The following is a 57,671-nucleotide window of genomic DNA, read 5'->3' on the forward strand; positions in this document are numbered from 1 at the left end:
TTCCTGGTTGGCGCTGGGAGCTGCCTGTGAACGCGGGATCGGATCGCTCTTTGTGGCATCGGAACCTGTTGTCTTCTCTAGAGTAAGTGTGCCATTGCGACTAGAGTCATTAATGCCAAGAGCGGCATTGTTAGCCTCATGAATGAGTTGCGGCGCACTCGTTTGCTGGGGTTCGATGAGTGTTGGTTCACCAACTTTGGCAGCGCGGGCAAGGTCATCGGGAGCCTTGTGAAAGGTCGACATCATAGTGCGGAAGCGTCCCAGTTCGGACCGGCTCTGTTCCTCCGCCTTGTATTGGGCAATGGCTTCGGGCGTTGGAGTAGGAACGGGCAGTCCTAATTCCTTCAAGCGCGACTTGGCCTCATCGGCCCGATCGCTCGTAGGGTATCGTTCAATAATCCGGGAGTACGCTTTCGCCGCATCCGCGTCGTATTGCTTGATTAAGCGTACTTTCGGAGCTTCGGGCAGCTTACTCGCTCTTAGCATTGCCGCCTCCGCCTCGTACGAGCGGCCGAGCATCATGAGAGCATCGTCAGCCTCGCTGTACAGCGGGTAAGTGTCCGCCAGGCTTTTCAGCCGCGCAACCGCCGCCGGATAAGATTCGCGCAGGAAGTAAAACCGTCCGATACGATATTGCCTTTCTGCCAGCACCTCCTGCACCTCGCGCAAACGTTGCTTGGCCTCGGCCACCAGTTTGCTGTCGGGAAACTGCTGCATAAGCTGGCGGTATTCGTCCTCCGCGCGCATCGCGTGCGTGTAATCGCGGTCGGGCTTCTCCATCTGCTTGTAGTGCATGTTGGCGATCTTCAGCTGCGCCTCAGCAGCTTCCGGCAGTTGCGGGAAGAAGGTGATGAAGTCCTTGTATTCGACCTCCGCCTGCTGATACGAGGCGGTCGTGCCCTCGGCATACCATGAGTCGCCAACCGCAAGCTTTGCGCGGGCAATGAATTCCGAATCGGGATAGGTATTGATCAGCGTTTGCAGGGTGATGCGGGCGACATCGTACTTACCCTTTTTCATCGCGTCCATCGCACGATCGAACAACACTTTGTCCGGCTGTTTGGAGTCGACATTCGCGATTGGGTTGTTGACCTTATTGTGGTGGCAGCCTGCTACCAGTACTACAAAAATCAAACCGACGATGAATTTCGTTATGCGACGAATCATGAATTCCTTGTCCAGACAGCTTTCTAAGCTCTTATTACTTCAGGTTGTTTCTTTTCCTGCACTGCGGTCTGCGCTGCTTTTAATAGATTGCGCGCATTGGCAGCGATGTCGTGCCCATCAAAGACGGCGCTGCCGGCAACCAGCAGTTCCGCACCGGCTCTCACTACATCACCCACTGTTTCCAGACTTACGCCACCGTCAACCTCGATGCGGAAATTCAGTCCGCGCTCCCGCCGAATTCTCGCCAGTTTTGCGATCTTGTGCAGCGCGCCGGGAATGAACTTCTGTCCTCCGAATCCGGGATTTACCGACATCACCAGAACGAGGTTCACCATATCGAGCACTTCCGAGAGTGTCTCGACCGGAGTCGCAGGATTAATCACAACACCAGGTTTGCACCCGTGCTGACGAATCAAATCCAAGGTCCGGTTCAGGTGAACGCAGGCCTCCTGGTGAACAGATATCCAGTTCGCGCCAGCCTCGGCAAACTCGGGAATAAAATTGTCCGCGTTCTCGATCATCAGGTGAACGTCAAAGACCACATCGGTCACCGGTCGCAGCCACTTCAAAATGGGAGGACCGATGGTGAGGTTGGGCACAAAATGCCCATCCATCACATCGAGATGAACGATAGTCGCGCCGCCCTTGATGGAGGCCAAAACGTTGTCGGCCAAATGGGCAAAATCGGCCGACAAAATCGAAGGTGCGAGTTCGATCAGAATAGGCGCTTCCCAATGTCACGAGACTCTCACAATTTTAGCAAGATAGGCAGACAAAACCCGGGGAAATTCGGGTCGCTTAAAGGAAGTCGCGGAATTAGGGTTTCAACCTTATGCCGCAGCGAGGTTTGCGACTCAATTACCGATATCGAGCTAGCCTTGCCTTTCCTGGGAGCAGGCTATCTGCTGCGGCTTCGACTTTTCGACGGTAAGACAGGCGGCGAAGGTCGCTTGAATCTTTAATGCCATGCAGAACCAGACGAATTTCGGGAAATGAAATGATTCCGTACCGCAGCTCCTTGGTACGAAATGCCGATTTTTAGGACTAAGCCGTATTAGCCGGGGATATCGCGCAAAACCAGGCGCATGTCCTCTGGGGTAACGTGGTCAGCTGGTCCTTGAGGCCATAGACTGCTGCGCATGGTCGCTTGGGGATCACTCTAATTCGAGGGTCGCTAGTCATTTCCCTCAAAACTAGCCGAGTTGCTGTATGCCAGCAGTCTTGAGGTTTGCACGACTTATGGTTCCGACGGTGTTTTCAGCAATCTCTGGAGCGCTTCATATTGGTCGCTGGCGATGAAATCCACTCCCGCCTTCTTCGCCGCTCGCCAACGCTCTTGCGCCGCTGACAAGGAACCGAAATTGTAGCTGCGGAACCAGCCGTGGCAGCTTAGTTCCTCGTTGCTGGCTCCATCGAGTGTGTAAAAACGAATCCAGAGTCCGCTCGCATGCGCGTGTTCGACCAAACTGCGCAAGCGCAGTTCATCCTCGCGCGTCCAGTCTCCCGCCTGTGCTTGCCCTCCGCGCTCCACGACCGCCCAACTATTGTTCCACCATCGGCGATAGTTCGATGCGGCTCCAGGCTCCAGGATCTCAGGCGCAGCCATCGGATCACTAGTATTTGTGTGAACCGCGCCGAAGACCAGCAATCGCTGACCAACGGGCACGTCGCGGTAGAAAACCGTCGCCTGCTTGTCGGACTCGCCTGTGAGCACCAGCAGTGGTTTCACATCGAGCGATTCAACTTTTCGTTCGTCAGAGGACTTCGTCGCCGTAGTCAGCCAATTCCGATATTTGTCCAGTAGATTCCAGACTGCTCTCAGATGCTCTGGCTCCTCAGTTTTGAAATCGAGATTGAGTGTGATCACCGGCCAGTCACCCTGATTACCATGGCGAAGGACATCTTCGATCACAGGGCGAATGCGTTCGAAGAAGTACTGCTCCAATGTGGGCTCGTGGCCTGAGACTGGAGGGCCATGAGCAACGACTGACCACGAGCGACCAGTCCGCCGATCGGTGTACCAGAGCGGATCTTGCTCGATGGCAAGCGGTACCCCCGCCGATAGTGCACGATCGATGCGATCGGTCCACCACTCGAAATATGGATAGCAGTTGTGGGCGTCCACGAGGGTGCGAGCGCCAGGTTCAAATGGGGAATGTTGGGCAAAGGCTGAGAGGGCGCAGGTTACAGAGAAACAGAGGGCGAGCGCTGGCTTCAGGCCAGGGACAGTTTTGTGCATGGGTCACAAGACTACACGTGGACTCATAAGAAGTAAGTAATTGGGCTCAATTGCAAGCGCCGAATATTGAGTAACCAGTTTAGAGCGACTGTTTATGGAACTGCAGCCTGAGGGAACTACCGTTCGCTCTGCGCAGAGGCGCTGTCGAAGAGTAATTCCAGGCTGTCCGGACCAGGATGGTAGAGGACGAATCGGTTTCCCTGATCGCCGAACGCGCGAAATAAAAGTTCGCCACGGCCGTTTCCCCGAGCATCGATGGCGTCGATGATTTCGAGTCGGGGATAGACGTCGAGATGGTGATCATCAGTGACTTGCGTGAATATCTTGCGCAGGCTCTCATCAATTTCCTCCCATGCGGCAACCGTGATGTACTTCTTTATCCCGTCAACCATTGCCGCTGCAGAGTAAGCAAGAATGGGAGCATTGTTGCCATTGATGTCGAAGACACCGAACTTCGCGTCTTGTAACGCCAGAGGTGGCGACGAAGCTTGGGGCGCGGACCGCGGCCTCCTGCCAGTCGCCACTTTAGTCTCGGGAGATTTGGAAGCTTTCCGTTGTTTGTCGAGCTCAGCTCTGGCCAACTTTTCCATGGCAGCCCGCAATTGATCCGTTTCTCCAGGCTTGGCTCGAAAAACGAATGGACGCGCTTCAGGTCCTCCAGCATCAGAGACCGCCACGGCCATATGCATTGCTGGGGGAACAAATTCTTTCGCAGGCGTTGCTGCTGACTTCGCTTTTCTCTCTTCCGCTGTCTGACGTCGCAGAGTTGGTCTTTCCGGATCGCGATCTATGTTGTTCAGAACCGCGTCTGTTTGCTCTTTCGGCGCAGGTGGAGGCGCCGGACCACGGCGCAATTTTGGTCGATCATCGTCCGTTTCCGTCGTAGCTGAAGGAGCCAGCGGGGCGCTCTTCGCGACCTGAGTTTGCTTCTCTTTTTTGGCATCGAAATGACCAAGTCCGTACCAAATTCCTTTATCCTGTCGTGCTCCGCCGACAGTGAAGGTGCCGACCGGATCTCCATTCTTGAGGATGTCGTAGATCACACCCGCATCAACTGCCAACGGCTCGGGTTGGGCCTGATAGAGTTCGGCATCGTAGAATCGGCCTTCCACGAGAATTGCAACCGGCGTAAGTACAGAGGTGCTGGACTCCGGAGTCGAACTATCTCCGTTCCAGGTCACGACTGCAAGTGCTCGTGGCCCGCTGTTCTTTTTGCGCTGGGCGCGTATCGAGAGCGGATTGATCGCCAGCGCGGCGACGAGTGCGGCTCCCACCATGAATCGTCGGCTGCTATATAAATGAGCAAATAAACTTTGCGAGGAAAAATCCTTCATGGAAATTGGCGATAAGGTACCTGACATCAGTGGCCCAAATGAAAATGGCGAGCCGGTGAGCCTGAAAAATCTTCGCGGCAAGCCGGTTGTCCTCTTTTTCTTTCCAAAAGCTGACACACCGGGCTGAACCATTGAGGCCTGTGGCTTCCGCGATCAATTCGAGAAGCTGCAACGCGCCGGCGCGGTCGTGCTGGGCATCTCCAAAGACTCACCCAAAGCCCTCAAGAAGTTCAAAGACAAATATAGCCTTCCCTACTCCATGTTGGGCGACGAAGACAAGAAGCTCTGCGAAGCATTCGGAGTCCTCAAAGAAAAAAATATGTATGGCAGGACGACGACCGGAATCGAACGCACCTCGTTTCTGATCGACAAAGAGGGTCGAGTGGCAAAAATCTTCCCTAAGGTCAAGCCTGAGGGACACGCGGAAGAGGTGCTGGCCGCGATGAAGGAGCACTCGAAGTTGTAGATCCGAGAAGCAGCATGGTAGAGCAGCAGCATGCTGCATCTCTACCAGTACAATGGAGACACGCCTCCATGTCCCAGGCCCTGCTCCAGCGGCTCACGCACAAGCACCAGAGTCTAGGCAACTTTCGGTATTACGACATACTGGTACACATCTTCGTCGTAGTGCTGCTGATCTCCAACCTCGTCGGGTCGAAGATCTGCGCGATTGGACCGTTCCGGATCTCTGGCGCACAGCTGCTTTTCCCAATCACTTACATCTTTGGGGATGTCTTCACCGAAGTCTATGGATACTCGGGTTCGAGGCGCGCAATCTGGATCGGCTTTTTTGCTTCTGGACTCATGGCTTTCATGGGCTTCGTTACTGTTCACATCCCGCCAGCGCCGGATTGGCCAAACCAGCATGCCTTCGAAATCATCTTCAACTTCGTTCCGCGGATGGTGGCAGCAAGCCTAATCGCTTTCTGGTGCGGTGAGTTCGCGAACTCCTACACGCTGGCACGAATGAAGCTGCTCACAGAAGGACGCTGGCTGTGGACGCGAACTGTGGGATCTACGGTGGTGGGGCAAGCTGTGGACACCACTATCGTCATGTTTCTCGCATTCGGCGGCACTCTGAATCCGAAATTGATCTTGAACCTGATCGGCTCAGGATATCTTGGCAAAGTGCTCTATGAGGTTCTGGCGACACCGTTGACGTACTTGGTTGTTAACTTTCTTAAGCGGACTGAAGGTGTGGACGTGTACGACACACACACGGACTTTAATCCTTTCTCAAAGGAAAAGCCGGGAGAGACGGAGATCGCCACGCCATTAAAAGCCGAGTCAGTGGCGGCTGTGGGAAGCAAGTAGCAGTAAGGCCAGTTATCTCAGTTCGGGTTTGGGAAGCGGACTGTCGCTGCGAGTGATGGTTCCATCGCTGTTGACCTTCATCACCATCAGCACTTTGTCGTCAGCCTGGATGCCGTGGCACCACTGATTTACTTCCGTCAGCACGGCCTCGACGATTCCCTGAGCAGTGTTACCGCGATTCTTTAACACAGAAGCGGCCAGCTTCTCCGATCCGAACTCTTCGTCATTCTGGTTGCAAGCCTCCAGAATCCCATCTGTGCAGCAGACTAGGATGTCGCCTGCCTTTAGTTGTGCAGTGCCGCGAGTGTAATCCGTTTTTGGGAATAGACCGATTACTGTCCCGCCGTCTTCCAGAAGCGTGCAGGTCCCCGTCTCCCCGTCCACAAGAATCGGGGGCACATGGCCGGCATTGATGTAATGAAGCCCATTGCGCCGCGTGTCCACCAGGCCAAGGAAGCAGCTCAGGTACTTCTCTGACTTGGTGTCGTTGTAGATCATCTCGTTCAACGACAAAGCCAGGACTTCCAACGAATGCAGATGCATCACCAGCGCCCGCAGAGTCGCCTGCAAGTTCGACATCACCAGTGCCGAAGAAACGCCCTTGCCTTCAACGTCGGCAACCACCAGCAAGAGCGACTGCGGACCGAGATGAAGGAAGTCGTAATAGTCTCCGCCGCACTCGAAGCAAGGCTCGTTCGCCACCGCTAAGTCAAAGCCCGGAACGACTGGGGGTTGGTCCGGTAACAGGCTCCGCTGAATACCGCGCGCCAGCGCCAGCTCCTTTTCCATGCGCTGCTTCTCGAGAGACTCGCGGTGAAGGCGCGCATTCTCCAGCGCCATGGCCATATGGCCCGAGAGCTTGGAGAGAAAATCTTCATCTTCGGCTGTGAAGTGATTCCCGGTTGTCTTATTAAGGAGCTGGATAACTCCGACTACCTCGCCCGTGTAGTGTCGAATTGGCATTCCCAGAAGAGAACGCGTCCGATAATTAAAGCGCTGATCGAAGCTTGGCTCAAATGCTGGATGCGCGTAGGCGTCCTCTACATTAACCGTCTCTGCCGTTTCGGCAACATGCCCGGCAATACCTTTGCCCCATGGCATGCGAATCTCCTGGTGATCAAGACCGAAAGCCACAATCGACCACAGCTCTTTCTGTTTGGCGTCAACCAGAAAGACACTGCCGCGATCGGCCTTCACTTCCTGCCGCGCAATCTTGAGGATTAATTCAAGCAGTTCAGCGAGATCGAGCGTCGAGTTAAGGAGGCGGGTTGCTTCAAATAACAGTGAGAGCTGTGTGATCTGCTTCTGCTGCTGTTGTGCCGCGAATACGTCGGGGACTTTGATATTGCACATCTCCAAGTAAGTCCGCCACAACGAAAGTAGCGCCGGAGAGGCGCTTGCTTCCGTATAAACGGCAAGCGCTCCCAGCAGCGTGCTGCCACCAGCGAGTAAGGGGTAGCAGGAGATGTAATGAAAGCCATTTGTTCGCGCAAATTCCTGATCTTCTGCGCTGAACGAGGCGAGGTTAGCGTTCTCGATCGCTCTGCGCGCCTCAGCGACCTTACCGAGCGCACCCTCTCCGGACGGCACATAATCAAGCCGTCGCTGAGCAGCCTTGCCGGCGGAATGCACGAGATACAGCGAGTTCGAGGTCTCGTCCCAGAGCCACAGTTCGCCACGTTCGCCCTGGAACTCCGATACGAGAAACTCAGGAATACGCTGGAGGATTTCGTCATTTGGAAAAGTGGAGAAAGATGTGACCACTCCAGCCAGAGAATCGAGAATATCCTGGCGCTCTAATTTGGCTTTTTCAGTCGCCACAGCAGAGGATTCCACGAGTACCGCTACCTTTGGCGCAGGGAAAAGCGCCGAGGAACTAGCAAAATTGTCGATTTTGCTCCCCAACTATATGCGGGCTTTTGGACTTTGTAAATCCAATGGTCCGTGGTGATTCGTACTAAATTAATGTTTCACGCCGGGTATACTGCAACTTTTGCAGGCTGTGTGCAATTCAGGAGATCCCGCCAAGATCTGCCCTCTGATGATGCTTCACGATCGCCTCGTTGATTTGCAAGGCTAAGGCCAATGCCGCACGGCCCTCATTGAGAGAAATCTGAGGGACGCTCCGGCTGCGCACAGCGCTGAGAAATGCCCCGATCTCGGTTCGCAGCGGTTCTCCTGCTTCCACCTTCGGTTTGTTGATAGCGATTCCCGGAGCTGGTCCGATGCGGGTTGGAGATACTTCACCTCGCAGCAATGCAGCCGCAGCCTTCTCATCTACACGAATGCTGATCACGTCCTGCCGTCCGTAATCAATCGAGATGTACTCGTGGGGCTGGAAAAAGCGAAGCTTACGGACCTTCTCAGTGCTCACGCGGCTTGCAGTGAAATTGGCGACACAGCCGCTCTGGAATTCGACTCGCACATTTGCGATATCTACTTTGTCGCTGATTACCGGCAGGCCAACAGCACGAATCTCGCGAACAGGCGATTTCACCAGCGATAGCACTATGTCGAGATCGTGGATCATCAGATCCATGATGACGTCAACGTCCAGCGAACGCGGAGTAAAGACGCTTAGCCGGTGCACTTCGAAGAACATGGGCTTCGTGACCAGTTCGACAGTGGCCATCACAGCCGGATTGAATCGCTCCAAGTGACCTACCTGTGCGATTCGGCCTGTTTTCGAAGCGATATCGATCAGTTCATCAGCTTCCGCCAACGTCGAGGCCACTGGTTTTTCGATGAGCACATCGGCGCCGCTCTGCATGAGTTCTCGCGCGACGCTCAGATGATGACTGGTAGGAACCGCAACGGAGGCGGCTTCAATCTTTCCGCGCAGGTCACCGATTGAAGCGATGGACTGTGTACCGAATTCGGCTGCAATGCTTTGGGCCCGCTGGGGATTGTTGTCCACAACTCCAACGAAATCGATCCCTGCACTTTCCTGCTGCAGTTGCCGGTAAACACGTGCGTGGTTGCGACCGAAGGCACCGCACCCGACAACCGCAACGCGAACGACGGCGGCACTCATTCAAAGAACCGGAACTTCAGGATGTGCCACACTGCGGCCACGCCATCGCGCCACGTAATCTTTTTGCCTTCCTCGTAAGTGCGGCCGTGATAGCGGATCGGAACTTCATAGATGCGGCAGCCCAGACGGGCGACTTTGATCGTGAACTCCGGTTCGAAACCAAAACGGTTGCTGCGGAACTGCAGTGCGTCAAGCACCTCGCGGCGAAAGACTTTGTATCCGACCTCCATGTCGGTGAGGTTCAGGTTGGTAAGCATGTTGCAGAAAAATGTCAAACCTTGATTGCTCACGTAGTGCCAGAAATAAAGGACGCGATGGGAGCCTCCGTGGAAGCGATTGCCGAAAACCACGTCAGCAAAGCCTTCAAGGATGGGCTCCAGCAGCCGTGAATAATCGCGTGGATCATATTCAAGGTCGGCGTCCTGAATCAGAAGCACGTCGCCAGAGGCATACTTAAACCCTGTACGCAGGGCAGCCCCTTTGCCCTGATTATGATCATGCAGCACGAGTTTGATTTGCGCGCCAAAAGTCTCCTGCACTCGGTGTACTAATTCGGGAAGGATCTCACGCGTGCCATCTCGCGAAAAGTCGTCCACAATCACGAGTTCAAGTTCCAAGGGAGAAGCCGCCTGAAGAACTCTCTCTAGCGTAGTGGCCACGGTTGCCCTCTCGTTGTAGACCGGAAGAATAATCGATAACCGCCGTAGTGTTTTGTTGACGTCAACAGCGAAGCGTCGGGAAGTCACGAGTTTCATGAAGGTGTGTTCGTCGCGATTTCGTGCGCTGTCTGTTTCTTTGCTGTGGGTTGCGTATAAAGGAACAGCCCTACCATCAGGACCAACATCTCTGGTTCGATTGGAGCACGATATCGCGGGTGAGGAAAAGTAACGTAATAGATGAGGGGCGCGGCAAAGAGCAGAGATCCAAATAAAAATGTCGCGGGATGTCGAGAGCGCCACATCGCGCAGAGCGCAGCGAACGCCAGAATCGACGAGAGCAAGAATGCGATATTCCTTCCTAACGTGAGCACTTCAAATCCGCTATCGCGCGGCGTGCCATACCAGTAGAAGATCGCGCGTTTTAAGCAGAGTTTGGCAAAGAGCAGTGGCTGAGACCGAATGAAATCGAACGCTTCCCGCTTCTTCACCTGGACATAAGCGATCTCTCCCATCTCCTGGTATTTCCTGCGCTCAAGGACGTTGCTGCTGGGATGCACCCAGAATCGCCATAGGCCGACGGCATTGTCTCCATTTCCCATGCGCAACTCAGCGCCAAAGTTGCTGCGGAGGGGAATGAAGCGATGGAAGACGATATAGTTTCGAATCACCCAGGGACTGAGCAGGACAAGGAATACACATCCCGCAGCAATAGCAGACCAAAATGCCCTCTTGCCGGCGTGGAACCGTAATTGTGTGATCAGCAGCCACACCCCGCAGAAGGGAAGCCACAACAGGAGCGCCGGATTCGTTAACGCGATTAGGCCCCATAACACTCCGAACAGCAGCCATTCCGAGGTTCGCGTTCGCGGGGAAAATTTGACGGCAAAGGCAGGCGCTCTCGCCTGAGTCGGGCCAGACAAGGTCTCCGGTGTAGAGTTCATCCACTGCACACCTGCCATTCGCAACCCTAACAAGAAGAGACAGGCCAACAAAAACGTGGCGAGGCTCGTCTCCCATGCCCACTTGATTGCCCAGTACCAAGCATAGGGGAACAGCGCGGCTAGCCATCCCGACCACATTGCCGCGCGATGACCGAATGTTCGTCGTGCGATGTAGAAAACCGGAATAATGGTGAGCGCGGAAAAGATGGAATTGATGGAGAGAATCACGATCGCCGATCTGACCGTATAAATCCCGAAAACTTTGAACACGCCGGCCAGCAGATACGGATAGATCGGAGCCAACCACGCTGTGGGTCCTGTACCGTCCTGGAACGGTGAACTGAAACCCTGGCCCAATGCAACGGAGCGAGCAATGCGGCCTGTCTCCCACCCAAATCCAAAACTTCCCTCCAGTTTGGAAATTCGATAGGTGTGACCGATAAAGATCGCAAGCTCGCGAGCGACGAGTCCCACCCACACCATGGTGGACCATCGTTGCCAGCGAGAATGAGAGAAAACCGGGGAAGCCCGCCGCAGACTGTTCTTCTGTTGAGTGTAAGAAATCGAACTGTTCCTTGCGGCTTTTGTAGCGACTATAACTCAGTGCTCGTGGCGATGGTGAGCTTCTTCCAAGGTGACCGGTATCAAGCAGCCGTGAGCGGTCTCGCAATTCTCGTGTTCGAACTGGATCGTAGTGTGATGAATACGAAAGTGTACGGCCAGACGCTCCTTCACACTGCGCAAGATCGCCTCACTGGCGGATGGCGGAATATCGGCAATCGCAATATGGCAGGAGAGAGCATGCATCTCTGATCCTATGCTCCAAACGTGCAGGTCATGAACATCCCTTACTCCATTCACCTGCTTCATCGTATCGGCCAGCAGCTCCATGCTCACGCCTTTCGGGGTGCCTTCCAGCAAGATGTTGAGCGTCTCGCGAACAATGCCGAATGAGGACCAGAGAATCAGCGCGCCGATTGCGAACGAGAGTGCCGGGTCGATCCATGTCTTTCCCGTAAACAGAATGAACCAGCCGCCCACAATCACGGACGCAGTCGAGAGCGTATCTCCGAGCATATGAATGAAGGCGCTGCGAACGTTCACGTCGTCACTGCTCCCATGCAACATGATCGCAATCAGCCCATTCATGACAACGCCCGCAGCCGCCACGATCATCATCGTCCGGGCGTGCACAGCTACGGGATTCACCATGCGGTGAGCGGCTTCGAGAAAGATGTAAATCGCCACTGCTACCAGGCTGAGGGCATTTACGAACGCCGCCAGCACGCCGGCGCGATGGTAGCCAAAGGTCTTGGTCGCAGTTGGTGGACGTGTCCCGAGGTACACCGCTACCCATGACAGCAGCAGCGCGAGAAAATCCGACACGTTGTGCCCCGCCTCCGACAGCAGTGCCAGACTATGAGCTTTTATTCCAGCGACGACGGTTACAGCAATGTAGGCCAAGGTGAGGAACAGGGCCACGCGCAGGAGCTTCGAGGTGCTCGCCGGGCCATGCGCGTGCGCGTGCATATGCAGATAGTGTAGCGAGAATCGGGTGATGGGTCATCGGTGACGTGGGAACGGCACGCCGGCTAAGCTGCATACATCGAGTACTTACCCTTCACTGACATCCCGAAGCCAAAGCGAAGATCTGCTTCTCTGGGACGACTCCAGGAAAGCAGATTCGTCGCGAAAAGCAGGCGCTTCGGAATGACAGTATCGAGGTCGGTAGTAGATTGGGTTCGCACTTCGGCCGATCACCACGATGACGCGATCGCCCCGATGCTTCCAATTCTTCCTTGCCTTAGCCCGCCAACCCTCTGTGGTTCAACAGCATCCGGGTAGGGGTGAAGAGGTACTCAGACCCTGAGTAGGCATGCAGGAGATTTCCCCATGAAGCACAACACAAGTATCTTCCTAGTCTTAGTTTTGGCGGCTGTCATTGTGCCGTTCACATTGGCGCAGGACACGTCCTCGAACTCGTCAACAATCCCGAGTTCCCAGAGTGCGGCCACATCCAGTCAGACCTCCGGAAATGACACCACGGCGGTCACTTCCAAGAGCTCGTCCAACGACGGCGATCTAACCCAGCAGCTTCAGTCGAAGTTCAGCCAGGATCCGGCATTTGCCAACGTTCAGGTGTCGGTTACGAACCACAGAGCCATGCTTACTGGCAGTGTTGCGTCTAAGGCGGACAGGAAGCGCGCCAAAGAAATGGCAAAGTCCGTGGCGGGAATCAAGAAGGTGGACGAACACCTGACCGTGAACGCGACTGCCGGCGGCGGCTCTACCACTGGTAATAACAATCCCACTACTGCCGGCACTTCAAGTGGCACAACTTCAAGCGAAAGTAGCGCCTCTGCCATGCCGCCGAGCACCTCTACATCTAGTTCAGCTACCGCGCCCAGCACTACTCCTGAAACGAGCGCCAGCCCCTCCCAGAGCGCTTCGAGTGCGCCGAGTTCAGCCAGTGCTGCGACGAGTTCGAGTGGACAGAGCAGTGCTGCCAATCCGAGCGGTCAAAGTTCCGCTGCGACTGCGCCGACCAATTCGAGCACAACTCCTTCGTCGAGTTCGACAACTCCTAGCTCGACCTCAGGCGAAGCAGCAAATATGACAGCGACTCAAAGCAGCTCAGCTTCCGCCGCACCTGGCGCAAGCTCTGCTAGTGGAGCGCCCACAACCCCCAGCGCGAGCACCAGCGCCTCGGGAGTTCCCAGCAATCGGAGCGTTGGAGCGAGTGCCTCAACGAATTCGGCAGTCGGACAGAATCCGTCGAGCGCACCGCAGGCGAATACTGCGAGCCAAGGCAATGTAGCCAGCCAGACATCTACTTCTGCGACGCAATCAACTAGTCCGAGCTCGAGCACGACAGGTGGTGTCACCGGCGCGGCGACTGCGAGCGCGCCCAGTGCCTCTCAGTCTGGAACTACTTCGAGCACCATCGGCTCCAATACTGGCGTGAGCAGCAATGCTGGCGCTGCAGCCGGTACGCCTGGCAGCAGCACAACTGGAGTTGGAGTCAACGACACAGCAACTCTCCAAAATCAAATCCAGAATGCACTGCAAAATGAACCTACTCTGCGCAACGACAACCTCAATGTGAACGTGACTGACAGCACCATCGAGTTGAGCGGGACAGTTCAAACCAGCAAGGAAAAACAGACGGCACAACGCATTGCCAGCTCATTTGCAGGAAACCGGCGTGTTCGCGATCGCATCACGCTGAGCGGCAAAGGCACGGCCTCGAACAGCTCAAGCTCGAACAACCTGGGCGTTAATCCAGCCGGCAACCAGAACAATCCGAACAACCCAAACCAGCAAAACCAGAACTCAAACGACGCCAAGACACGCGGGGATGCGTCGACTAATCCTCGCTAGACTACATGTAGAAACACAGAGAAGGCGGCCCCCATGGCCGCCTTTTCGTTTACGTGGTTCCCGCCGAGGGTGGGTATTCGACAGCGATGTTACGGCTGCTGGGGTCGGGACGGCGGCTCCCAACCACATAATCGTGCTTTGCGCATGTAAGTAGCGCAAGTTTGCGCGCACACGATCAATCCGATAGCCTCGATCTAAATGGGTTCAGAGCATCATCGCGTGAGTCTCCACTTACCCGACGGCTCATTTCGCGAATTGCTGGTCCGAGAAGATCAGCACATCTGGGATGCGGCTCACGCCGTAGGAGTTGAACTACCTTCGATCTGTCATCAGGGGCGGTGCCTCACCTGCGCAGGACGACTACTCGAACCAGGCGACTTTGATGCAAGCGACGCAGTTGCCTATTTCCGTGAGGATCGAGCTGCCGGATTCATCCTTCTGTGCACCGCGTTCCCTCGTTCCGATTTGGAAATTAGAACGCACCAGCAGTTGCTCATGCGTCAGCACCGCCGAGCCTTGGGGTTACCAGCTCCATACTCAGGTGTAAGTGATGCGGGCTAAAAGGGCATTCGGCTGTCGCTTTCGGCCAGTGCACAATGCATGACTCGCCCTTACAAAGTATTCAAAAGGGCCTCAGGCTAAGAGGCTCGGAATGGACAAGGTTTCATGAGACTCTTTAGCCGAGCGCGCTCTTATACACTTGTTTGTTCCTTCAATGCTCTCTCCTGCTGAAACTCTGAACCAACGCGCACCATCCCTAACGACCTTCGTCGGCCACGTTCGTTCCGGCGATGTTCGCGCGCTCGCGCGCGCGATCACCGCGATTGAGAACGATTCGGCACAGGCTTCGCAGTTGATGAAGGCGCTGTTTCCGTACAGCGGAAACGCCACCGTAATCGGGTTGACCGGATCGCCTGGTTCGGGCAAGAGCACGCTGGTCGATCAGCTTGCTCGCGAGTACCGAAAGCAGGAAAAAACCATCGGCATTATTGCTGTCGATCCAACGAGCCCTTACACCGGGGGAGCCATTCTCGGCGACCGCATTCGCATGCAGGCGCATCATGCCGACAACGCTATCTACATCCGCAGCATGGCCACCCGCGGATTTCTCGGCGGGCTTGCTCCTGCGACTGCCGATGTCGCAACTCTGCTCGACGCTGCCGGGAAAGAAATCGTCTTTATCGAGACTGTCGGCGTAGGCCAGGACGAAATTGATATCGTCCGGCTGGCCGATGTCACCGTGGTCATTCTTGTTCCCGGGATGGGAGACGACGTTCAGACAATCAAAGCGGGAATTATGGAGATCGCCGACATCTTTGTGATTAACAAGAGCGATCGTGAAGGCGCGGAGCGCGTGGAGCGAGAGATCCGCGCCATGCAGACGCTTGACATCCGCCACGATGATTGGACGCCTCCGATTGTGAAAACCGTCGCCAGCGACGGGAACGGCGTCCCCGATTTGGTGAAGGCGATCGCATCATATCGCCAGTACCTCAAAAGAAAAGACCTGATGCTGCGCAAAAAGGTCAGCAACTGGCGGGAGCGCTTGGTTGAGATGCTGCGCAAAGCGCTGCTCGATCGCATGATCCGCGAGCAGCTCGATCCCGAGCATCTGAATCAATACGCCCGGGAGATCGCTGAGCACAAGCGGGATCCTTATTCCTTAGTAGAGGAGCTGGTCACGAACTTTGGAGCAAAGCATGTTTAAGGTCGATCATCTGGGCATCGCGGTGAAGAGTATTGCAGAGGCTCGCAAGTTTTACGAGAAGCTTGGCATGAAGGTTGTTAGCGAGGAAGTTATCGAGGACGAAAAAGTACGCGCAGCGATGGTGCCCGCGGGCGAAAGCCGGCTGGAACTTCTTCAAGGAACCTCCGAAGACTCGGTAATTAGTAAATTCATCGCCAAGCGTGGTGAGGGATTGCATCACGTCGCCATCCACGTGAACGACATCTCGGCAACCTTCGAAGACCTGAAACGCAAAGGTGTCCGCCTCATCTCGGACGAAATCAAAATCGGCGCCGGCGGACACCTTTACATCTTCGTGCATCCCTCTGCTAGTGGAGGCGTATTGCTCGAGCTCTGCCAGGATCCCATCTCTGCGGTCTGACATGCTGCTGCTCGCTCTCGATACTTCGGGAAGGCAAGGCGGGGTTACCCTGGCGCGCGGCGCAGGCGGGCAGGTCGAAATCATCGAATCGGCATCGATTCAAGGTGGGACATTTTCGGCAGAACTCGTTCCGCAGATCTCCGATATTTTGCGCCGGTACCAATTAACTCCCCAGCAGCTTCAAGGGTTGGTGGCCGTCACGGGCCCCGGTTCATTCACTGGCTTGCGCGTGGGGCTCACGGCCGTTAAGGCATTGGCTGAGGCGTTAACAATTCCTATCGCTGCTGTGACTTCTTTGGAGTTGTTGCTTGAAGTGACAGGCATTGAAATGGGGGCGATGGCCGTGCTTGATGCTGGGCGAGGTGAGCTCTACGTCGCAGTTTGGAACGGAACTCGCGAAGAGATGCTGCTGTCGTTGGACGAAGCTCTTGCCCTGGCGAGATCGCATAATCTGCGCGTGCTGGCTGCCGAGACGAACATCGCGGCGAAGTTTGACCAAGCAATATTAGCGACTTACTGCAGCACCGAGGTAGCAGCGAGGATTGGATATTCCAAACTGCTTGGTGGAGAAACAATCGATGTCCTCGTGCTGGATGCTAACTACATTCGCCGGTCGGAAGCTGAGTACATGCAAAAGATGAGGAAGTAAATGCTTCGTACTCCGAATCACAACCCACTCGCCTTAGTTCCGGGGCACAAGTTCGCCAGGTCAGTCTGCAAGGATCTTTGAAGGGGCACGGCTTCAGCGAAGCGAAGCCATACCCCTTCAAAATCGATTCCTTTGAGCTTATCTTTGTTCCCGATTCTATTCAGTCTCCTGAGAGATCAGTTAATGAAACCCACTCGCGAACCTTTCCCAGCCATGCCGACCACTTACTCGGTTGGTTCACAAACGTTCCAGCGACGGATGTACTTCCAGAATGAACGGTGGGCGCGGCTGTTTATCGAGACGCTGTATCACTATCGGCAAACAGGCATCTTCAAATTGCATGCGTTCGTCGTCATGCCTGAACACTTCCACATTCTGCTTACGCCTTCAACAACTCTCGAACGAACAGTTCAATATCTAAAAGGGGGCTTTTCTCGAAAAGCGAGATTGAAATTTCATTGGAAATTCCCGATTTGGCAGAACAGTTTCACCGATCATCGAATTCGGGATGCCGTTGATTGCGATAATCACATTCAGTACATCTATCTGAATCCGATTAGAAGAAAACTCTGTGGTGTGGCGTCAGAGTATCCGTACTCTTCCGCTCATTCCGGCTTTGAGCTCGACGAACCCCCGCAGCGGCTAAAGCCGGAGTGGGGGGCGAGTTCCTGCGGCACGGCTCTGCACCCCGAATGCTGTGCCCCTTCAGAATCGGAACAGCCGAATACAAAGCAAACAGGAGTTCAGAGTTCCGCTGTACGTGTCGGCAAGAGCCAAACTAACTCGCTTTGCGATACACGCTTCGATACCCTCGAAACCGTAAAGATCATTCCAGCGAAAGCATCCGCAATACCGTTCATCCTTTCAGTCCAGCGCGCCTGTCCTGCTGCTTCTCAGTGGAAGCCAACCGACTACACGGCGGCTATTGCCCAACCTGATCGTCTGGTCCTAATCGCCGAGAAGGACTCCAAAATTCTCGGCTTCGCGGTTGTTTATACTGGAATTCCGGAATGGGAACTCGAAAATGTGGCTGTCGCTCCGGATTCGCGCAGGAGCGGAATCGGGCGCGCTCTGATGGCCGCGCTTATCAATCTAGCCCGAAAGGCTGGTGCAACCGAAATCCGCCAGGAGATTCGGATATCGAACACGGCTGCACAGAAGCTAGGGCTTTCGGTCGGTTTCATTCAGGAAGGTCGGCGGCCTGACTACTACCGCGATCGGGTGGAAGATGCCTTATTGTTCAAGTACTTACTTGGCCGGCAGTAATGCGGCAGGGGAGCTCGCCAGTACGTTCATAATTCCGCAAAAATCGTTGAACCAGCTCAGGCACTGTGCTACTTTTCATGTCCTGAGGCACATCCAAGATGATGTGTCGGCAGTTCTGGCCAGGAGGTTCAAGGATGGCAACATCCCTCCGCGAAGAGCTTTTGGCCAGCCACGAGGAGTTTCGTAGGCTGGCCGAGGAACACTCACATTATTGTCAACGCCTCGAAGTTCTCACCCACAAGCCGTATCCCTCCACAGAAGAACAACTGGAAGAAGTCAGACTGAAGAAGCTGAAGCTGCGTCTTAAGGACCAGATGGAATCCATCGAGCAGCAGCAGCGTCAGTTGCATCAGGTGGCTTAAGGTCTAGCTGCTGAGCGGCGCGAAAGCAGCTCTCTCGCCGCGAGGGCTATCGGTGTGTTCGGGTCCTTCTAAATCTAAAATTCCAGAACTCCAAGTTTTGCTGGGTTTCCCGCGCGATGCCTGCGAAACCACAACAGTGTGGTCGGCCTTGAATGCGTACTGGAGACGTAGCAGGCTACGCCGCTGGCAGTCGCTCGCCCGATATAATCATTGAATCCCTTATGGTCCGTGACGGCTTCTATTACGGCCTGGGCGCACTCGTGGCCGCTTTGCTCCTGGGTCTCCTCAATTCTTGGCTCGCCTTGCCGCCATTGTTGCTGGGTGGGTTCTTCCTGTGGTTTTTTCGCGATCCGGAGCGTGCCATTCCTGACGGGCCTGGAATCATCGTCTCTCCTGCTGATGGCAAAGTCACCTCGATCTCAGGAGCCCCGGAAGACGGTCGGAAGCAGAGGATCAGCATTTTCCTGAATGTATTTGACGTTCACGTGAACCGATCTCCTATTACCGGGACTATCACGGGCATCTCCTACCAGAAAGGCAAGTTCGGAAATGCGATGTCTGCCGGATCGTCAGACACGAACGAGCAGAATGTTGTCACGGTCGAAGGAGATAACCAGACGGTCGTCTTCAAGCAGATCGCTGGGCTACTTGCGCGCAGAATTATCTTTAATCCTCGAACTGGCGACCGGATCGAGCGCGGCCAGCGCGTTGGACTCATCAAGTTCGGTTCCCGGGTGGACGTGGTGCTGGAAGACACCGTGGACATTCAAGTGAAAGTGGGGGACCACGTCGCCGGGGGTTCGTCTATCCTTGGAGTGCTCCGCGCAGGTCAGAGCCGGGCGGAAGCGGTGTGATGAATCTGGGCAGGCCATTTCGACGGGCAGACGATCCGCAGCAGCCACATCGCATGCGTCGGGGCATGTACGTACTCCCGTCAATCTTTACCGCCGGAAACATCGCCGCAGGCTATTACGCAATCTCACAAGCGATTCAAGGTTCGGCCAGCGCGCCATTCCACTTCGATAACGCGGCCAAAGCGATAGGTTTTGCCGTGCTCTTTGATGGACTCGACGGCCGCATCGCGCGCATGACGAACACGACCAGTGACTTCGGCCGTGAACTGGACTCGCTTGCGGACGTCATCACTTTCGGAGTCGCTCCCGCCATTTTGGCCTGGATTTGGGGATGCCATCAGATTCCTGAACTGTGGCAGCCCGATCTGCGCCACAAGATCATCCAGGCCGGCGCAATCGTGACCTTCCTCTTCGTGATTGCCGGAGCGAGCCGACTGGCACGCTTTAACATCAGCAAAAACCCTCAGCCCAAGAATCCTGGACGGCCCGGCCGCAAATACTTTGTCGGAATGCCGATTCCGGCTGGCGCCGCGATGATCGCCGCGACGGTGCATTTTGGTGATGGCGCTCCGATCGACCGCTGGTGGGAGACCTTGCTGTGGCTAGTCTTCCTTGTGCTGATCTCATACTTGATGGTCAGTACCTGGCGCTTCTGGAGTCCCAAGGGTATCGACTTGCGCACACGGCAGCCGTTCTGGGTTTTTCTGGTCATCTGCGGTTTTCTGGCTCTCCTTTGGTATTACTCGGAGTACGTTCTCTTCGCTCTCGGACTCTTGTATCTCGTTTCGGGAATCATCGCCCGCTTCGCCTATGCTGTGAAGCGAAGGCCCCCTACCGCTCCGAGCTACGAACCTGAATCCGGGGTCGATCTGGCATGAACCGTCCCGCCATTGTCCCTCATGTATTCCGTGTGGCGATTGTCGGTGCTGCCACTCTGAAAGGCCGCGAGCTGAAGGAAGTTCTCGACGAGATGAACTTCCCCGTTGCCGACGTAAAGCTGCTCGATGATGATGAGTCTCTGGGACAACTCGATCAGATCGGCGATGAGGCGACGTTTATCCAGCCGGCTGATCCGGAGCATTTTCGCAATGTCGACTTCGCTTTTTTTGCCTCAGATGCCGCGTTCACTGGCAGGCATTGGCAGAGCGCACTTCAGGCAGGCGCCACGGTTCTTGATCTCTCGTATGCTCTCTACGGGGAACGCAACGTCTCAGCTCGTTCACCGTGGATCGAAAAGGAACTGGAACGTGAATCGGGTCGAGAACCGGGACATGAGGATCTGACCACGACGGCGGTCGTGATTGCGCATCCCGCGGCCAGCGTTCTGGCTTTGCTGCTGCTGCGAGCGCGGAGCGCAGGCAGCATTCAAACAGTGGCTGCAACGGTCTTCGAGCCGGTCTCCGAACAAGGCAAACGCGGCATGGATGAGCTGCACCAGCAAACCGTGAACCTGCTCTCCTTCACGACGTTACCAAAGGAAGTCTTCGACGAGCAGGTTGCCTTCAACATGCTTGGCCGCTTCGGAGAAGGCTCTTCGATTTCTCTCAAGAACATCGAAGCTCGCATTGCCGCGCACTTCGAGGCCATTGTCGGCAAGAGCGTGCCGGTACCTTCGCTGATGCTGGTGCAGGCTCCTACCTTCCACGCACACACGTTTTCCGTCTACATTCAGTTTGACGGCGAGATCAAGGCGTCGGCACTCGCCACGGCGTTGGCTGGGGAGCACGTGACGATCGTCGATCCAGCAGAAGATGGGCCCAGCAACGTAAACGCAGCCGGACAAGGAAACGTACTTGTATCCGTGCGCCGGGACGCCCGCAATGCGAATGGGTTCTGGATTTGGGCGGCGGCTGACAACTTGAAGATTGCTGCGATCAGCGCGGTGGAATGCGCGGCGACGTTGAGCACGATGCGACCTTTGGGGAAGGTACAGTGAAACTTGGTAAAGATGCAGCATATTGCGTCTTTGCGACGAGTTCTGGGCTGCACGCAGCGCTAGAAGCACCGAACAGCTTGGTGGAGACGCAGCATGCTGCGTCTCTATCATCTTTTGCGCATGGCCCAACTCACAAAACAGCAGAGCCCGGGCGCGAAAAGCGCGCGCCAGGGATGACAGTATTCAGTGGAGTGAGCTTTATTGGTGCTCTACTCCTCATGTCCTTCTTCCTTAGCGCCTGCGGCTATCACTCGTCGAGCCACTCGCAAGTCAAACTCCCGTCCGGTATCGACATCATCGCCGTACCCATTTTCATCAACAAAACAAGCAGTTATCGCGCCGAGCAAGTATTGACCGAAGCTGTGGTTCGCGAATTCACGAGTCGTAGTCCTTACAAAATCGAAACGAAAGATGATGGCACTTCGGATGCCGTGCTTCACGGCACAGTCGTCACTACGAACATCTACCCTCTTACGTACGATTCCCAAACTGGGAGACAATCGAGCGCTATTGTTCAAATCAACATGAGCGTCAAGCTCGTCGACAAGCACGGCAAAACGCTCTTCGAGAATCCCAACTACCAGTTTCGCGAGCAGTACCAGGTGACTCGTGAGGTCACCAGCTTCTTCGACGAAAGCCCTCCCGCGGTCGACCGTCTCTCGCGCGATTTTGCGCGCACCCTGGTCGCCGAAATCCTGGAGGGCTTCTGATGTCAGGCCGCAGCTTTACTGTCACAGAGCGCTTCGTTTCGGAGGTCTCGGCGCGCAATTTGAAGGCAGCCTATGTACTCGTTGGCGACGAAGTGTTCTTTCGCGACCGATGCCGCGCCGCTCTGCTTCAGCATCTGGTTACGCCCGAACTTCGTGACTTCAGCCTCCACGATCTCGATCTCACGCAAACCAGCCTTGCCGAAATCCTCGACTTGGCGCGCACGCCTTCGCTGATGGCGCCGTTTCAGGTCTTCTTCATTCGCAGCGTGAAAGCCCTTTATGGGCGTGGATCACATCACGAGGAGTTCGCCGCAATCGAGGAGTATTGCCGCAACCCCAATCCCGCGGCAGTGCTGATTTTTGTCGCCGACCACATCAGCATTTCCGCCGATGCCCGCCGGATGGAGATGCAGGACAAGGAACGCTACGAGCGCATCCGCGAAACTCTGGGAGAGTACTGCACGATAATCGAGCTGTCGCGCGTTGACGAAAGCGATGGCATGCGCTGGGTGATTGAACACGCGGCGAAAGAGGGAGTGAAAGCAGATGCTGAAGCCGCGCGAGAGCTGGTCGATGCGCTCGGCGCTGACATGATGCTGGTCAGCAACGAACTCGAGAAGCTGATCCTGTTCGTTGGGCAGAAGAAACGAATCAGCATCGGCGACGTGGAAACCATGGTGCTCGCCGCCAAGCAGCGTTCCCTTTACGAACTCACCGACGCGATCTCCTCCAAGGACCGTGTTCGCGCGCTCTCCGTGCTGGATGCGCTCCTCGCCGGCGAAGAAGGAGAAGAGGCGGCGATTGGACACATATACATGCTGGCGCGTACCTTCCGCCAGATGCTCGTAATCCTGGAGAAGAACGTCCGCGATTCGCGCGCGATCTGGCAGGCGCTATGGCAAGGCTTCCGCGTGCCTCCCTTTGCTGCCGAGGACATAATTCGCCAAGCTCGCCGCTACAAGTCACGCCGGGAACTCATGGCTGCGCTGCGACTGCTCGCCCGCGCTGATCTGGCTCTGCGCTCCAATCCTCCCAGCAAACGGCTAGTGCTTGAGAAGCTCGTCATCGACCTCTGCGCCGAGACCTCGCCCGCGGGACCCCGGTGGACTCAGGAAGAACTGGCCCTCTGAGTAGTAGAGACACAGCATGCTGCGTCTCTACTAAAAGTTCGTTTTTTTTGTGATCCCTAAATTTAAAGAAGTTAGGGGACGAGATCCCCGACATATCCCCGGAAGTTCGGGGATCAATCCCCGGCCGGATCCCCAGCATTTCGGGGATAATCCCCCGAAATCCCCGGCGCCTCCGGGGATTGCTCGGGAATCATCGAGGTCAAAGGCCTGCAAAATGAACCGTCGATTTGCCGACGGTTTTTGCCTCCTCGCCAAAGCAATTCCCAAACTGGAATTCGCACGCACCTCTGCATGATGGCGCAAGTGATAAAGAAAAGGCAAGGTTCATCCGTTGTTCTACGACTTTTTCGGTTTAATCTGCTCAAGAGCTTACGACTGATGGGAAAAATATTTGCGTCGTCCGTTGTTCTAGAAACAAAAGACGTACTCATGCGAAGCTATAGGTCTATGCCAGAGCCGTTTCTGGATCAGTCGCCGAACCAACCAGCTGTCCGTGGCTTCCTCCATCAGCCAAAGGAACGCATTGATGCTGGTCTGGTGCTCACTCACAGCGCGGGAGGGAATTGCAACTCACCATTGCTGGTGGCACTCGCTGCTGCGCTCTGCACCACGGGCCTGATGGTTCTCCGGTGCGATCTCCCCTTTCGCCAGGCGCGCCCACATGGGCCGCCGATGGCCAGCGCTGAGAGGGATCAAGCAGGACTTCAGCGTGCGGTTCAGGTATTGCGCGAGCAGATCAACAGCCGCATCTTTCTCGCCGGACACTCTTACGGCGGACGTATGGCAACTACGCTTTGCGCTCATCAGCCTTCGTTGCTGGATGGTCTTTTGTTGCTCTCTTATCCGCTGCATCCGCCGCGCAAGCCGGAACAACTGCGAACTGCGCACTTTCCCAAGTTGTACACACGAGCGCTGTTCGTACATGGAACGCGGGATCCATTTGGATCGATTCAAGAGATGAAGTCGGCGTTGGGTCTAATTCCAGGCCAGACTGAACTCTTGCCGATCGAAGGCGCTGGCCATGAATTGCTGACGAAGTTCAATCGGGAGCGCCTCGCTAGCAGCATCCTGGCAAAGTTTCGGGAGTTCTTTCCTTAGCTCGCGAGTGCAGGATTGGCAGTACCGGTGGCGGTTGCCGCTGCGTAGGCGTGCGCCGGGCTGGAGACGTGATGCTGAATTGGACGGACTGACCCAGCGGCTCCCGCCGCCACTACATGCGCTCACAGCGCGTTGATTCGCTGCAGCACGCTCACAACAACACGATCACATCGCTCTCCCATGAAGGGAAATGCGCTGCTCGCATTCGACGACACGCGGGCAAGCAGTTCCTTACGCAGTAGAGCATGTCCGCGATGCAGGCGAGTCTTCACGTTCTCCTGCGAAATCTCCAGGGCATCCGCAGTTTCGGCTGTGCACATCTCCTCGACGTCTCGGAGCATAACGACCGAGCGAAACTGCTCCGGCAGGTTCAGGATCGCTTCCTCCAGCAGCTTTCCGAGTTCCGCCTTAGAGGCGTACTGTTCGGGATTTTCGGATTTGGAGTAAAGTATGCTCGTATCCGCCTCCAGAGAAACTTCGTCAAGTTGAGTCATGTGTCCACGTTGGCGCAGACGGGCGAACGCCTCGTGGACGGCGATCCTCGTAAGCCATGTAGAAAACTGCGAACGTCCGGCAAACTGGTTCAAGTGCTGATAAGCGCGAACGTAGGCATCCTGCATAACGTCTTCGGTCTCATTCTCGTCGCGCAGGATGGCCCTCACTGCACGGTATAGGCGCTGGTTGTAGCGCCGCATGATCAGCTCATAGAGCGCAGTCTCACCGGCCAGAACGCGGGAGACGATTTCCTGGTCGCTCCAAGCCTCCATCTTCGTCTGTTCAAGAATTGCAGGAATCGCCATCACTCAAATAGAGTCTCGCGAGGAGATTAGGTTACAGGATTTCAGAGCTCTAGATGCAAACCGCTGGCCGAGCTGTAACCGTTGGCCTCCTTTTCGCTCAATTCGGAGTAGGAAGCAAGTGGATGAAACGAAGTTTGATAACAGATTAAGTGCCGCTTGGTGGGCGCTACGAATTGGTCTGGGGGCGGGGCCGATCATCGTTGGACTCGACGTTCTTCAACAAAATCGTCGATTGGGGAATGTACCTGAGCCCGTTGGCTACGAAAGTCGTGCGCGTGAGCAATACGACATCATGCACGCCGTCGGAGTGATTGAGATCATCGCCGGGAGCCTCGTTCTTAGCCGGCACATGAAAGTTGGCAACTACGTCGTGATGCTCTGGTTGCTCGGTATCTCCATCAATCTTGTGACAACCGGCATGTTCTTCGATCTGGCGATGCGCGATCTCGGGTTGGCGGTGGCTGCGTTCGCCTTATCGCAGCTTTCGGCACTGCGAGAGGATACAATCGCGGTGCGAGAATCTAGTCCAACTTTGAGAGCTACTGCATAAATCTGGAAACGGAGAATACTTAATGCATAAATTCTTATTGGTGACCGCCATCATGGCCAGTTTCGTAGCCGTGGCTGCTGCCGAAACATTTAACGATGCTCCCGTGCTTGATGTCTCCTGCGCAAGGATCGCCGCCAAAGATCCGGACGCGCACACTCGCGAATGTGCGCTTCAGTGCCAGAAGAGCGGCTTTGGGATCATGACCAGCGACCATAAATTCCTGAAGTTCGATTCGAAGGGGAACTCTCTTGTTGTCGATGCTCTCAAGAAGTCCGACAAGAACGCGCATCTGCGTGTTGATGTAAGCGGCGATCTCAAGGGTGATACGTTGAAGGTCACGTCGCTCAAGCTTCTGTAATTCTGTGAGACTCCCATCAGAACGGAGTGCCCGGCACCCACGTCCGGCGTTCCAGAGCATTTAGGAGTTACCGTACGGTTTTGCCGGACCTAACCGTACCGGGCGCCGAGTACGCCCAGGCGCTCCGTAAGACATCCTTCCGCCCTTGCCACTGTTCATTTTCGGACACCTCTTCGCGGCCTCGAACACGCAGGGTTTGCTGCACGTCACTATTTAGGCCTTAAGCACTGCCGAATCATCCTGTTGCCTGTTGCTTCGTTTCGGAATCGGACGTGCCATTTCTCTCCTGAAGGCAAGGTTTCAGGATCCGAAAAATGATTGAGTTACGCGGTATAGAGAAAACGATCAAGTCGCCGGCAGGAACGATCTGGCTGTTGCGGCGGATCAACCTCGACGTAGGGCAAGGCGAGTTTGTGACCATCATGGGCCCCTCGGGCGCGGGCAAAACCACGCTCATGAGCATCCTTGGGATGCTCGACGATCAATGGACGGGGGAATACTACTTTGCTGGCGAAGCCGTACACAAAATGAACCGCAAGCAGCGTTCGGAGCTGAACAAGAAAAACATTGGCTTCGTCTTCCAGAGCTACCACCTGCTCGACAATCTCACGGTGGCCGAGAATCTCGATCTTCCGCTTTCTTACAAAGATATCAAGAAATCTGAGCGCACCAGCATGGTGTGCGACACGCTGGATCGCTTCAACATCGTCGGGAAAAAAGATCTCTATCCCAATCAGTTGTCGGGCGGACAGCAGCAATTGGTCGGCGTCGCTCGCGCGGTGATCAACAAGCCCAAATTGATCCTTGCCGACGAACCGACGGGCAATCTTCATAGCGACCAAGCGAAGGAAATCATGGAGCTCTTCCGGCAGCTCAACGAGGCTGGAACGACGATCATCCAAGTAACTCACTCCGAGGGGAACGCGGCTTACGGGAATCGCACGATCAAGCTGCTTGATGGATGGATCGTAGGAGACACGGCGCGTCCAGTGGAAGCCGGGCACGCCTTGGCGACATAAGAGTTTCTCGACAAATCAGAGTTGATCCAAGGACGAAAAGGAGCCTTGAAGCCGATGTATAGGTGTTTTCTTCAATCGCAGCTTAGAGTTTTCGCGTCGTTGTGCCTTGCCGCAGTTACTCTAGGGAGTGCGGCAGCGCAGGACAACCGTGCGGCGCAACTGGCCGCCACCGCGCAGCAGAACGATCAAAGTGCACCTAGCGCAGCATCGGCACAACCTGCGGCCACGCCGTCGCAGCGGCCGACCGACTCAGAGGTTATGGGCAAGATCGACTTCTCGAAGTCTCGCAAGTCCTTCCCCAACATGCTGGCGCCATACGAGGGGCGTACTCTGCGCTCGCCGCGTCTCTCGAATTCCGCCCGCATTAATCAGCTGATCAAAGATGGCAAGCTCGTGCTCTCACTCAACGACGCCGTTGCGCTGGCCCTCGAGAACAACCTCGACTTGGCAATTGCTCGCTATAACCTCGATATTGCCGATACCGACGTCCTGCGTACCAAAGCGGGAGCGAGTGTTCGCGGAGTAGCCAGTGGTCTGGTGCAAGGCACACCTGGCGGTGGTATTGGCGGATTCGGCAGCGGTGCTCCTGGCGCAGGCGCTGGCGGGACCTCAGGCGGTGCAGGTGGCGCCGGAAGCGGCGCTGGCGGACTGGTGCAATCCACAATCGGAGCGGGCGCACCAGTGAGCTCCTACGATCCGCAGATCACGACGAACTTCAATGTCGAACACGGGGTCTTCCCGATTGCAAATCAAGTAACCTTCGGCGTCCCCTCTGTGCAACAGAACACCGCGAATGCCAATTTAAGTTTTCAGCAGGCATTCCCGACGGGGACTGCATTTGATTTCGGAATGCAGAACAGTCGCCAAACCACCAATGGACGCTTCACTGAGCTGGTGCCTGCGCTCAATTCAACTTTCCGCTTCACCCTTACGCAGCGTCTGCTCTCCGGGTTCGGACTCGGACCGAACCTGCGCTTCCTGCGCATTGCAAGAAATAATCGTGAAGTTACGGATATCGCATTTCGCAATCAGGTGATCGCCACCACCACGCAGATCCAAAATATCTACTGGGATTTGGTGAATGCCGTGGAAGACGTGAAGGTGAAGCAGCGTTCGCTATCTCTGGCTCAGAAAACACTTGAAGATGACAAGAAGCAGGTGGAGCTTTTGGCCATCGCGCCAATCGAAGTTACTCGCGATGAAGCCGTTGTCGACTCCAGTAATCAGGATCTGATCATCTCGCAAACCAATCTTCAACTGCAGGAACTTCTGATGAAGAACGCGATCACGCGCAACCTGAGCGATGCCGAAGTAGCATCCGCGGCCATAGTTCCGACTGACACGATCGTAGTTCCCGAAAACGAACCAGTAGTGCCCACACAGGACTTGATCAGCGAGGCGCTTTCACATCGTCCTGAGCTGGCGGAATCGCGAATCGACATGACGAACCGCCAGATATCGCGCAAGGCGGCGAAGAACAACCTGCTGCCGTCTCTTGACTTTGTGGCGTTCTATGGCGGGTCCGGCCTGGCCGGCGTTCCAAATCCGAACCTGTCATCCAACGCTGGGCTGCCGGTGACCGGCTTTGGCGATGTCTTTTCACGCACTTTCAATGGCAGCTCCCCGGATTACTCGGTCGGATTCTCGCTTAACATTCCACTGCGCAATCGAGTTGCGCAAGCCGACCAGGTCCGCTCCGAATTGGAATATGGACAGGCAGAGCTTCACCTGCAGCAGCTTCAGAATCAGGTGGGCATCGAGGTCCGCAACGCACAGTTTGCGGTAATGCAGTACCGCGCCCGCGTGGTCTCGGCGCGAAAGGGAGGGGACGTCGCGCAGCGCACGCTGGATATCGAGCAAAAGAAGTTGGCACTCGGAGCTTCCACCAGCCTGCAGGTATTGCAAATAGGCCGTGATCTCGCAGTGGCCGAATCGAATCTGGTGACAGCGACGACGGCTTATGCCAAGGCTCGCGTGGAACTCGATCGTGCTATCGGTGCTACGCTTGTAAATAACGGCATCAGCATCGACGACGCAGAAACCGGCAACGTACATGCGCTGCCGCACATGACAGGAATCACGCCGGCGAACGCGCAGGAGTAGGCAGGGACTTTGCTTACGTGGTTCCGGCGCCCTGGTCGGAGGGCTGCAACACTAATTTCTCGTGCTTGGGCGCATTGTTGGTGGCTGAAGCTGTGTGCCGGCCGAGGGCGCCTGGAAGATGTAAGGCACATCGGACTGACAGGTCTCAATGTGCTAGTCAGTGGAATAGGGATTGAATCTTTGGAGGAGTAATGCCCATCAGCAGCGTGGAACCGCGTGAGATCACAAAGACGAGCGCCCCCCCGGTTCCGCGAATCCTCGTCGCAGACGATCAAGCCGACGTGCGCGAGGCGCTTCGCCTCCTACTGAAAGGCGAAGGCTATCGCATCGATACCGTCGCTTCCCCTGAAGCGGTAATGGAGGAACTCGCCTCCGAAGAATTCGACATCTTGCTGATCGACCTGAACTACAGTCGCGACACAACCTCGGGCGAAGAAGGCCTAGCGCTGCTCTCGAAAATCCAGGCGCTGGACAGCACGCTGCCGGTGATCGTCATGACCGCTTGGGGCAGCGTTAACATCGCCGTGGAAGCCATGCGCCGCGGCGCTCGCGATTTTATCCAGAAACCCTGGGAAAACGAGCGACTCGTAAGCATTCTGCGTACCCAGGTCGAACTCAGCCATGCGTTGAAGCGGGCACAACACCTCGAGGCAGAGAATCGCCTGCTGCAGGCGCAAGGCCGGCCTACTTTCATTGCTGAGTCGAAGGTCATGCAGCCGGTGCTGGAGTTGGTAGCGCGTATCGGTCCGAGCGACGCCAACGTGCTCATCACCGGCGAGCACGGCACCGGCAAGGAAGTCGTTGCGCGTACTTTGCACATGCTGTCTGGACGTTCTTCGCGGCCGATGGTGACCGTCAATACCGGCGGTCTGCCTGAAGGAACATTCGAAAGCGAACTTTTCGGACACGTGAAGGGCGCCTTCACCGATGCGCGCACCGACCGTATTGGCCGCTTCGAACTAGCAGACAAGGGCACTATTTTCCTGGATGAAATCGCGAACGTGCCTCTCAAGCAGCAGGCCAAGCTGCTGCGCGTCCTCGAAACCGGTGAGATAGAGCGAGTCGGCTCGTCGAAAACCAAGAACGTCGATGCCCGCGTGCTCTCAGCAACGAATGCCGACTTAAAGGTCGAGAGCACGAAGGGAAATTTCCGCGCCGACTTGCTTTTCCGGCTCAACACCATCGAAATCCATCTGCCGCCTCTGCGTGAGCGCCGCGAGGACATTCCTCTTCTGGCACAGCACTTCCTCAAGGCGTACGCGCAGCGATACCGCAAGCAGGTGTTTCGTTTCGATCCTGCTGCGATGCAGAAAATGCTTGAGTACTTCTGGCCTGGGAATGTGCGCGAACTCGATCACTCGCTTGAGCGCGCAGTTCTGCTATCCCAGGGCGAATCGATACGTCCAAGCGATCTGGGATTGAGCGATAAGCGCGAGAGCACAAGCTCGATCGAAGAGATGAGTCTGGAAGAAGTAGAATCGCTGCTCATTCGGAAGATGCTTTCGCGCTACTCCGGAAACATCAGTCACGCCGCCGAAGCGCTGGGATTGAGCCGGAGCGCGCTCTATCGCCGCATCCAGAAATATGGCCTCTGAGCTCGACATCTTCGGGCATACCGTAGCGACATCTTCTCAGCGCAAAAAGAAAAAAAAGATGAGCTTCGAGAGGCGGTTTGTGCTCTACGCGCTTCTCGCAGGTCTGTTTCCTCTGAGCGTTTGCGAGCTGATGCTGTGGCTCGGCAGCTTTTCTTCCCAGACGCAGTGGACTCTCACGTTCTTCCTTGTACTCGCCTGGCTGATTGGCGCTTTCGCCTTGCGCGGCCAGGTGATCCGCCCATTACAAACGCTTTCCAACATGGTCGCCGCACTGCGAGAAGAAGACTTTTCCTTCCGTGCGCGGCGTGCCAGTCGCAACGATGCTCTTGGCGAACTGGTTCTTGAGATCAATGCCCTTTCGGATACGCTTCAGGGCCAACGTCTGGGGTCGATGGAGGCGGTCGCGCTGCTGAAGAAGGTGTTGATGGAGATCGATGTGGCGGTCTTTACTTTCGATCCGCAGCAGCGCCTCCGCATCGTAAACCGCGCCGGCGAGCAACTCATGGGCATAACTCAGGAACGCATGGTTGGGCGCAGCGCTCATGACTTGAAACTCGACAGCCTTCTGGCCCAGGCCGGTGGGCGCACTGTGCGTATGAGCTTCCCAGGACGGGAAGGTCGCTGGGCGATTCAGCAAACTTCGTTTCGCGAACGCGGCGTGCCCCACCAACTGCTGCTGATCTCTGATCTCAGCCGTGCTCTGCGTGAAGAAGAACGGCAAGCTTGGCAACGGTTGATCCGCGTACTCGGGCATGAGCTGAACAACTCGCTTGCGCCTATCAAGTCCATCGCAGGCACATTGCGCTCGCTGGCGTCGCGTTCCAATCGGCCGGAGGATTGGAATCAGGATGTGGAGCGCGGTCTTGAAGTAATCGAGAGCCGAGCCGATGCGCTGAGCCGATTCATGCAGGCATATACGAAGCTTGCGCGACTTCCTGCTCCGACCTTCAGCAAAGTTCAAATTGGATCACTGGTGCGCCATGCCGCCGGAGTCGAAGCTAGATTGCCGGTTGAAGTAGTGGCAGGAGACGAGATCACAGTCGATGGCGATCCCGATCAGCTCGAGCAGTTGCTTATTAACGTAGTCAGAAACGCGGTCGATGCTTCTCTCGATCCTTCGATCCGAACTCCGGGTTCGGTGCAAATTGGCTGGGCGCTGAATGGAACCGCCATCGAGGTCTTTATTCGTGACCAAGGGCCCGGACTCTTAAACAGCAATAATCTGTTCGTGCCTTTCTTCACCACCAAATCAGGCGGTAGCGGCATTGGCTTGGTGCTGAGCCGGCAGATCGCCGAAGCACATGGCGGCACCTTAGCGCTCGAAAATCGTAAAGACGTGCGCGGCTGCCAGGCTACGTTGCGTCTGCCGCTGGATTCTCACACGACCTTGCAATAACGGCATCATGGTGGAGCGCAGTCCGCCGCGGGGACATCTCTACGAGGATGATGGGCCTCAAATTCTCCCACAATACCACCGCCCTTTCCCTTTTCCCGGCGAAGCCTTAGCATATTCCGTTTCAATTCATTGCTCGGAGCCATGCTGATGAGCCTCGTTCTACGCCAGTTGTGCCTTATTTCTTGCCTTCTAGTTCTCCTGACTTCCTTCCTCACCGCTCAAAAGTCTTCGAAAAAGAAGAATGCTCCTGCACCGTCGGTGTCGGCTGCTCCCTCCTCTCCTATGGAACAGGGGAGGAAGGAGGAGGACCCGTTATTCAAGGGGCTCACGTGGCGGTTGGTCGGCCCGTTTCGGGGCGGACGCGTGCTCGCGGTTTCTGGCGTAGTGGGCGAGCCTAATACCTACTACTTTGGCGGAGTGGGTGGTGGCGTATGGAAGACGACCGACGGCGGACTGAATTGGATTCCCATGTCGGACAAGGAAAAGTTTTCGTCCATAGGAGCGATCGCGGTAGCTGAATCGGACCCAAATGTGATCTATGTCGGCACTGGAGAAGCCTGCATCCGCAACAACATCCTGCAAGGCAATGGCATGTACAAGAGCACTGATGCGGGCAAGACATGGCACGCGATCGGTCTGGAGGACACTCGCCACATCGGCCGCCTCGCCGTTCACCCAAAAAATCCCGATATCGTTTTCGTTGCGGCTCTCGGTCATGCTTATGGACACAACACGGAACGAGGGGTCTTTCGCTCGACTGATGGCGGCAAGACTTGGCAGAAGGTTCTTTATAAGGACGATCAGACCGGAGCGATCGACGTAGTCTTCGATCCCTCAAACCCCAACATTCTTTTTGCCGCGCTGTGGCAGGCGTACCGGACTCCTTACTCCATGGTGAGCGGCGGCCCAGGAAGCGGTCTCTATCGCTCAGCCGATGGCGGCACTACATGGCAGCAGATCAACGGCAACGGGTTTCCCACGGGAGTCATTGGCAGAATTGGCGTTGCTGTCTCAGCAGAGCCGAATCGCGTGTACGCGTTGATCGAAAATGACAAAGGCGGACTCTATCGATCTGACGATGGTGGCGAGCACTGGCGCCTGGTTAACGACGATCATCGCTTTCGCCAGCGCGCCTGGTATTACACACATCTCTTCACGGATCCAAAGAACCCCGACGTTGTGTACATTCTCAATACTGGATCGTATCGCTCGATTGATGGCGGTAAGATTTTCACGGCGCTCTCCACTCCGCACGGCGACAACCATGGATTATGGATCGATCCTACAAATCCCAAGCGTCTGATTAACTCAAACGACGGCGGAGCCGATATCAGCACGGATGGCGGCCTGCACTGGACTTCGCAGGACAACCAGCCAACGGCGCAGTTCTATCATGTAATAGTCGACAATCAGTCTCCCTATCGAATCTACGGCGCACAGCAGGACAACACGTCGGTCGGCATCGCCAGCGCCACGAACCATTTTGGGATTGACCGTACTGACTGGAACCCAGTTGGCGGATGCGAAAGTGGATACATCGCTCCCTATCCAAAAGATGCCAATATCGTGTATGCAGGCTGCTATGACGGCAGCATCACGGAATTTAATAAGGAACTAGGCATCGAGCGCGAGATGAATGCCTGGCCGCTGAATCCCATGGGCCATGGTGACGTGGATCTCAAGTATCGCTTCCAGTGGACGGCGCCAATCGTGATCTCTCCCCACGATCCCAACGTGATTTACCACGGCGCTCAGGTCGTGCTGAAGACAAGCGATCGTGGCTATCACTGGCAGGAGATCAGTCCCGACCTCACCCGTAACGACAAGCGCACGCAGCAATCGTCCGGTGGTCCTATCACCCAGGACAACACGAGCGCTGAGTACTATGGCACCGTATTTACGATTGCCGAGTCTCCATTGCAGGCAGGAGCAATCTGGGCGGGAAGCGACGATGGTCTGGTTCACATCACAACCGACGGAGGAAAGAACTGGGCGAATGTAAGTCCGAAAGATCTTCCCGATTCCGGCGGCGGACCAATTCTGCACTACAGCCGCATCAGTCTGATTGAAGCTGGGCATTTCAATGCCGGAACGGCGTACGTGTCGGTCGATCGTCATGAATCGGACGACTGGGCGCCTTACGCATTCAAGACTACCGACTTCGGAAAGACGTGGAAGCGAGCCAATGGCGATCTGCCGGCAGGAGCCACGGTGCGAGCCATCCGCGAGGATCCGAAACGGGAAGGATTGCTGTATGCTGCAACTGAGATCGGTGTATACGTCTCGTTCGATGACGGCGCTCACTGGCGGTCTCTGCAGCGCAACCTGCCGATGAGCTCGATGCGCGATCTGGCAGTCACGAACCGCGATCTTGTGGTCGCCACGCATGGCCGCGCTTTCTGGGTGCTCGACGATATCACGCCGCTTCGCGACTACAAGGCTGACCTGCCAAATGCCGATGTGAACTTTTATAAGCCGTTCACTGCGTATCGCTACTCAGGCGGAGTCTTCGGCGGTGGCGGCGGAGGACGTGGTGGCGCAATCGGACAGAACCCACCAAACGGCGCGATCATTTACTACACGCTTAAGACAGCACTAGGCCCGGAAGAGTCTGACGAAGCCAGGGCGGGACAACCATCTTCATCGGAAGCAACGCCGACGGCTACGCAAGAGGCAACCGCCGCCAAAGAGCCTGGAACGCCACAAACAAACGCTCCGGCCGGAGCAAAAGTGGAGGCCCAGAAGCAGGAGGCCACGCGCGAAGTGCCCGCGCCCAAGCCGAGAGAGGAGCATGTCACCGTTGAGATCCTCGATGCCGGCGGAAAAGTAATTCGCACTTACCCGGCGAAGCAGCCTACGGTGACTGAAGCTCAGAGCGAGGAGGCCGGAGAAGGATTTTCTCGCCAGGCTCAGCCGAATCCGACGGGCAATGCTGGACTTAACCGATTCGTGTGGAACCTGCGTTACGAGGACTCCACCAAAGTTCCCGGCGCGATTCTGTGGGGCGGAAGCAATTCTGGTCCCATGGCAGTTCCGGGGAATTACCAGGCTCGACTGACCGTCCACGGCAAGAGCTACACGCAACCTCTCGAGCTCAAGTCCAACCCGCGGCTGCAGGTCACGCAGGCCGATCTGCAAAAGCAATTCGATTTGCTACTCCAGATTCGCGATCAAGTCAGTAAGGTCGACCAAGCCATTAACCAGATGAACAGTGTAAAGAGGCAAATGGAGGATCTCGACAAGCGCTTGCCGAGAGACGACCACGGCAAGACCGTCCGTGACGCAGGCAAGAAGTTACAGCGGACCATCGATCCAATTCAGGACGCGCTGATTCAATCAAAGGCCAAGAGCTCGCAGGACGTGCTGAACTACCCCATTCGGCTCAATAACGAACTTGTAGCGCTGGCGGGATCGATTTCCTCGACAGACACAGCACCCACCACTCAGGCGTACCAGGTCTTCGACATGCTGAAACAGCGCAGCGATGAGTGGGTTGCGCGCTGGGACCAGGTCGTAAAGAACGACATCGCAGCGTTCAATCAGCTGGTGCGCCAGCAGGATGTTCCCACCATCATTCTCGAGAGCTCCGCTGCGGCACCAACTGGTGCCACGTCCGGCCCGAATGGGGACCAACTGGAAGAAAAAAGATGAAACCTTTGTGAAACTATTGGAGTATTAGTCTTGCAAAGAAGAGGGCGCACGTGACCACCCCCAAATTGCGTCTGAGCCTCGTCCTGCTGATTTCGTCGGCAACGCTGCTGCATGCCGGCAGGTTTCAACCAAAGCAGGAGATCACTGACGGTATCTTCCACCTCAAACCACAGCGAGCAATCGAAGAGCTGCGCGCCGAGGCTTTGCGATCCACACCACCGGTAGAGCTTGGCCAGTTCCGCAAGCCTGAACTTGTGGAGCTGGTAAAGCTGGATCCAACGATAAAACTCGATATCCGTTACGCTACCAGCCAGAACTTTCTCAGCACGCCAATGTACTCGCAAGCACGCGCCTTCCTGCAACGTCCGGCCGCTGAGGCGCTCGTACGCGCCAATCAGAGATTGCACGCCGAAGGCTACGGAGTCGTGATTCACGATGCTTATCGCCCGTGGTATGTGACAAGGATGTTTTGGGACGCCACTCCGGACGACAAGAAGATCTTCGTTGCCGATCCGGCAACCGGGTCAAAGCATAACCGCGGCTGCGCCGTTGATTTGAGCATCTACGACCTCAAGACAGGACGCGAAGTATCGATGCCCAGCGTCTACGACGAGATGACCCCGCGGGCGTTTGCTGAATATCCCGGCGGCACCGCGGAAGAGCGACTACATCGCGCGACGCTGCGCAGCGCGATGGAAGAGGAAGGATTCACCGTGTACCCAAATGAATGGTGGCACTACGACTACAAGGATTGGAAAGAGTATCCCATCATGAATGTCCGCTTCGAAGATATAGGCGGCGGACCAGCCACAACTCGAGCAAACAAGGCACAACACACAGTGCGGTGAGTCGCGCTGATACGTGGCAGTTCTGAAACTTAACCGATGAGAGTGCCAGGCGCGTTCGTCTTGGCGAGCGGCACCAGCGCGCGATCATGTAGGCGACCCATGATGGGTTCGGCAATCAACGCCCGAAACAGCGCGGTAGCCATGTCTTCCTGTGTGTCCCATGCATCGCCCTGAGTTCCTAAAAAGGCGTCAGCAGAAGAGCCTCCAATCAGGGCGGACTGCCACTCGAACAACTCGTAGAGAGCGCTGATGGCGAGGCACACAGCAACACAGAAGAACATCCGCCAACCTTTGCTCTTGAAAACCCTGCGCCGAATCGTGACCTCGCGTGCGATAAGGTACGGCACAAATCCCTGTGCGAAGTGGCCCACTCGGTCATAGTGGTTGCGAGCAAGATGGAAGTGATCGCGAATCCAGTTGAACAGCGGAACGTCAGCATAGGTATAGTGCCCGCCGATAAACAGAATCCCACAATGCAACACGATCAAGGTGTATACGAGACTCGTAAAAGCGAAAGCGGTTGCAGGTGGCCAGCACAGCCACCATCGCTAACACTCCTGGTAAGACTTCAAGGGTCCAAGTTAGGTAATCGTGCGGACGTATGGCCGACCATGCCAGCCAAATCCCACAAACAAAGAGCAGAAAGAGATTGGAACCGGGGACTCGAGACTCGTGAGAAACAGCTGAGGCGGCTGTGCTCATGGATTCAATTTGCTGCATTGTAGCAACACAGCCCCTCGGTTGTTCGGCGAAATCAGATAAAGTCAGTTAACGGGTAACCAGCCTGCTCAAGATGCCATGTGGCGACTTCTCCGGCGTCACCATCACCTGCCTTGCCACGATGAGCGTCTGCTCCAACGCAAACTGACCTGATAGCACCGCATGGCTGACCATGTCGGTGTACGCCATCCAGCTCGAGCCTGAAGGAAACTCCCAATGCTGTTTGGGACAATTTTTTTGGAAGCTGGAGTTCTCCTTCAAGTAGTTGTGGAAACGCACCATAAATTCGTCGTAAGGCGAGCGCTTTAAGGAAGGCACCAGCGCTCCGACACCAAATGTTGCCAGCGCGCGCTTCAAGGCCGGCATCGCCATCGATGAGGGCAACGGCACAGAACCTCCGCCCTTCAGTTTGCCTGCGCGCATCTTTTCGACGAGTACATCGAAGGTCTCGGTTGTCATCCAGTTCCGCGTTTTCGCGGGATTGATGTTGTTAAAGAAGCGCAGGATGCGATCGCCCTGAGTTGGACGAGTGGGGAAGGCATCTGTGTGCAACAGATCGTTGCGTTTACGAAGAGCGAGATCGCGTCCGGCCTCCTCTTCGGGACGGTAACTGGCATAGTCTACCTTCCACTTGGAGCGATACGGACCGAGAAATCCTCCGAGAAAATCGATCACGTCCTTCGAGTAGCGGTGCATGATCCGCCGCAAGCGATCTGCCGTCGCCGGATCCTGTGTCTCAAAACCGGAGATGCGATCTTCCAGAGGACGATAGGCGATATTTTTGTGAAACGTTCCAAAAACGTGCTGATGACCGAGTAAGAAGTCAAGGTCTTCTTCGGGAATCTTGATAGGCGTTTCCGGGAAAAAAATGATGTCGCCCGCTTCGAGTTGCGCGCAATACTCTCGAAGCCGCTCTGGACTGCGAGTAACTAATGGGAGCTCCGAAGTGGGAATCGTCATCAGTTGCATTGGAATTACCGGCTTCGTTCTCGGAAAAAGAAGATCAAAGATCCGATCATGGCGGTTACAAAGATCCCCAATGCCGATGGCGCAGCGAAATATCGATAGCCCAGCGAAAAATCAACAGCCCTGTGCGTCGCCGCCGCAAGAATCGCGAGAAACGCAATTGCCAAAATGTTCAGAACGAAGAATGACATGACTGCGAGGGCCAGCGCTGTAGCAACTGATTTTAGAACCGTATAAGTAACTGAGGGGCGACGCTCGAGAATCAGCGTTGAGGGAACTCGAATCTCCTTCATCTCAATCGACGACATATTCATATTTTAATCAAGACTTAAAGAAGCTGAGGACCAGGCCCACAGTTGCTAGGGATTGGGTTGCACTTCGGGTGGAAGTTCCCGATGCTTGCGACGGCTGAGGACAAAGGGACGTCTTCGCCGGCGCTCTGAAGCCTTTCGGTCGATCTTCGACCAGAATGCCACAAAGTAATCTGCGGCAGAGACGATCGACACGGCGACCATGAACCAGATCGACATCTGCGCAATCAGGTCCACAGGAAATATGAAGGGACCTATGTTCCATTTGAGCCAGCGATGGTCAAGAATTACGGCCACCACGCTCACGATCTGCACCACCATTTTCAGCTTTCCCAAATCGCTGGCCTGAATTGTGAACCCTTCCGACGCCGCAATTCCGCGGAGACCACTCACCAGAAATTCGCGTCCAATGATGATTACGGCAATCCATGCAGGTACGATACGCGGATTAAATTGCACGAGAGATATAAATGCCGCGGCGATCATGAGCTTGTCCGCGAGCGGATCAAGCAGCATGCCGATGGTCGTGACCTGACCTCTCTTACGGGCGAGGTACCCATCGAGGCCGTCAGTGATTGATGCCAGGAGGAAGAGGGCGGAAGCTACCAACTCCTTCTCGCCGTTCCGGCTGGAAAACACACTGCTCGACAGCAGCCACATGAAGATGGGCACACTGAAGATGCGACTCAGCGTGATGTAATTGGGGAGATTCACCGCGTGCAGACAGCTCCAAAACCTTGATTATCCGCCACTGGGATTTTGATAGCAAACACCACGTCATTTCACCACGGAGGCGCGGAGAAACCCAAGAGCATGATGAACAAGCTTCGCAGTACTTTCCGCCGCTCCCCAAACTCAGTGACATTTTGCGCGCTACAATTTCGTCTTTCCTGATCTACTGAATTCTTGGTTTTCTCCGTGTCTCTGTGTCTCCGTGATGAAATGGAAGCGAATCTATGAAGAACTCATCTCTGCAGCAACACGTCATCAATCTGCTGAATTTTGAAGGCGCTCATGTCGGTTTCGACCAGTCGGTTCGTGGGCTTGGAGCCGAATTGCGCGGCAAGAAGATCAAGGGATTTCCACACACGGCTTGGCAACTCCTCGAACACATGCGAATTGCCCAGTGGGATATCCTCGAATTCAGTCGCAACTCGAAACATGTTTCGCCAAAATGGCCAGACGGATACTGGCCACAGTCTTCCGCGCCGGCTGACGAGGAAGCGTGGAAGAAGAGTATTGCCGCATTTCGTCGCGATCTTGAGGAAGTGAAGAAGCTCGTGTCGCAAGGGGATGAGCAGCAGCTTTGTGCGCGAATTCCGCATGGTGATGGTCAGACATTGCTCCGAGAAGCGCTACTTGTGGCTGACCACAATTCATATCACCTTGGCCAGCTAGTGATGCTCAGGAAAATGTTCGGAGCCTGGAAGTAGCGGCTTCCGTTTCCCGGGTCACTCAAAGACGAATGCCGAACTAGTAAGCTCTCAGCCGCCGTGCTTCCCTAACTACATTCTCCACTTTGGGAAGGAAGAATTTCTCCAGCGGCGGCGAAAATGGCACTGGAGTATCCAGTGAGGCGATGCGCGTGATAGGAGCATCGAGATCGTCGAACGCCAGTTCGTTGATCACCGCCGCGATTTCTCCGGCAAGGCCTCCGGTCTTTGTGTCCTCGTGCAGGATGATCACGCGATTGGTTTTCTTAACCGTATTCGCAATCGCTTCCTTGTCGAGAGGAGCGACTGTACGTAAGTCGACAATCTCCAGCTCGACACCTTCGTTCGCGAGAATGTCTGCAGCTTCCTGGGCGACATAGACCATCGCCGCATATGTAATCACACTTACGTCGCGCCCTTCACGGTGAACTCGTGCCTTGCCGATCTCGATGGTGTAATCCTTGGCGGGCAATTCTTCCTTGATGCGACGATAGAGAAACTTGTGCTCGAAGAAAAGACAGGGATTGTTGTCGCGGATCGCGGCTTTGACCAGACCCTTGGCATCGTGGGCAGTCGCAGGACAAATTACTTTCAGTCCAGGCGTATGCGCGTAGTAGGTTTCGGGGTTCTGCGAGTGAAACGGACCGCCGCTCACGCCACCGCCTGAGGGTCCTCGAAGCACCACAGGTGCAGGCGCATCCCAGCGATAATTAGCCTTCGCAACCATGTTGATGATCTGGTTGTGTGCGCAGCTAATGAAGTCCATGAACTGGAACTCGGCAACTGGACGCATGCCAGTGAGCGAAGCTCCGAAGGCGGCGCCTACAATGGCAGCTTCGGCGATGGGCGTGTCAATCACGCGCTCGCTACCGAAGTGATGAATAAATCCTTCGGTAACCTTGAAGGCGCCGCCATACACACCGATATCTTCTCCGATGCAGAAGACAGCCGGATCGCGTTCCATCTCTTCCCAAATGCCTTCGCGGATTGCTTCGAGGTAAGTGACAGGTGCCATTATCGGAAATGCGCCACGTCGCTGGCCGCTCCTAGTTTCTTCTTTTTTACTTGTTTCACTTTGGGCGTGCCATACAGCAGCGGGATCTCAACCGAGTTATCACAAAAAACGCGCTCGCCTGCTGTTGATCCGTCGGGATAGGGCGAGGCATCGGCGAAGTCCCGATCTTCCTCAATCTGCTTTTGTGTGAAAGCGACTAGATCGCCATTCTCCTTCGGAGTGAGCCAGTGCTTCTCTAGCAGATACTTCTCCATGCGTGCAATTGGATCGCGCTTTTTCCAGTACTCGAAATAGGCAGGAGGGACATACGCTGCGGCATCGTGCATGGCGTGTCCACGCATGCGCATCATCTTGGCCTCGATGAGGGTGGCGCCTTCGCCGCCATAAGCTCTTTGCGCCGCCTCGTAAGTCACGTCATACACCTGATTAGGGTCGGTGCCGTCGACGATGAACCCCGGCACGCCGTACCCAATCGCGCGATCTGCAAGGTCCGTGCACGCTACCTGGCGGTCGACAGGAGTGGAATAGGCCCACAGATTGTTCTCTATGATCAGTATCACTCCGAGCTTTTGCACGGCGGCGAAATTGAAGCCTTCGTAAGTTGGACCAGTGGATTGCCCACCATCGCCGACCCATGTGAGACACGCGATGTTCTTGCCTTGAAGTCGCGCACCCAACGCAACGCCTGCCAAAACGGGAATGAGATCCCCTAACATTGAAATTGGCGCAGCTATATGGCGCTGGTGCTTGTCCCCAAAATGCGAGCCGGCATCCCGCCCTCCGGTAGGGGCGCCAGACTTGGCCATGTATTGCATCATCAAGTCGCGCGGTTTGAATCCTCGAACCAGCAGCGCCCCCTGATTGCGGATCAGTGGTCCGATCCAATCACCCTCGCGCAGCGCGTAAGCAGAGGCGCAGGAGCAGCCTTCCTGTCCGAGCCCGAGATACACGCCGCCGACAACTTTTTGTTGTTTGAAGAGATTTTCGAGCGTCTGCTCCATCTTGCGGTTGAGCAGCATGTAGCGATAAATCTCGATGCTTTGCTGCTTGTTTAGGTACTTGGATTCGCGCAGTGGGGGAGGCTCTGCCGTCAGATCGCCTTCGATGGCATAGCGAAATTGGCCGTCTACACATTCTTCTACCGTGCGACACTCGAGCACCTCGAGGCGGTAGTCAGGAATGCCATTCGGATTACGAGAAATTGTGTATTGGTTGCTGGATGCGCTATTGCGGCGTGAACCATTGGCACTTTGAAGTTCAGAGCGAGAGGTGTTGCGAGGGCTCTTAATCGGCGTCTTGGTTTGAGGCTTGCTCTCGCTCTTCTTCATCGCAGGGCGGTTTGCGACGGCGAGAGATTCCCCCAAAGCCAATCGCAGACGAATCAGGCGAGAGAGACTTCGTCTTTGCTGCCGAGTTGAGGGGCCTTCTGCTCGCGACGCACTTCCCGAAGGTTCTTGGGAACCTGCAGGGGAACACCTATTGTAGTGGATTGAGCATCGTCAGCGGGACGATCCTCCATCGCTTCAGTGCTCAATAATGCCTCAAGCGATTCAAGCGAGAGCATTTGCCGTGCGAAAACTCTCCCAAAGTTTAGTGAGACGGCATTTGCAACGGCCTCTATGCTCGGCACCGTACCCTTACCTGCAAGCTCTTGCGCCATGGACGTCACCGGTCGATCACTGATTCCGCAAGGAACTATCAGCTTGAAATAGTCCAGATCTGTTGTGATGTTAAGAGCAAAACCGTGGCTGGTAACACCGCGCGAGATGTGAACGCCAATAGCTGCGATCTTCTTTTGTTCAATCGCCTTTTCGCAAGCTAGCGATTCGATTGCTGTAGGCTTGATGGGCCAATTATTGGCAAAGCAACTCTGAGAATTTGAGGCTTGCGTCCAAACCCCAGTCAGCCCACAGATGCGCTCAGCAGGGATTCCAAGATCACCGCAGGTTCGAATCAAAGCTTCTTCGAGGCGTCTGACAAACTCAACCGCTCCCAGCCGAGGAGAGAAACCTCGCAAATCAACTATTGGGTAACCCACAAGCTGCCCCGGGCCGTGAAAAGTAATGTCACCGCCGCGATTGCTTTCAAAAACATCAACAGACTTGTTTTGCAGAATATCTCGAGAAACCAGCAGGTTTTTGTGGCTGGCATTGCGACCGAGAGTGATGACCGGAAAATGTTCCAGAAGAAGCAGCACGTCAGGAATGCTTTGCTCCTTGCGGAGCTCGACTAGCGTTTGCTGCAGGCTCAGCGCGGTGCCATAGTCGATTCTGCCGAGGTAGAGTATGGAGATCATTTGCGAAGAGTTGAAGCCACTCAAATGTTCCTATTCCGCGTTAAGCTTCCTGCGCTTCCAGGTAAGTTGAGTAGCTTTTTTTGGCTGGGAATCCCGAGGCCTCTCCAGTGCAATCCTTCGACATTAAATTCGATTGCTTCTTCCATATTGCGCTAAACCTCCTCACGCGTGCGGCTGGTGGAGACGCAGCAGCCCTGCAGGTCCGGAGAATACGCTGAAGAGCCCGTCTTCCTTCGGCTCGACTACTACCAAATGTTTCATTGCTTCAGTCCCGCCTGTTTCAGAATGCTGTTCACCGTACCTAGAGCGGGGTCATCATTTGGCTTTCGCGCAAAGTATAAGACCCCATTTGCTTCGATGCTTGAACTCCTTATGACTTTCTTACTGCGCTCCAAATACTATTCGTCCTACTCTGCAGAACCCCGTGGAGCTTCATCTTTAAATATTGATCGCCTTGCCTTCGACGCTGCTAAACCCATCAAGCAGCGCCTCGTATAGAGTTGGATGCGCATGAACAGTGAACATCATCTCTTCTACCGTGGCCTCGAGCTGCATAGCAGTCACAGCCTCAGAGATCAGTTCCGTGGCCTGTGGACCAATGATGTGTACACCCAAGATTTCGCCGTACTGTTCTTCTGAGACAACTTTGATGAAACCGTCGTGGCTGCTGATGATGCTCGCCTTCGAGTTCGCAGTAAATGGAAACTTCCCGATTTTTACCTTGTAGCCCTTCTCTCGCGCCTGGGCTTCGGTTAGGCCTACGCTGCCGATCTGCGGTTCGCAGTAAGTTGCTCCGGGTATTAGATTGCGCTTCACTGGACGAGCGTATTTACCTGCGATCTTCGCCACGGCAACCATGCCTTGCATCGCAGCCACGTGGGCCAGCTGAGGCATTCCCAAAACGATGTCGCCGATCGCATAAATGCACGGCTCCGTTGTCTGCATCCATTCGTTTGTGGGAATGAAGCCTCGGTCGGCTTTGATTTTGCTCTTTTCCAGGCCAACATCATCAGTCTGCGGGGCGCGCCCAATGGCGATCAGCACCTTCTCGGCCTCGAGCTTCTGCTGTTTGCCATCACTGCCGGTGAAGGTCACCACAGCTCCGTCTTTAGTCTTTTCAACCTTCTCGACCTTCGCTCCAAGATGGCAATTGATGCCGCGTTTCTTGTAGACGCGCAACAATTCCTTGCTTATGTCCTCATCCTCGACAGGCACAAGCCGTGGAAGCGCCTCGAGGATTGTCACCTCCGCTCCGTAGGACTTGTAGATTGAAGCGAACTCGACGCCTACGGCGCCCGATCCGATTACGATGAGCGATTTCGGAATTGTGCCGAGCGAGAGAATCTCGATGTTCGTAAGAATCGTGGGATCAGGTTTCAAACCGGGAAGCATTCTAGCCTGCGATCCACTGGCGAGGATCACGTTCCTCGTGTGCAGCATGCTCTTTTTGCCATCGTCTCCGGTCACTTCTACTTCGAGCACGCCATTCTTTACTGGACCAGTCAACCTGCCGTAACCGGGAACGACCGTGACCTTGTTCTTGCGCATCAGGAACTCGAGTCCTTTCGCGTGCTTGGTGACGATCTTATTCTTGCGATCCTGAACGGTACCCCAATTCACTTTCATGCCGTCGACATTCTCGATACCGTGCTCCTTCGCCGCCTTGAAGTGGTCGTAGATCTCGGCGTCGAACAGCAGGCTCTTGGTCGGGATACAGCCTACGTGCAGGCATGTGCCGCCGAGCTTCGGATCTTTTTCGATCAGTGCGACTTTCAGTCCATACTCTCCGCCGCGAATCGCGGCCGTATAGCCGCCCGGACCGGAGCCAATGATGGCTGCGTCGTAGATAGTCTCTGGCAATTGGGACTCCGTTTACTTCTTGGGAATTCGGTTAGAAGACAAACATTAGATTGTAACAAGCAGGATTTGGTCGCAAGCGTGACCGCTGGGGCTCGAAACGAGCGGCAGATTGGATAGTTGGAACGAAGGAACTTGTTGAGTCGTTGAGGTTACAAAGGAAGGGCCGCCCACGATGTGAGCGGCCATCCTGATCTTGCGATCCCAGCTAGACCACCGTTCGCCGTCCAGTGATCAGGTTGACGATCAACACGATCACGGCCGCCACCAACAGCAAGTGGATCAAACTGCCGGCCACATGGAAGCTGAATCCTAGAAGCCAGAGAATCAGCAAGATGGCAAAGATTGTCCAAAGCATATTTCGGCCCTCCCTCTTTAAAGTCCTCGCTCGATAAGATGGGGCCACTCTGAATGGTGTTGCTAGATAAGTAAATACTTTCCTCTACTTCACACAGTGCACGGACCGTCAGCAGGCCAGCAACTCCCAATGCGGATGCTTCGCTCGGCAACGCTGATCGGCGAAATCAAGCAATCAATTTTGCTGCATCTTTTGCGAAGTACGTAAGGATGGTTCCTGCCCCCGCTCGGCGGATCGAGAGTAAAGATTCCAGCATCACGCGCTGCAGATCGAGCCAGCCATTCTGGGCAGCCGCCTGGATCATGGCGTATTCACCGGACACCTGGTATGCCCAAATGGGAACGTCGAAGCGCTCTCGCGCTGCGGCAAGCACGTCCAAGTATGGCATCGCCGGTTTCACCATCAGCATATCCGCGCCTTCGTCCACATCGGTTTGGATCTCGCGCATCGCTTCGCGGAGATTCGCACCATCCATCTGATAAGAGCGTCTGTCGCCAAACTGCGGAGCAGAATCTGCCGCCTCCCGGAATGGACCGTAGAAGCCGGAAGCGAATTTGGCTGCGTAAGAAAGGATTGGAGTGTTCTGGAGACCTGCTCCGTCCAGAGCTGTCCGGATGGCGGCAACTCTGCCGTCCATCATGTCCGAAGGGGCAACGATGTCCACGCCTGCTCTTGCCAATGAAACCGCTGTTCGCGCCAGAATTTCCAGTGTGCAATCATTCTCAATCTCGAACTCAACCGAAGGCGCCGTAGCGGCCGCCGCCGCGCCGAGATCGCCAGCCCTGGTTGCCGCTGTTTTTCTCACAATCCCGCAGTGTCCGTGGGACATGTATTCACAGAGACATACGTCCCCAAGCACTATCAAATCGGGAACCGCGCGCTTTATGGCGCGGGTTGCCCGCTGCACAATGCCATCATCTGCCCAGGCTCCAGTTGCTTGCTCGTCTTTCGTTTCTGGGAGTCCGAAGAGGATGATGGCTGGAATTCCCAACGCGTGAGTTTCCTGAGCTTCCTTTATCGCCTGGTCGATGGAAAGATTGAAGATGCGGGGCATCGAACGAATCGCTTTTCGGACACCCTCGCCCGGGCAAACAAAAAGTGGATAAACCAGCGACTCGGGAGTAAGCCGCGTTTCCCGCACCATCGAACGCAGAGCCTCGTTCCGACGGAGCCGACGCAGACGTGTCACAGGGAAAGCCATATGGGAATTGTATTTGAAAGCTGGGTGAAAACCATTGGCTGGCGGTCTGCTGTGGGCGTGCTGCCAATGATCAGCTTGGAAAAGCAGGCGTCGCGGACTCGTGCTGCGGAGGCGCTTTGCGGAATTTCGGGAGGTGTAGCACAAGTCCGGCAACGCAGCAGCCAACCAGCAAAGCGGCAGCGAAGACAAAGAAACGTTTCAAGCCCACTTGCCTACTGGACCGGAGGCGCACACTTTCTCATTTCGAATCAGCACGGCGCAGCATTATAGCCGCTGGTGGAAGCGCACCCTGCGAAAACCCGCGCAGAGTGCGGCACGCACAGTTTGGAAAATGCTCAGGACCCAAAGAGAGAAAAGGGTCGGCCGCCCGGCGCCTTCATAATTGAGGATGACTTAGAACGAGTCGGCAAGATGTCGATCAAGCGAGCGAGCTCTCTAGCCGCTGTCAGGTTTTTGCTGGTACCTTTCAGAGGCTCATGCTGAACACGCTGGCGATCTCCAACTACCGTTCTCTGCGGCAGGTCGTCCTTCCATTCGAACGTCTGAATGTGATCACCGGAGCGAATGGCACAGGGAAATCAAATCTCTATCGCGCCCTGCGGCTGCTGGCGGATGTGGCACAGGGACGCGTTGTTTCCTCTATCGCCCGCGAAGGCGGACTGCAGTCGACGCTCTGGGCAGGTCCGGAGACGATTGCCCGCTCCGTGCGTCTGGGTGAGTTTCCCGTTGAGGGAACGCGGCGCAAGCAGCCGATCTATCTGCGCCTTGGGTTCGCCGGGGACGACTACAACTATGCCATCGACATGGGCTTGCCTAAACAAACCAAGGACGATCCCTCCGCATTTAAGCGCGATCCGCACATCAAGCGCGAGTGCATCTGGCACGGGGTCCAACTTCGTCCCAGCGCGCTGCTCATTGATCGCGATGGGCCCATCCTTAAGGTTCGTACTGAAGATGGCGGCTGGCACATCGTTACGCAAAACCTTTCTACATTTGACAGCATGATGACCTACCTCTCGGATCCGCGCAGCGCGCCCGAGATGCTTGCGCTGCGAGAATCGATTCGCGCCTGGCGCTTTTACGATCATTTCCGCACAGATGCCCAGAGCCCAGTGCGTTCGCCGCAGATCGGCACGTGGACTCCCATTTTGGGAGACGATGGATCCGATGTCGCCGCTGCAATGCAGACCATCGTCGAGCTGGGCGATGGCGAACTGCTGGACACGGCCATCGCTGACGCATTTTCCGGCAGCAAGATTTCTGTCATGCCGGAAGAAAGCGGCAGGTTCGCGCTGCAAATGTCGCAGCATGGGCTTTTGCGCCCGCTTTCCGCAGCCGAACTCTCCGACGGCACGCTTCGCTATCTGCTATGGATCGCCGCCCTACTCACGCCGCGTCCACCGACGCTCATGGTGCTGAACGAACCCGAGACCAGCCTGCATCCAGACTTACTCGGCGCTCTGGCACGCCTGATTGCAAAAGCCGCAGCGCGGACGCAGGTGGTGGTTGTAACCCACTCACCGCGGCTGATCTCGTCGCTCGAGGAACAACCCGGTTGTCACTCGATCAAGCTGGATAAGAACTTTGGCGAAACGGTAATCGCGAGCAACAGCCAACGCACTGTTCCGACCTGGAAATGGCCAGCGCGATGATCATTAGAACAGCAGATCCCGGCTACCGCGGCTGAATGGCCGTTTCGGAACGCAGTTTGGCTGCGGAGCGAAGGATGAAAGTTTCATTGTGGTCCTCGAGCTCAATTGATCAGTTTTGGCGTCTTATTTTTCCGGCGCGAGGGCATTCAAAATTCTGAGGAGCCTGGCGATGTCCTGGTCGCGGTCCTGGCGAGTGGCCATTGCCAACTGCGTGGCGAAGACCCGCAGAGCAATCTGACGCGGCACGTAGAGTGGGGCATCTTTATCCTCGACCATCCACCCGGCTTCCGCGTGCTGCAGCTTCAATTTCCTTTTTTGGGAGAGTGGATTTGCGGTGACCTGGCCATCAACGACAGCCACGGAGCAATCCAGGCGGATCTCCAGTGATCCCTGGTCTTTCCTGAGCTTCAATTTCTCGACTTGTACATCATCGACTACGAGAACCGAGCTGTTTGCGTCCAAGGCTTGACTCGATTCGAGCGCGGAACCGGCGTCGTCGATGTGCTGAAGCAGTGCGCTACGGAGGTCTTCGGCTGTGGGTTTTCCCGGCAAATCCGCTTCAGCAATCAAAAATCGAGAGCCCGTGGCGGACGAGTCCCGATCCGGGACAATAATTTCTCGCGGGGCTGCGGCTGTTCTCTCCAGCTTCTGTTCATCATCGGCGCTGTCAGGGCGATGCGCTGTTCGCAGCAATCTGGGCGAGGCAGGCGCTTGCGCACTCACGCGATAACGGTAGAAGCGGGGCGTGCCGCGGCGCGTCCAGTAGTCCGCGTCGTAGTAGTCGGTGTTTAAACCGGAGCGGAGGGAACTATAAAAGGAGTGCTCTCGCGGATTCACCACGACTCCGACATGACCGCGCCAGACGATCAGGTCTCCGGGCTGGGGATGGCGAACGCGTTGGAACGGATCGATTCCGGCATAAATCTCGCTGGAGCTGGCGAAGCGGAAGTTGAGGCCGGCTTCGCGGTAGATCTGGTTGACCAGATGTGAGCAGTCGGGCTTTACGCCATCATCGGGACGGTACTGGAGGGCCATCCTAGCCAGTTCCGTACCCTCGCGCGCACCGAGTAATTTTGAGCGGTCGTTCTCTTTGGGCGCATCAGAACGAGCGTAGCCTGCATGCGCGATCGCCATCAAAGCGATCGCGGCAGCCATCCTTTTGTGCCGGACTAAGCCCATCAGAGCACCGTCTCATTTCAGATTGTCCAACAAGGCTTGCGAGTTGCTGCATGATGTTTTGTTTCGGGGACCAGCAAAGGGACATGTACTTCTGTTGGTTCGCGGCGGAAGCGACTAAATCATTGAGAAGTGAATACTTTGGAAGCTGTACGGGCGGCGATGGCGGTTAACCCGTTCATAATATTGCGGAGTGATGGTGATCCAGCCAGGCGTGTCTTCTAGCAAAACAGATAGGTGATGCCCCGGTTAAGAGCAAGGGCATTGAAAGAGGAAGAGCAGACTGACCATGCGTGTCAGCCTTCGCGCAGAGAAAGATCGGCGTCGACTTCGGGAAAAATCCATGTGGGCTGGACGAAGTCTTTCGGTTCGGGACGCGGAAACTGGAGCACGCGTCCCGCATCACTCGGCCAGAGGCGTTTTGATTTGGGCTTGAAGTTATCGGGCACATGAAACGGAATCACCTGGGCCATAAGTCTCCTCTTTTACTGCTGTCAAAGCTCGCTGGCCAACGTTGATCGCAATTCCAGTCCAATCGCTTGCAGCTGTTGAAACTGAGCTTTAGATGTCAGCCTGCCGGGAATGATTCATCCGCAATGATTCAAAGTTTGGATATGCGCGATAAGGCGGGATGAACGCAACAACGGCACCCGGCTGTTTGGGGGCTTCTCAGTATCGGTGTGAAATTGTGCCCTTGCCGTTCACGTCCCAGGCGTATACAACTCCCTAGATCAATTTCAGGAGAAGGCAGCATGCGCAAATTCATCGTCGCTGTAGCTGTGCTGTTTAGTTCGAGCGTCTTAGTTGCTCAGCAGGATTTCAGCAAAGTTGAGATCAAGGTCCAGAAAGTTGCCGGCAGCGTTTATATGTTGCAGGGAGCTGGAGGAAATATTGGCGTCTCGGTAGGCGACGACGGCATCATGATCGTCGACGACCAGTATGCGCCACTGGCTCCTAAAATCCAGGCAGCTCTTAAGGGCATCGCCGACAAGCCGCTGCGGTTCGTGCTGAACACGCATTGGCATGGCGATCACACTGGCGGCAATCCGGTCTTTTCGCAGCAAGCGCCAATTATTGCCCAGGATAATGTGCGCAAGCGCCTCGCTGCCGGGCGAAAGGGACCCGGACCGGAGATCCCGCCGCAGCCAGCCAAGGTGTTGCCGGTAATTACGTTTGAAGACAAGGTATCGGTGCACCTGAACGGAGAGGATATCCAGGCGATCCATTTCCCAAAAGGACACACCGACGGAGACAGCGTGATCTTCTTCCCGCAATCAAACGTGCTGCACATGGGCGATGATTTCGTCACCTATGGCTTTCCCTTTGTCGATCTCAACAGCGGTGGCAGCGTTCGAGGCATGATCGAGGCGTTGAAGAAAGTCGTGACCCTCGTACCCCAGGATGTCAAGGTAATCCCCGGACATGGTGACCTTTCCACAGTTGACGACATGCGCGCATTCACCAAGATGGTGGAAGACACGTTCAACCTGGTCGCAGCACAGGTAAGCCAGGGCAAGTCCGCCGATGAAATCAAGAAGGCCAACGTCCTCGCCGCGTACAGCAAGTACTCAGGAGATTTCGTTAGCACCGAGCGCTGGATCGATACCATCTACACGGAGCTGAAGGGGAGCCATTGAGGATCGGGTGCTCTCAGCCATTGTCATTCCGAGCCGCGGATTTTGCGGCGAGGAATCCCTACCCTACCGATACCCAGGCATTCTCATGGCAAGAGGGATTCCTCGCGTCGCTCGGAATGACAACCAAACCGATGGCCCCGATTACCCGTCTCTTCTTTTAAACTGAGAGGTTGGACCTCAGTACCCTCAATCCGCAGCAGCGTGTAGCCGTTGAGACTGTGAACGGGCCTGTGCTGATCCTGGCTGGAGCAGGATCGGGCAAGACTCGCGTCATCACGCATCGCATCGCTCATTTGATCCAGGACCACGGCGTCGCGCCAGACTCGATACTGGCAGTAACTTTCACCAACAAAGCCGCAGCCGAGATGGGCGAGCGCGTCAGCCGGCTGGTCGGGCACTTCTCTGTCGCCCAGCCGCGAATCTCAACATTTCACTCGTTTTGTGTGCGCCTGCTGCGGCGCGACATCGAAGCGCTGCGCATCAGCGATCAGGGACTGACGAAAAGCTTTGCCATCTACGATGAAGCCGACCAGCTGTCGCTGGTGAAGGCGGCGATTCGACGGCTCGGCATTGATGACAAGCAACTCACTCCGCGCAGCGTCCTCGGGCGGATTTCGTGGGCGAAGAATCACATGCTCGATCCGCAGGAGGTCTATCTCAAATCTGCCGATCCGAACACCGAGCGTGTGGCGCACGTTTACGAGGTCTATCGGCAGGAGCTCCGGAAAGCGAATGCCATGGACTTCGACGATCTGCTGCTCGAGGCTGTGCGGCTGCTCAAGAGTTCCGGTGAGGTACGTCGTCGATACAACCAGCGCTACGAGTACATTCTGATCGACGAATATCAGGACACGAATCGTCCGCAATACGAGCTGATGAAGCTGCTTGGGGGCGAGCACCACAACGTCTGCGTCGTCGGTGATGAGGATCAATCAATCTACTCGTGGCGAGGCGCCGACATTCGCAACATCCTGGAGTTCGAGCGCGACTTTCCCGAAGTGAAAATTATCCGTCTGGAGCAGAACTATCGCTCGACGGAGAACATCCTCGAAGGCGCTTCGGCAGTGGTGAGCAAGAACAAGCAGCGCAAAGGAAAAACGCTGTGGACGGACCGGCAGGGCGGCACTCCGATTTATTACTACGAAGCGCCTGACGGGGAGAATGAAGCGCTCTTCGCTGCCGATTACATCTCACGCTTCTTGAAAGAGCCGAGTGAGATGGATGAGCCTCGCCGTGCGGCGATTTTGTATCGCACGAACTCACAATCGCGATTGTTCGAAGAAGCGCTGCGTCGCTATGGATTGAAATACAACGTTGTGGGCGGCTTCTCGTTCTACGAGCGCGCCGAGATCAAGGACATGATCTCGTATCTGAAGCTGCTGCAGAACCCTGACGACTCGATCGCTCTGCTGCGCGTGATCAACACGCCCGCGCGGGGAATCGGTAAAACGACGCTCGAAACACTCGAGCGGCTGTCGCTCGAAACCGGAGTGAGCATGTGGAGCGCCATGGAGCAGGCGATCCAGGAGAAGCTGCTTCCTGGGCGCGCAGTTCAGGCGCTTAGCGAGTTTAAGCAGATCATCGAGGATGCCAAAGCGATGCTGGGAGGGAGCTTTGTGGAGCGGCTGGCGGCAGATACGGCTGCGCCGAGCACTCAGCACGCAGCACTCAGCGTTCAGCCGCAGGCGGACGATCGGCGGTCGGCACTCGGCGTTCAGCCTCTCAAAGATGTGGCGCAGGCGAACGACGAGGTTGGCGGTGACCAGGGTGTCACAGAAGACGATGAAGCCAGCTTCGGTTTTGGAGCCAACGAGCAGCATGAGTTATTTGGCTCATGGGACGTACAACCACCCGCTGCGGAACGAAGCAGCAGCGTAGAGACGCAGCATGCTGCCTCTCTACCAGAAGGCCAGGGTGCGCCATCCGCTGGACCCGACGAGACACCTGTGGAGGGCTTCCGCACGCCGGGTGGCGCTGCGACCTTGCCGGAGGTCATTAAGTTCCTCATCGACCGCACCGGTTACGTAAAGGCATTGGAAGAGGAAGCTACGCCGGAATCTTATTCCCGAATTGAAAATCTTCAGGAACTGGTAAATGCCGCGCGCGACTCGGCGGATCGCGCCGAGACACTGAGCGAGTTCCTGGATCACGCGGCGCTGGTGAGCGACACCGATCAATATGAGGAAGGCTCGCGGGTCACGTTGATGACTTTGCACTCGGCTAAGGGGCTCGAGTTTCCGCTGGTCTTTCTCGTCGGCATGGAGGAAGGACTCTTTCCGCACTCTCGCACCTTCCTCAATCCTGACGAGATGGAGGAGGAGCGCCGCCTGTGCTATGTCGGTATGACGCGCGCGATGGATACGCTCGTCTTGAGCCGTGCTCGCTATCGTCGGCGCTATGGCAGTGATTTGCCGGAAGCGAGCGTGCCGTCACGTTTTCTCGAGGAGATTCCGCCGCAGTTGATAGAAGAGATCGGCGGCTCGCATCGCGGCTCGCGCGAACCTGCGTCGAGCGAGGTGGATGAAGGACGTCATTACAGCTACGAAGACGAAGATCAAAGCGCGTCGTCCCGCGCGCGCCTCGGACGTTCGCTGGCTCCGGAGAAGACGTATTCAACCAAGCGCAACGGCGACAGGAGGTCACCCTATCAGTCGATCGACAATATCGCCGAATTCTTCGCTTCGCGCGGCAAGAAGTTCTCGCGTCCCAAGGTTGAAGTCGCAGAGCCGACCGGCAAACGTGGATTTCGTCCAGGGCAGCGCGTGCGGCATCCGAAATATGGAGAAGGCACTGTTTACAAGCGCGAGGGCGACGGAGATGAAGCCAAGCTTACGGTACAATTCCCGCAGTTCGGACTGAAGAAGCTGGTCGAAAAGTTCGCGCAACTCGAGAGAGTGTGAGCAAGCAAGCGCTAAGACATTTGCTGCGGTGGGGCGGATTAGCCGTCGCCGTGATCGGCTTCGTTGTTCAGAATACAGGCGCATTCCGGGCTGGGCGCGTGCTGGTGTGGGTCGGATTGGGAATGATCCTCACGGGCATCATCGTGCGAATGTTCATCAGAGAGCCATAGCATTCATGGTTTTGCCTGCGTGGTTCCGGCCGCCTTCGGACGGGCAGGGTTTGGGGCTGCGAGAAGTTGATTTTAGAATTCGTCATTTCCAAACAATTCAATCTCACGAGCCCACATCTACGCCGACTGACGCCGCAAACCGGCCGAGGCGGCCGGGAACCACGCAAGCAAAACTACGCAAGCAGCGCCTAGCCATTACAATCGTGGTGGCAATTCCTACAACCTCATCCAGATTGGAACGCAATGGCAAATACAAAGTCACTCAGCAGCGAAGATCGTAAGAAGGCAAAGCGCGCAGCCCGCAAAAAGGCAGCTCCGAAGCAGAAGCGCACAGTTCCGCGTGGTTCCGCAAAACGAAAAATGAAGAAGATGGCGCGCGGGACAGCGAAGAGGTAGGACAGCAGCGATTAGCAATTAGCGGTTAGCAACTAGCAAAGTGGCTATGACCCTGATTTTAGCTAATTGCTAATCGCTAATTGCTTGCCTTTCCGCTGCCTTTCATATGCAGCACGAAATCCTTGCGCTCGTCATTCTCGACGTGCACAGTTAATTCCGGCTTGGGATTGCCTTTCACGTCGGCGGTAATGATGTAATCCGCCTTTCCGGCCGGGACGCGCTGGGCGAATTCGCCCTGGTGGTTGGAGTAGAGTTCCCACTTCGCCTTCTTCTCGTCGGCGCGGCGGATTTTGATTTTCACGCCATACGCCGGACGCTCGTCGGCACCGTAGAGTGTGCCAAAGAGCAGTGCATAGGGATCGCGCTCGTGCTGTTTTGAGTCGGCTGCTACGAGTAGGCACGACGCGGCGAGCATACAGGCGATGGCCAGGAATGCTGCCGCGCGGCGACGATCAGTAGTCACTTTCCTCTTCTTCCTCCTCTTCGTCCCCTTCTTCTTCGTCTTCCTCGTCCTCGTTAACCTTCTTGAGTTCGAGCGGATTTGCAGTGATGACTTCGAAGTCGCTCCCGCACTCGGCGCAGGAGACTACGTCGCCCTCCTCGATGTCATCTTCTTCAATGTCCAGATCGGTGTCACACTCGGGACACAAAACCATTTTGTATTGCCTCCGTTCGCGGGCCTCTACATTACAAGAATTAATGAGTGCCGGGGTGGTGATTGCCACTTCCGTAGTTTTAGAATCTAACAGTTTTCGCCGTCAAGTCTGCGCCAACATACGAAAGGGAACTCTGACCTTGCACAACTCCATACTGCCAACCGTCGGGTTCGCATCTCTTCTAGTGTTGCTCTCAATCCCAGGTGTCACGCAGCGGAACCCTCAACTCCAAACTCCTCAGGCGCCCGCACCAGCTCCGATTCCGGTGAAACAAGTTGATCTGGATACGGCTACGCCTGATCCACAGATCGTCGAGGCTCTAAAGGAGATTTCCGGCGATCACATTCGGGCCGCGATCGAGAGGCTGGTTACCTTCAAGAATCGCAATACGCTCTCCTCGAACGATCAGGAGATGATCTCGCAAGGTCTGGGAGTGACCGCCGCCGCCAAATGGATTCAGGAGGAGTTCGAGCGCTACTCGCACGCGTGTGGCGGATGTCTGCAGGTAAAGACCGATTCATTTACGCAACCGGTCGCGGCGCGGGTACCGACTCCGACGCCTCTGACCAATGTCTACGCTGTACTGCAAGGCTCCGATCCCGACAACGCGAAACGGATTTACCTCGTCACCGGTCACTACGATTCGCGCAATTCCGACACGTTGAACACGAAAGATGCTGCGCCGGGAGCAAATGACGACGCCAGCGGCACGGCGGTAAGCCTCGAATGCGCGCGCGTGCTCAGCAAATACAAATTTCCTGCGACCCTGATTTTTCTGAGTGTTGCCGGCGAGGAACAAGGGCTCGACGGCGCCAAGCACTTCGCGGAGATGGCACGTCAGCAGGGTTGGGAGATTCAGGGAGTGCTGAATAACGATATCGTCGGCGGCAACACCACCCCGGGAGATTCCGGGCAGCGCAAGGACACAGTGCGCGTCTTCTCGGAGGGGATACCGGCGTCGGCAAAGCCGGAAGACATTACGCGTATTCGCAATCTCGGGGGCGAGAACGACTCGCGATCACGAGAACTCGCTCGCTACATTCGCAAGACGGCAAAGCAATATCTTCCGCAATTTCAGCCCACGCTGATCTTCCGGCGCGACCGCTTCCTGCGTGGAGGCGATCACACCGCGTTCAATGAAGAGGGATTTGCCGGCGTTCGCTTTACCGAATACCGTGAAGACTTTCATCATCAGCATCAGAACGTGCGCATCGAGAATGGCATTGAGTATGGCGATCTGTTGAAATTCGTCGACTTTGGATATGTCGCCAACGTGGCGCGCGTGAATGCCGCGACTCTGGCATCGCTGGCATTGGCGCCTGCTCCGCCTGCCAATGTCCGCATTGATACTCGCGGGCTCACGAACGATACCACCCTCACCTGGGAGGCGTCTCCGGGCGGAGGAGCGAGGCAATATCAAATTCTCTGGCGCGATGCGGATCAGCCATATTGGCAGCACGCGATGAACGCTCCCGCCGGCAGCACTGCAGTTACGCTGCCGATTTCGAAAGACAACGTGATCTTCGCCCTGCGCGCAGTCGATGCGAAAGGACACGCCAGCTTGCTCGTCGTACCGCGTCCGAGCGGTAGAATCGACGTACCCGGCAGAGCCGCAGCCGCTTCGTCCGGGATGTGAACGTATGTCTCCTCGTCATCAATCGTTTGAAATGGGATTGCCGCCTTTTCGCGGCGCAGTTCGACAGATCATTCTCTTCAGCACCGCGGTGTATATCGCTTTGTTGCTGATGCTCGCCTTTGCGCCTGGGCTCGGTCAGGCAGCGTTCGCGGTGGGCATACTTCAACCCGAGAAGGTCCTGCATGGATCGTTGTGGCAACTGGTCACATACCCATTCATGTATGCCGATCCCATTGCCTTCCTCTTATCTCTCGTTGGCATTTATTTCATCGGCAGCCCAGTCGAGAGCCAGATTGGCTCGCAGCGGTTTTATGGACTCTTCTTCGGCAGCCTCATCGTAGCGGGTGCTGTCGGCGTTGCTTTATCGCGAACCGGAGTGATTGCGCAGGGAACAGCTGTGGGCTCCGGCGCCGCGGCGGACGCCATCCTGATGGTCTTTTATTTACTGAATCGGGGAGCCATGATCATGCTGTTCCCGATTCCGATTCAGGTCCCGATCAAGTGGGTAGTGGTCGGCATCGCGGCGATCGAAACGGCTTACTTGCTGCTCTTCCACTTCGCGCTGCAATTCTGCGTGGTTCTGCTGGGACTCGGCGCGGGATATTTGTGGTACACGCTGTTTTTGCGTCGCGGCGTTTCGATCAACCTTTCAGAGCGACTCTACGGACTCCGCAATTCCTATTACCGTTGGAAGCGTCGTCGTGCGGCCAAGAAGTTTCAGGTGTACATGCGCAAGCACGACCGCAACGTCTATTTCGACGAGTACGGCAACTACAAGCCGCCAGATGA

The 57,671-nt window shown here is 55.8% G+C and carries 51 protein-coding genes and 2 pseudogenes (2 of these 53 cut by a window edge); 30 read left to right on the top strand and 23 right to left on the bottom strand.

Annotation, left to right across the window (positions count from 1 at the left end; all coding sequences use genetic code 11):
* The 4 genes from DMG62_01290 to DMG62_01305 all read right to left on the bottom strand — a co-directional run.
* A protein-coding gene (locus tag DMG62_01290; GenBank protein ID PYY24759.1) for an outer membrane protein assembly factor BamD crosses the window boundary here: on the bottom strand, positions 1-1,167 show its 5' portion. The gene continues 312 nt to the left of window position 1, outside the view; the window shows 1,167 of its 1,479 coding nt (coding positions 1-1,167); its start codon is at positions 1,165-1,167; its stop codon lies beyond the left edge, outside the window.
* 23 nt (positions 1,168-1,190) lie between these two features.
* Positions 1,191-1,886, bottom strand: coding sequence for a ribulose-phosphate 3-epimerase (locus tag DMG62_01295; GenBank protein ID PYY24760.1), 696 nt, complete (start codon positions 1,884-1,886; stop codon positions 1,191-1,193).
* Positions 1,887-2,404: 518 nt separating this feature from the next.
* Positions 2,405-3,292, bottom strand: coding sequence for a hypothetical protein (locus tag DMG62_01300; protein ID PYY24842.1), 888 nt, complete (start codon positions 3,290-3,292; stop codon positions 2,405-2,407).
* 230 nt (positions 3,293-3,522) lie between these two features.
* Positions 3,523-4,683: a hypothetical protein gene (locus tag DMG62_01305; protein PYY24761.1), complete on the bottom strand. Its 1,161-nt coding sequence runs from the start codon at positions 4,681-4,683 to the stop codon at positions 3,523-3,525.
* Positions 4,684-4,738: 55 nt separating this feature from the next.
* Here DMG62_01305 and DMG62_01310 point away from each other — a divergent pair, with 55 nt between their 5' ends.
* Positions 4,739-5,206, top strand: a complete 468-nt coding sequence (locus DMG62_01310) for a thioredoxin-dependent thiol peroxidase (protein ID PYY24762.1) — start codon at positions 4,739-4,741, stop codon at positions 5,204-5,206.
* Positions 5,207-5,274: 68 nt separating this feature from the next.
* On the top strand, positions 5,275-6,054 hold the full coding sequence (locus DMG62_01315) for a transporter (GenBank protein ID PYY24763.1): 780 nt from the start codon (positions 5,275-5,277) through the stop codon (positions 6,052-6,054).
* 12 nt (positions 6,055-6,066) lie between these two features.
* On the opposite strand, the gene DMG62_01320 is transcribed toward DMG62_01315, so the two are convergent.
* From DMG62_01320 to DMG62_01340, 5 genes are all read right to left on the bottom strand, one after another.
* Positions 6,067-7,959, bottom strand: coding sequence for a hypothetical protein (locus DMG62_01320; protein ID PYY24764.1), 1,893 nt, complete (start codon positions 7,957-7,959; stop codon positions 6,067-6,069).
* 106 nt (positions 7,960-8,065) lie between these two features.
* Positions 8,066-9,088, bottom strand: coding sequence for a gfo/Idh/MocA family oxidoreductase (locus tag DMG62_01325; GenBank protein PYY24765.1), 1,023 nt, complete (start codon positions 9,086-9,088; stop codon positions 8,066-8,068).
* A complete protein-coding gene (locus DMG62_01330) occupies positions 9,085-9,843 on the bottom strand; it encodes a glycosyl transferase (protein PYY24766.1) in 759 nt (252 codons plus the stop codon). The genes DMG62_01325 and DMG62_01330 overlap by 4 nt, the downstream gene beginning before the upstream one ends.
* Complete coding sequence (locus tag DMG62_01335) at positions 9,840-11,171, bottom strand: hypothetical protein (GenBank protein ID PYY24767.1); 1,332 nt, start codon at positions 11,169-11,171, stop codon at positions 9,840-9,842. The genes DMG62_01330 and DMG62_01335 overlap by 4 nt, the downstream gene beginning before the upstream one ends.
* A gap of 117 nt (positions 11,172-11,288) precedes the next feature.
* On the bottom strand, positions 11,289-12,218 hold the full coding sequence (locus tag DMG62_01340) for a cation transporter (GenBank protein PYY24768.1): 930 nt from the start codon (positions 12,216-12,218) through the stop codon (positions 11,289-11,291).
* 363 nt (positions 12,219-12,581) lie between these two features.
* Here DMG62_01340 and DMG62_01345 point away from each other — a divergent pair, with 363 nt between their 5' ends.
* The 13 genes from DMG62_01345 to DMG62_01405 all read left to right on the top strand — a co-directional run bounded on the left by DMG62_01345 (position 12,582) and on the right by DMG62_01405 (position 24,182).
* Positions 12,582-14,069, top strand: a complete 1,488-nt coding sequence (locus DMG62_01345; GenBank protein ID PYY24769.1) for a hypothetical protein — start codon at positions 12,582-12,584, stop codon at positions 14,067-14,069.
* A gap of 198 nt (positions 14,070-14,267) precedes the next feature.
* Positions 14,268-14,630, top strand: coding sequence for a ferredoxin (locus tag DMG62_01350; GenBank protein ID PYY24770.1), 363 nt, complete (start codon positions 14,268-14,270; stop codon positions 14,628-14,630).
* Positions 14,631-14,784: 154 nt separating this feature from the next.
* Positions 14,785-15,777 (top strand): methylmalonyl Co-A mutase-associated GTPase MeaB, encoded by a 993-nt coding sequence (locus tag DMG62_01355; GenBank protein ID PYY24843.1) that lies wholly within the window; start codon positions 14,785-14,787, stop codon positions 15,775-15,777.
* Positions 15,770-16,177 carry a methylmalonyl-CoA epimerase gene (mce, locus tag DMG62_01360; GenBank protein ID PYY24771.1) on the top strand — a complete coding sequence of 136 codons (408 nt, stop codon included), beginning with the start codon at positions 15,770-15,772 and terminating at the stop codon, positions 16,175-16,177. The genes DMG62_01355 and mce overlap by 8 nt, the downstream gene beginning before the upstream one ends.
* A 1-nt stretch (position 16,178) precedes the next feature.
* Positions 16,179-16,826 (top strand): tRNA (adenosine(37)-N6)-threonylcarbamoyltransferase complex dimerization subunit type 1 TsaB, encoded by a 648-nt coding sequence (gene tsaB, locus DMG62_01365; protein ID PYY24772.1) that lies wholly within the window; start codon positions 16,179-16,181, stop codon positions 16,824-16,826.
* A 183-nt stretch (positions 16,827-17,009) separates the two neighbouring features.
* Complete coding sequence (rimI, locus tag DMG62_01370; GenBank protein PYY24773.1) at positions 17,010-18,092, top strand: ribosomal-protein-alanine N-acetyltransferase; 1,083 nt, start codon at positions 17,010-17,012, stop codon at positions 18,090-18,092.
* A gap of 98 nt (positions 18,093-18,190) precedes the next feature.
* On the top strand, positions 18,191-18,454 hold the full coding sequence (locus DMG62_01375) for a DUF465 domain-containing protein (protein PYY24774.1): 264 nt from the start codon (positions 18,191-18,193) through the stop codon (positions 18,452-18,454).
* Positions 18,455-18,675: 221 nt separating this feature from the next.
* Complete coding sequence (locus DMG62_01380; protein PYY24844.1) at positions 18,676-19,308, top strand: phosphatidylserine decarboxylase family protein; 633 nt, start codon at positions 18,676-18,678, stop codon at positions 19,306-19,308.
* A gap of 65 nt (positions 19,309-19,373) precedes the next feature.
* Positions 19,374-20,186, top strand: coding sequence for a CDP-diacylglycerol--serine O-phosphatidyltransferase (gene pssA, locus DMG62_01385; GenBank protein ID PYY24845.1), 813 nt, complete (start codon positions 19,374-19,376; stop codon positions 20,184-20,186).
* A complete protein-coding gene (locus tag DMG62_01390) occupies positions 20,183-21,244 on the top strand; it encodes a segregation protein B (GenBank protein ID PYY24775.1) in 1,062 nt (353 codons plus the stop codon). Before pssA ends, DMG62_01390 begins: the two co-directional genes overlap by 4 nt.
* Complete coding sequence (locus DMG62_01395) at positions 21,196-21,954, top strand: hypothetical protein (protein ID PYY24776.1); 759 nt, start codon at positions 21,196-21,198, stop codon at positions 21,952-21,954. The genes DMG62_01390 and DMG62_01395 overlap by 49 nt, the downstream gene beginning before the upstream one ends.
* Entirely contained in the window at positions 21,954-23,084 is a 1,131-nt protein-coding gene (gene holA / locus DMG62_01400) for a DNA polymerase III subunit delta (GenBank protein PYY24777.1), read from the top strand. The genes DMG62_01395 and holA overlap by 1 nt, the downstream gene beginning before the upstream one ends.
* Positions 23,085-23,531: 447 nt before the next feature.
* Positions 23,532-24,182, top strand: coding sequence for an alpha/beta hydrolase (locus DMG62_01405; GenBank protein ID PYY24778.1), 651 nt, complete (start codon positions 23,532-23,534; stop codon positions 24,180-24,182).
* A 122-nt stretch (positions 24,183-24,304) separates the two neighbouring features.
* On the opposite strand, the gene DMG62_01410 is transcribed toward DMG62_01405, so the two are convergent.
* The gene (locus tag DMG62_01410; protein ID PYY24779.1) at positions 24,305-24,982 is read right to left on the bottom strand and encodes an RNA polymerase sigma factor; all 678 of its coding nucleotides are present in this window, start codon (positions 24,980-24,982) and stop codon (positions 24,305-24,307) included.
* A gap of 118 nt (positions 24,983-25,100) precedes the next feature.
* Here DMG62_01410 and DMG62_01415 point away from each other — a divergent pair.
* From DMG62_01415 to DMG62_01450, 8 genes and pseudogenes are all read left to right on the top strand, one after another.
* Positions 25,101-25,532: pseudogene (locus DMG62_01415) on the top strand (hypothetical protein).
* A 22-nt stretch (positions 25,533-25,554) separates the two neighbouring features.
* Entirely contained in the window at positions 25,555-25,890 is a 336-nt protein-coding gene (locus DMG62_01420) for a hypothetical protein (GenBank protein ID PYY24780.1), read from the top strand.
* Positions 25,891-26,204: 314 nt separating this feature from the next.
* A complete protein-coding gene (locus tag DMG62_01425) occupies positions 26,205-26,909 on the top strand; it encodes a phosphonate ABC transporter ATP-binding protein (GenBank protein ID PYY24781.1) in 705 nt (234 codons plus the stop codon).
* A gap of 258 nt (positions 26,910-27,167) precedes the next feature.
* Positions 27,168-29,012, top strand: a complete 1,845-nt coding sequence (locus DMG62_01430; protein ID PYY24846.1) for a TolC family protein — start codon at positions 27,168-27,170, stop codon at positions 29,010-29,012.
* A gap of 191 nt (positions 29,013-29,203) precedes the next feature.
* Positions 29,204-30,607, top strand: coding sequence for a sigma-54-dependent Fis family transcriptional regulator (locus DMG62_01435; GenBank protein PYY24782.1), 1,404 nt, complete (start codon positions 29,204-29,206; stop codon positions 30,605-30,607).
* A 58-nt stretch (positions 30,608-30,665) separates the two neighbouring features.
* Entirely contained in the window at positions 30,666-32,003 is a 1,338-nt protein-coding gene (locus DMG62_01440) for a PAS domain-containing sensor histidine kinase (protein PYY24847.1), read from the top strand.
* 141 nt (positions 32,004-32,144) lie between these two features.
* On the top strand, positions 32,145-35,654 hold the full coding sequence (locus DMG62_01445) for a glycosyl hydrolase (protein PYY24783.1): 3,510 nt from the start codon (positions 32,145-32,147) through the stop codon (positions 35,652-35,654).
* Positions 35,655-35,833: 179 nt separating this feature from the next.
* Positions 35,834-36,502 (top strand): D-alanyl-D-alanine dipeptidase, encoded by a 669-nt coding sequence (locus tag DMG62_01450; protein ID PYY24848.1) that lies wholly within the window; start codon positions 35,834-35,836, stop codon positions 36,500-36,502.
* Positions 36,503-36,531: 29 nt separating this feature from the next.
* On the opposite strand, the pseudogene DMG62_01455 reads toward DMG62_01450, so the two are convergent.
* From DMG62_01455 to pgsA, 4 genes and pseudogenes are all read right to left on the bottom strand, one after another.
* A pseudogene (locus tag DMG62_01455) lies at positions 36,532-37,204 on the bottom strand (DUF2238 domain-containing protein).
* Between the two features lie 66 nt (positions 37,205-37,270).
* A complete protein-coding gene (locus DMG62_01460) occupies positions 37,271-38,191 on the bottom strand; it encodes a hypothetical protein (protein ID PYY24784.1) in 921 nt (306 codons plus the stop codon).
* Between the two features lie 5 nt (positions 38,192-38,196).
* Entirely contained in the window at positions 38,197-38,496 is a 300-nt protein-coding gene (locus tag DMG62_01465) for a hypothetical protein (protein ID PYY24785.1), read from the bottom strand.
* 51 nt (positions 38,497-38,547) lie between these two features.
* Entirely contained in the window at positions 38,548-39,213 is a 666-nt protein-coding gene (gene pgsA / locus DMG62_01470) for a CDP-diacylglycerol--glycerol-3-phosphate 3-phosphatidyltransferase (GenBank protein ID PYY24786.1), read from the bottom strand.
* A gap of 242 nt (positions 39,214-39,455) precedes the next feature.
* Between pgsA and DMG62_01475 the strand changes: the two genes are divergently transcribed.
* Positions 39,456-39,932 carry an ABC transporter gene (locus DMG62_01475; protein ID PYY24787.1) on the top strand — a complete coding sequence of 159 codons (477 nt, stop codon included), beginning with the start codon at positions 39,456-39,458 and terminating at the stop codon, positions 39,930-39,932.
* A gap of 40 nt (positions 39,933-39,972) precedes the next feature.
* Here the strand turns inward: DMG62_01475 and DMG62_01480 are convergent, their stop codons facing one another.
* The 6 genes from DMG62_01480 to DMG62_01505 form a co-directional block, all read right to left on the bottom strand.
* Entirely contained in the window at positions 39,973-40,947 is a 975-nt protein-coding gene (locus DMG62_01480; protein PYY24788.1) for an alpha-ketoacid dehydrogenase subunit beta, read from the bottom strand.
* Complete coding sequence (locus DMG62_01485) at positions 40,947-42,275, bottom strand: pyruvate dehydrogenase (GenBank protein ID PYY24789.1); 1,329 nt, start codon at positions 42,273-42,275, stop codon at positions 40,947-40,949. The genes DMG62_01480 and DMG62_01485 overlap by 1 nt, the downstream gene beginning before the upstream one ends.
* A gap of 53 nt (positions 42,276-42,328) precedes the next feature.
* Entirely contained in the window at positions 42,329-43,243 is a 915-nt protein-coding gene (locus DMG62_01490) for an octanoyltransferase (GenBank protein ID PYY24849.1), read from the bottom strand.
* 438 nt (positions 43,244-43,681) lie between these two features.
* Positions 43,682-45,103 carry a dihydrolipoyl dehydrogenase gene (gene lpdA / locus DMG62_01495; GenBank protein ID PYY24790.1) on the bottom strand — a complete coding sequence of 474 codons (1,422 nt, stop codon included), beginning with the start codon at positions 45,101-45,103 and terminating at the stop codon, positions 43,682-43,684.
* 205 nt (positions 45,104-45,308) lie between these two features.
* A complete protein-coding gene (locus DMG62_01500) occupies positions 45,309-45,458 on the bottom strand; it encodes a lmo0937 family membrane protein (GenBank protein PYY24791.1) in 150 nt (49 codons plus the stop codon).
* A 166-nt stretch (positions 45,459-45,624) separates the two neighbouring features.
* Positions 45,625-46,659: a porphobilinogen synthase gene (locus tag DMG62_01505; protein PYY24792.1), complete on the bottom strand. Its 1,035-nt coding sequence runs from the start codon at positions 46,657-46,659 to the stop codon at positions 45,625-45,627.
* Between DMG62_01505 and DMG62_01510 the strand changes: the two genes are divergently transcribed.
* Positions 46,660-46,929, top strand: coding sequence for a hypothetical protein (locus DMG62_01510; GenBank protein ID PYY24793.1), 270 nt, complete (start codon positions 46,660-46,662; stop codon positions 46,927-46,929).
* Between the two features lie 206 nt (positions 46,930-47,135).
* Complete coding sequence (locus DMG62_01515) at positions 47,136-48,311, top strand: ATP-binding protein (protein ID PYY24794.1); 1,176 nt, start codon at positions 47,136-47,138, stop codon at positions 48,309-48,311.
* Positions 48,312-48,434: 123 nt separating this feature from the next.
* Here the strand turns inward: DMG62_01515 and DMG62_01520 are convergent, their stop codons facing one another.
* Positions 48,435-49,490 (bottom strand): hypothetical protein, encoded by a 1,056-nt coding sequence (locus DMG62_01520; protein PYY24795.1) that lies wholly within the window; start codon positions 49,488-49,490, stop codon positions 48,435-48,437.
* Positions 49,491-50,239: 749 nt separating this feature from the next.
* Here DMG62_01520 and DMG62_01525 point away from each other — a divergent pair.
* Complete coding sequence (locus DMG62_01525; GenBank protein ID PYY24796.1) at positions 50,240-51,124, top strand: MBL fold metallo-hydrolase; 885 nt, start codon at positions 50,240-50,242, stop codon at positions 51,122-51,124.
* A 170-nt stretch (positions 51,125-51,294) separates the two neighbouring features.
* A complete protein-coding gene (locus DMG62_01530) occupies positions 51,295-54,024 on the top strand; it encodes an ATP-dependent DNA helicase Rep (GenBank protein ID PYY24797.1) in 2,730 nt (909 codons plus the stop codon).
* Between the two features lie 642 nt (positions 54,025-54,666).
* Here the strand turns inward: DMG62_01530 and DMG62_01535 are convergent.
* Positions 54,667-55,053 (bottom strand): hypothetical protein, encoded by a 387-nt coding sequence (locus tag DMG62_01535; GenBank protein ID PYY24798.1) that lies wholly within the window; start codon positions 55,051-55,053, stop codon positions 54,667-54,669.
* Positions 55,043-55,246, bottom strand: a complete 204-nt coding sequence (locus DMG62_01540; GenBank protein PYY24799.1) for a hypothetical protein — start codon at positions 55,244-55,246, stop codon at positions 55,043-55,045. Before DMG62_01540 ends, DMG62_01535 begins: the two co-directional genes overlap by 11 nt.
* Positions 55,247-55,289: 43 nt before the next feature.
* On the opposite strand from DMG62_01540, the gene DMG62_01545 reads away from it, so the two are divergent.
* Complete coding sequence (locus DMG62_01545) at positions 55,290-56,882, top strand: peptidase M28 (GenBank protein ID PYY24800.1); 1,593 nt, start codon at positions 55,290-55,292, stop codon at positions 56,880-56,882.
* On the top strand, positions 56,788-57,671 hold the 5' portion of the coding sequence (locus DMG62_01550) for a hypothetical protein (GenBank protein PYY24850.1). Its footprint extends 37 nt past the window's final position; the window shows 884 of its 921 coding nt (coding positions 1-884); the start codon lies at positions 56,788-56,790; its stop codon lies beyond the right edge, outside the window. The genes DMG62_01545 and DMG62_01550 overlap by 95 nt, the downstream gene beginning before the upstream one ends.

This window comes from Acidobacteriota bacterium (genome assembly GCA_003225175.1).
Lineage (GTDB): Bacteria > Acidobacteriota > Terriglobia > Terriglobales > Acidobacteriaceae > Gp1-AA112.

What these genes read in the sequence shown, in the direction of transcription:
- DMG62_01305 (PYY24761.1), bottom strand. Translation starts at nt 4,683, where the DNA reads ATGGTGGGAGCCGCACTCGTCGCCGCGCTGGCGATCAATCCGCTCTCG.
- DMG62_01315 (PYY24763.1), top strand. Translation starts at nt 5,275, where the DNA reads ATGTCCCAGGCCCTGCTCCAGCGGCTCACGCACAAGCACCAGAGTCTA.
- DMG62_01325 (PYY24765.1), bottom strand. Translation starts at nt 9,088, where the DNA reads ATGAGTGCCGCCGTCGTTCGCGTTGCGGTTGTCGGGTGCGGTGCCTTC.
- DMG62_01330 (PYY24766.1), bottom strand. Translation starts at nt 9,843, where the DNA reads ATGAAACTCGTGACTTCCCGACGCTTCGCTGTTGACGTCAACAAAACA.
- DMG62_01335 (PYY24767.1), bottom strand. Translation starts at nt 11,171, where the DNA reads ATGGTGTGGGTGGGACTCGTCGCTCGCGAGCTTGCGATCTTTATCGGT.
- DMG62_01340 (PYY24768.1), bottom strand. Translation starts at nt 12,218, where the DNA reads ATGCACGCGCACGCGCATGGCCCGGCGAGCACCTCGAAGCTCCTGCGC.
- DMG62_01345 (PYY24769.1), top strand. Translation starts at nt 12,582, where the DNA reads ATGAAGCACAACACAAGTATCTTCCTAGTCTTAGTTTTGGCGGCTGTC.
- DMG62_01350 (PYY24770.1), top strand. Translation starts at nt 14,268, where the DNA reads ATGGGTTCAGAGCATCATCGCGTGAGTCTCCACTTACCCGACGGCTCA.
- DMG62_01355 (PYY24843.1), top strand. Translation starts at nt 14,785, where the DNA reads ATGCTCTCTCCTGCTGAAACTCTGAACCAACGCGCACCATCCCTAACG.
- mce (PYY24771.1), top strand. Translation starts at nt 15,770, where the DNA reads ATGTTTAAGGTCGATCATCTGGGCATCGCGGTGAAGAGTATTGCAGAG.
- tsaB (PYY24772.1), top strand. Translation starts at nt 16,179, where the DNA reads ATGCTGCTGCTCGCTCTCGATACTTCGGGAAGGCAAGGCGGGGTTACC.
- rimI (PYY24773.1), top strand. Translation starts at nt 17,010, where the DNA reads ATGAAACCCACTCGCGAACCTTTCCCAGCCATGCCGACCACTTACTCG.
- DMG62_01375 (PYY24774.1), top strand. Translation starts at nt 18,191, where the DNA reads ATGATGTGTCGGCAGTTCTGGCCAGGAGGTTCAAGGATGGCAACATCC.
- DMG62_01380 (PYY24844.1), top strand. Translation starts at nt 18,676, where the DNA reads ATGGTCCGTGACGGCTTCTATTACGGCCTGGGCGCACTCGTGGCCGCT.
- pssA (PYY24845.1), top strand. Translation starts at nt 19,374, where the DNA reads ATGTACGTACTCCCGTCAATCTTTACCGCCGGAAACATCGCCGCAGGC.
- DMG62_01390 (PYY24775.1), top strand. Translation starts at nt 20,183, where the DNA reads ATGAACCGTCCCGCCATTGTCCCTCATGTATTCCGTGTGGCGATTGTC.
- DMG62_01395 (PYY24776.1), top strand. Translation starts at nt 21,196, where the DNA reads ATGCGCGGCGACGTTGAGCACGATGCGACCTTTGGGGAAGGTACAGTG.
- holA (PYY24777.1), top strand. Translation starts at nt 21,954, where the DNA reads ATGTCAGGCCGCAGCTTTACTGTCACAGAGCGCTTCGTTTCGGAGGTC.
- DMG62_01405 (PYY24778.1), top strand. Translation starts at nt 23,532, where the DNA reads ATGCCAGAGCCGTTTCTGGATCAGTCGCCGAACCAACCAGCTGTCCGT.
- DMG62_01410 (PYY24779.1), bottom strand. Translation starts at nt 24,982, where the DNA reads ATGGCGATTCCTGCAATTCTTGAACAGACGAAGATGGAGGCTTGGAGC.
- DMG62_01420 (PYY24780.1), top strand. Translation starts at nt 25,555, where the DNA reads ATGCATAAATTCTTATTGGTGACCGCCATCATGGCCAGTTTCGTAGCC.
- DMG62_01425 (PYY24781.1), top strand. Translation starts at nt 26,205, where the DNA reads ATGATTGAGTTACGCGGTATAGAGAAAACGATCAAGTCGCCGGCAGGA.
- DMG62_01430 (PYY24846.1), top strand. Translation starts at nt 27,168, where the DNA reads ATGGGCAAGATCGACTTCTCGAAGTCTCGCAAGTCCTTCCCCAACATG.
- DMG62_01435 (PYY24782.1), top strand. Translation starts at nt 29,204, where the DNA reads ATGCCCATCAGCAGCGTGGAACCGCGTGAGATCACAAAGACGAGCGCC.
- DMG62_01440 (PYY24847.1), top strand. Translation starts at nt 30,666, where the DNA reads ATGAGCTTCGAGAGGCGGTTTGTGCTCTACGCGCTTCTCGCAGGTCTG.
- DMG62_01445 (PYY24783.1), top strand. Translation starts at nt 32,145, where the DNA reads ATGCTGATGAGCCTCGTTCTACGCCAGTTGTGCCTTATTTCTTGCCTT.
- DMG62_01460 (PYY24784.1), bottom strand. Translation starts at nt 38,191, where the DNA reads ATGCAACTGATGACGATTCCCACTTCGGAGCTCCCATTAGTTACTCGC.
- DMG62_01465 (PYY24785.1), bottom strand. Translation starts at nt 38,496, where the DNA reads ATGTCGTCGATTGAGATGAAGGAGATTCGAGTTCCCTCAACGCTGATT.
- DMG62_01475 (PYY24787.1), top strand. Translation starts at nt 39,456, where the DNA reads ATGAAGAACTCATCTCTGCAGCAACACGTCATCAATCTGCTGAATTTT.
- DMG62_01480 (PYY24788.1), bottom strand. Translation starts at nt 40,947, where the DNA reads ATGGCACCTGTCACTTACCTCGAAGCAATCCGCGAAGGCATTTGGGAA.
- DMG62_01485 (PYY24789.1), bottom strand. Translation starts at nt 42,275, where the DNA reads ATGAAGAAGAGCGAGAGCAAGCCTCAAACCAAGACGCCGATTAAGAGC.
- DMG62_01490 (PYY24849.1), bottom strand. Translation starts at nt 43,243, where the DNA reads ATGATCTCCATACTCTACCTCGGCAGAATCGACTATGGCACCGCGCTG.
- DMG62_01500 (PYY24791.1), bottom strand. Translation starts at nt 45,458, where the DNA reads ATGCTTTGGACAATCTTTGCCATCTTGCTGATTCTCTGGCTTCTAGGA.
- DMG62_01505 (PYY24792.1), bottom strand. Translation starts at nt 46,659, where the DNA reads ATGGCTTTCCCTGTGACACGTCTGCGTCGGCTCCGTCGGAACGAGGCT.
- DMG62_01510 (PYY24793.1), top strand. Translation starts at nt 46,660, where the DNA reads ATGGGAATTGTATTTGAAAGCTGGGTGAAAACCATTGGCTGGCGGTCT.
- DMG62_01515 (PYY24794.1), top strand. Translation starts at nt 47,136, where the DNA reads ATGCTGAACACGCTGGCGATCTCCAACTACCGTTCTCTGCGGCAGGTC.
- DMG62_01520 (PYY24795.1), bottom strand. Translation starts at nt 49,490, where the DNA reads ATGGGCTTAGTCCGGCACAAAAGGATGGCTGCCGCGATCGCTTTGATG.
- DMG62_01525 (PYY24796.1), top strand. Translation starts at nt 50,240, where the DNA reads ATGCGCAAATTCATCGTCGCTGTAGCTGTGCTGTTTAGTTCGAGCGTC.
- DMG62_01540 (PYY24799.1), bottom strand. Translation starts at nt 55,246, where the DNA reads ATGGTTTTGTGTCCCGAGTGTGACACCGATCTGGACATTGAAGAAGAT.
- DMG62_01545 (PYY24800.1), top strand. Translation starts at nt 55,290, where the DNA reads ATGAGTGCCGGGGTGGTGATTGCCACTTCCGTAGTTTTAGAATCTAAC.